Here is a 57671-nt window from a genome sequence, read left to right on the forward strand (position 1 = left end):
GCTCTGGTACAAAGACGCGGTGATTTACCAAGTGCATGTGAAATCGTTTTACGACTCCAATAACGATGGAATCGGTGATTTTGCTGGCTTGATCGACAAGCTCGACTATATTGCCGAGCTTGGGGTCAACACGATCTGGCTCTTACCGTTCTACCCGTCCCCGCGCCGAGACGATGGTTATGACATTTCCGAATACCGCGATGTGCATAGCGATTACGGCACGATGGCAGACGCCAAGCGCTTCATCGCTCAGGCCCATAAGCGCGGCTTGCGGGTCATTACCGAACTGGTCATCAACCACACCTCGGACCAGCACCCCTGGTTCCAGAAGGCGCGGCATGCCAAGCGCGGCTCCAAGGCGCGGGACTTCTACGTCTGGTCGGATACGGACCAGAAGTACGAAGGCACGCGCATCATTTTTCTGGACACTGAAAAGTCCAACTGGACCTGGGATCCGGTAGCGGGCCAATACTTCTGGCACCGTTTCTATTCGCACCAGCCGGACCTGAACTTCGACAACCCTGCGGTCATGACGGCTGTATTGGAGGTCATGCGCTTCTGGCTGGACATGGGCATTGATGGCCTGCGTCTGGATGCGATTCCCTATTTGATCGAACGTGATGGCACCAACAACGAGAACCTGCCCGAAACCCATCAGGTGCTCAAGCGTATCCGGGCTGAGATCGACGCGAACTACCCGGACCGCATGCTGCTGGCCGAGGCCAATCAGTGGCCGGAAGACACTCAGTTGTACTTCGGCGACAGTCATGGCCCCGACGGTGACGAGTGCCACATGGCGTTTCACTTCCCGCTGATGCCACGCATGTACATGGCATTGGCACAGGAAGACCGCTTTCCGATTACCGATATCCTGCGCCAGACCCCGGAAATCCCGGAAAACTGCCAATGGGCGATTTTCCTGCGTAACCACGATGAGCTGACGCTGGAGATGGTCACCGATCGCGAGCGCGACTACCTCTGGAACTATTACGCCGCCGACCGCCGCGCGCGGATCAACCTTGGCATTCGCCGTCGTCTGGCGCCTCTGGTGGAACGAGATCGTCGGCGCGTCGAGCTGCTGAACAGCATGCTGCTGTCAATGCCGGGTACGCCGACGCTGTATTACGGCGACGAGATCGGCATGGGCGACAACATCTATCTAGGTGACCGTGACGGCGTACGCACCCCAATGCAATGGTCCATCGACCGCAACGGCGGCTTCTCGCGCGCCGATCCGGCAAGCCTGGTGCTGCCGCCGATCATGGACCCGATGTATGGCTTTCAATCGGTCAACGTCGAAAGCCAAGAGCGCGATCCGCATTCGCTGCTGAACTGGAACCGTCGAATGCTTGCCGTGCGCAAGCAGCAAAAGGCATTTGGTCGCGGCACGCTGAAAATGCTGTCGCCAGCCAACCGTCGCATTCTGGCCTACCTTCGCGAGTACACCGCTGCGGATGGCCATAGCGAAATTGTGCTGTGTGTGGCGAACGTGTCCAGCGCAGCCCAGGCCGCCGAGCTTGAACTGTCGGCCTACGCCGGAACGGTGCCTGTCGAGATGCTGGGCGGCAGCGCATTCCCGCCGATCGGCCAGTTGAGCTACCTGCTCACGCTGCCGCCGTACGGTTTTTACTGGTTTTTACTGGCTTCGGAGAATCAAATGCCCAGTTGGCACGTCGAACCGGCTCAAAGCATGCCGGACTTCCCGACCCTTGTGCTCAAGAAGCGCCTGGAGGAGCTGCTGGATGAGCCGCTCCGCAGCACCATGGAAAACACCTCATTACCTGTCTATCTGCCCAAGCGCCGCTGGTTCGCGGGCAAGGACAAGCCGATCGAGCGGGTCAACATCGCCTACGCGGTGCGCTTCGGCGATACTGCGCACCCGGTGCTGCTCAACGAGATCGAAGTCACCGCTGGTGAGCAGGCCGAGCGCTATCAGCTGCCATTCGGTCTGCTGGCCGAAGACGACATCAACAGCGCCTTGCCTCAACAACTGGCGCTGGCGCGGGTGCGTCGCGGTCGTCAGGTCGGCTTGATCACGGATGCGTTTACGCTGGAAACCTTCATCCGCGCGGTGATCCAGGGCATGCAGTCCGACACCGTGATCCCATGCGATGAAGCCGGTGAATACGGCGAGTTGCGCTTCGAACAGACCGCACAGCTCGCGCCGCTGGGGCTGAACAACGAATCCGAAGTGCGTTACCTGTCTGCCGAGCAGTCCAACAGTTCAGTGGTGGTGGGCAGCGGGCTGGTGCTCAAAATGATCCGTAAGGTCAGCGCCGGCACGCACCCAGAGCTTGAGATGGGTGCCTATCTGACCAACGCGGGCTATCGCAATATCTCGCCGCTGATGGGCTCGGTGGTGCGTGTCGGCAAAGACGGGCAACCGCACTTGCTGATGATCGCCCAAGGCTATTTGAGCAATCAGGGCGACGCTTGGGAGTGGACCCAGAACAATCTGGAGCGCGCAGTTCGCGATGAGTTGGCGCGCGGCGTGTCCGAGCAGGAGCAGCACTACAACGCGCTGCTTGAGCTGGCAGATTTCTCCCGCAGCCTTGGCCAACGCCTGGGTGAGATGCATCAGATTCTTGCTGCACCGACCGACAACGCCGACTTTGCGTTTGAAGTAACCAGTCGCGAGGACGGTGAAGCGTCTGCGAAAAGCGTCATCGCACAGCTGGAGCGCGCCCTGCAAATGCTCGAACAGCGCAAGTCGGACCTGGACGCCCAGGATCAGCAACTGGTCAGTGACCTGATCAGCCACCGTGAACGGATCCGGCAGCATGTCGAGCGTCTTGCCATGCGTTCGGTAGGCGGCCTGCGCATGCGTGTGCATGGCGACCTGCACTTGGGTCAGGTTCTGGTGGTGAAGGGTGATGCCTACCTGATCGATTTCGAGGGCGAGCCTGCGCGTGCGCTGAGCGAACGCCGTGCCAAGCACAGCCCTTTCAAAGATGTCAGCGGCGTGTTGCGTTCTTTCGACTACGCTGCGGCGATGGCTGTGCGCAGTGCGCAAAGCGTCGATACGTCCGAGGAGGCTGCCGCTGCCCGCAAGCGGGTAGCCAGCACTTACTTGTCCCAGGCCCGCGAGGCATTCATCGAAGGTTACCGCGCAGCGACGACCGAGATGGCCCACGCCTGGAAAGATACTCAAGGGGAGGACGCCGCACTGGAATTGTTCACCCTGGAAAAAGCCGCTTATGAAGTGATCTACGAAGCCGAGAATCGTCCGAGCTGGCTGGCCGTGCCGTTGCAAGGCTTGCGTGGATTGCTGCACCTGTCTGATGGAGAGCCAATATGAATGCACATGACAAAACCGGCACACGTCGCCATGCGATGCCCGCCGCAGTGGACATGGATGCGTTGATCCGTGCTGAACATCGTGACCCGTTTTCGATTTTGGGCCCGCATGGTGATGGGGGCAGCGGGCAGTTTGTCCGCGCCTACCTGCCGGGTGCCCTCAGTGTCCGCCTGCTTGCCCCGGATGACGGGCGCGAGCTCTGCGAACTTGAGATGAGCGAAGTGCCGGGTTTCTTCGTCGGCCATCTGGAACAGGCCCAGCCTTATCAGTTGAAGATCAACTGGGCAGGGGGCGAGCAGATTACCGAAGACCCTTACAGCTACGGCCCGTTGTTGGGCGAGATGGACCTTTACCTGTTCGCCGAGGGTAATCACCGTGACCTGAGCAGTTGCATGGGCGCTCAGGTGACCAACGTAGGTGGCGTGGACGGCGTACGCTTTTCCGTATGGGCTCCCAACGCCCGACGTGTGTCTGTGGTGGGAAGCTTCAACAACTGGGACGGTCGTCGTCATCCGATGCGCCTACGTCATCCGACCGGCGTCTGGGAGATCTTTGTCCCGCGCCTGCAGCCGGGCGAGGTCTACAAATACGAGATTCTGGGTGCCCACGGTATTCTGCCGCTCAAATGCGACCCGATGGCGCTGGCCACGACCTTGCCGCCTGACACGGCGTCCAAGGTATCGGCTCCGCTGCATTTCGAGTGGAATGACCAGGCCTGGCTCGAATCGCGTGCCGGACGCCACGATGTGGCCGCGCCGTTATCGATCTATGAGCTGCATGCCGGTTCGTGGCAGATGGAGCAGAACGAGGATGACGACAAGTGGCGTCAGTACAACTGGCGCGAACTGGCGGATCGTCTGATTCCTTATGTCAAGGAGCTGGGCTTCACCCACATCGAACTGATGCCGATCATGGAGCATCCGTTCGGTGGTTCGTGGGGATACCAATTGCTGGCGCAATTTGCCCCAACCGCTCGCTATGGATCACCCGAGGATTTCGCCGCGTTCGTCAACGCCTGTCACCAGGCGGAAATCGGCGTGATTCTGGACTGGGTGCCCGCGCATTTCCCGACCGATACTCACGGTTTGGCGCAGTTCGATGGCACGGCTCTGTACGAATACGCCGACCCCAAGGAAGGCTTTCATCAGGATTGGGACACGCTGATCTACAACCTGGGCCGTACCGAGGTTCATGGCTTCATGCTGGCCTCGGCGCTGCACTGGCTCAAGCATTACCACATCGACGGTCTACGCGTGGATGCCGTGGCGTCGATGCTGTATCGCGACTACTCGCGCAAGGCCGGTGAGTGGGTGCCGAACCGCTTCGGTGGGCGTGAAAACCTCGAGGCAATCGACTTTCTGCGTCACCTGAATGATGTGGTGGCGCTGGAGGCTCCTGGCACGATGGTCATCGCCGAGGAATCCACGGCGTGGCCGGGGGTCAGCCAGCCAACGCAGCAGGGAGGCCTGGGCTTCAACTACAAGTGGAACATGGGCTGGATGCATGATTCGCTGCACTACATGGAGCAGGACCCGATCCACCGTGGACATCATCATGGCGAGCTGAGCTTCGGCCTTATGTACGCCTGGTCCGAGCGCTTTATCCTGCCGATCTCCCACGACGAGGTCGTGCATGGCAAGCACTCGCTGATCGACAAAATGCCGGGTGATCGCTGGCAGAAGTTCGCCAACTTGCGCGCCTACCTGGCGTTCATGTGGACGCACCCCGGCAAAAAACTGCTGTTCATGGGCTGCGAGTTCGGCCAGTGGCGCGAGTGGAACCATGATCAGCAATTGGATTGGTACTTGCTCCAATACGCCGATCACATTGGTGTCAAACAGTTGGTCAGCGACCTGAATCGCGTTTATCGCGAGGAAAAGGCGCTGCACGAGCGCGATGCCGAGCCGATGGGCTTCCAGTGGCTGATCGGTGACGACAAGGCCAATAGCGTTTATGCCTACCTGCGCTGGAGCAAGGAAGGCGAGCCGTTGCTGGTGATCGCCAACATGACGCCGGTGCCGCGTCTCGGTTACCGCGTGGGTGTGCCGTTCGATGGCAAGTGGGTCGAACTGGTCAATACGGATGCCGAGATGTATGCCGGTTCGAACCTGGGCAACGGTGGTGGTGTGATCGCCGAGGATCAGCAGGCGCACGGCCAACCCGTTTCGCTGACGCTGGACCTGCCGCCATTGGCCGTGTTGATTCTCAAGCCGCGAGGCAACGAGGGCTGATAGAGGTCCTCGGTGAGTTGCCTACTGCTTATTGTCCGCGCGCCGTCTCCCAAGTGATACCTGATTGGAAGGCGGCGCTACAGCGGTGACTGAGGAGCCGGTTTCCACACACGGTTACCAACTCAGCCTGACCCCCAGGCTGAGTCCTGTTTCTCTTCTATCGTTATCACCCAGATCTCGCGTGTGGGCCACGCCCAGATAGACACCTGTCTCATCAGACAGGCGCGCCAGCAACCCCGCACCCAGGCTTGCGGTCTTCGCGTCATGCTCTGTTCTAATCCGTTCTACGCCTTCGTAAATAACCGTATCGTGCCCTTTGGCATTGCGCCACAGATCGGCCTGTAAGTAAGGCCCGATGGGCATGCCAAGCAGCTCATACCGCCCCTCAAACCGCAGCCCCAGTCGTGCTGTATCTCGGGACTGATTATCGAATTCGATGGATGAAATACCGTCGTGCTGGTCATCCAGCGTTACGCGCTGGTGAATCCATTGCACCTGCGGCTCGGCTACCCAGCGGACGCCCAAGGGCAGGGGATAACCGGCTTCGACGGACAGACTCAGAACACGCCCCTCTGCATCGGTGCGCACACCGCGTTCGGAGCGGGTGGCACCGTCCAGGCGCGTGCCCATTGCCACAGCGTCGATGTAGCCATTCCCGGAACCAGTCCGGGTCCAGTAGGCCCCGATGCTGTCTCCTTGCAGGCTCAAGCGGCCGGTGTGGTTGTCTTGAAAGCCGCCAGCGAAGCCTTCGATACGTCCTTTCAAGCGATTGTGCGCAATGAAAACGCCTATGCGGTGGGTCGCGTCCGCGCCGGGTTGCCAGGTGAACAGGTCATGCCCGATCTGATAGCCCGCAAGCGAGGCATCCAGACTCGGGCTGACGGTGCCAGACCAGCGCTGCCGCAGGTCACTGCCGAATACACGCGCCCATCCCGCAGGGGCCCTGCCTTTTTGAGTCAATAGGCTCTGGTCGCCCTGCCGTTCGTGAAACGACCCCAATGACGAGAGTCCCAGGATCGCTGCAGCCGGTGCGACGACCACATGGTTGGGCACTTCCTGTCGATACAGCGCAATAGGCGCCGCGCCGCGTACAGGTTGGGGCAGCGGTGGTGTACCGATGGCGGCGACGGGTAGGGTTGCGGCAGGCTGCGGTGCTGGCGCAATCGTGGGTGGCGCAGGTTTTGGCTCCAAAGGCGAAACGGGGGGCTCAGGCTCGGGCGGGGTTGGAGCGGTGGGATCGGGTGAGGGCACGGGTGTAGGGGAAGGCGTAGGTATTGGTGTGGGTTCCGGCGTAGGCTCGGGCTGTGTGGGCAGTTCGGCAATGATTTCGGGAGGTGACAGCACGGATGAGCGCAGGAACCAGCTGTTTTCGCTGCCTGCCGTGGCTCCGCCCTTGAAGAGGTAATACTGGTAGGCCCCGACCGACAACGAATTGTGCAGTGAGAAGGCAGTGTTTTCACTGGTTGCACCCTGTGTGGCCTGTACCACTTCAATGCCGTTACCACGTGTCAACGCGCCCAGGCCCCCCGTGTTGTTGACAGTTAACCGGGTCGTCCCGCTGATCAGACCTTGAGCAACGATCAGCCTGTCGCTCGCGGAGGCATCGTCGCCCAGCACCGATTGCATCAACAACTGCCCGTTTTGGCCGGTGTAGTTGCCTCGCACGGTCAGGGTGTCCTGAGTTGCGCCGCCGCTCAGGTCCACTGCGCCTGCATTGTTCAGCGTGACAGCCGAGAGACTGTTGAATGGCGCCAGCGTGCCTGAGGCAGAGGACAGCCGGCTGCTGGCATCCACATTCATGACGCCAGCGCCGCTGACACTGTCGCCCAACGTAAACGTGCCTGCCAGGTCCAGTTGAGAACCATTGTTCACGTTGACCGTTTCCCACTGGCGGTATCGGCCCGGCGTCGAGGATGCCGTGTTATCGAATGTCAGGGCATCAATGCCCAGGCCCCCGTCGAGCGCGCTGTTGGTGCTCAGGTAATACTCGCTGAGGTTGTACAGGCCGGCGACGTCGTCACCCTCTGCCATGAGGACACTGCTGCGCACCTGGCCACCGTCTCGCCAGATGAAAAGGTCATTGCCGAAGCTGGCCCTGATCCCACCGATGATTTCGCCGCCGCTGATCATCACTCGGTCGTCGCCACCGCTGACACTGATCGCGCCGCCAATCCTGCCGCCTGACACGAGGAGGGTGTCGCGGCCAAACCCTGTGACCAGATTGCCGATGACGGTGCCGCCGGACAGATCGAATACGTTGTTGTCCAGCTTCATGTCCACGCGGCCAATACTCCCGCCGCTCATAGTCGCCTGATCTCCGTCCTCGAATGCCCGGGTGATCGTGCCGCCCGTCATCCGAAAGGTGTCCAGACCATCCCCTTGCGCAAGCGAGCCAATCGTTCCTGCACTCATGAGGAAGTCGTCCGGCTCGGTGCCTTGGCTGACTTCACCGCCCACAGAACCTGCCGATATCGTGAACTGATCGCTGCCTGCGCCTTGAACGACATTGCCAGTGATACGTCCCGAGTTCATGTCCAGCCTGTCCCGGCCCGCACCGTAGGTCACATTACCCACAACAGCGCCGCTGCCGCCTTCGGGGAATATCAATGTGTTATTTGCACTGGAATAAACCACCGAGCCGCTGCTGCCGCTATCGCACAGTTGAACGCCGCCGCCAGGCGCGGAGCCCAGGGCGCAAGCGCCTTCGGCACGGGGGGACACGATGACCAGTAACGCGATGGCCGCAAGTTTAGGTCTGTCGCTGGGGTTGAAAGACTTGAGGGTCATGACTGCTCTCCCTGTGATGGTGGACAGGGAGGCTATTTAAGGAACACACGTGCCCGACTGCCACGCAAATGACGTCGCGAGTGAGGCTGGCGACGACTGCTCTGCCAGCCTCTTCCGAGGCCCGCAGCATCAAGTCAAGAGGGGATCCAAACAAGCGTCAAGAAACTGGCCGACCAACGGCCAATCAATTGACCGCGTTGGTAAATGCTGGAACAAGCAGGAAAAAGCTTATGCCTTTAGCCTCTTTCAAATGACGTTCAGGCCTGTTGTGGCGCGCGACGGGACAACCACAGCGTCAAGCACAGCGCGCACACTGACAGCAGCGAGGCATAGAAGAAAATCCAGTCATAACCCTGGCCCAGTGCAATGGCACCCATGACCGGACCTGCAATGGCCAGCGCCAGGTCGAAGAACACGGCATAGGCACTCAAGCCGGCGCCTCGACTGGGCGTGGGCACACGCTTGATCGCTTCCACACCCAAGGCCGGGTAGACCAGCGAAAGACCCACGCCGGTCAAACCCGCACCTGCCAGTGCAAAAGCGCTGCTGGGCGACAACCACAGCAATACCAGTCCACAGGTTTCTACTGCCATACAGAGAATGGCCGCGTTGAAACCGCCCAGTCGATTGATCGCGCCGATGAACAGCAACCGGGCAAGGATGAAACACACGCCGAACATGCTCAGGCAATAAGCGGCGCCTTCCCAGCCGCGGCTCAGGTAGAAGAGGGTGATGAAGGTGGTCAGGGTGCCGTAGCCGATGGAGGAAAGGGTCAGCCCCAGCCCATAAGGAGCGATGCGCCCGAACACTGACCAATAAGGCAGACGCTCGCCTGTAATGATAGGCACTGACGGTTTGTTACGGATCAGCCAGAGCGCGGCACCGGCCATGACCATGAGCGCAATGCCCAGGCTGTTGAAACCCACCGCATCGATCACGACCACGCCCAGCGGTGCGCCAATGGCAATGGCTCCGTAAGACGCGATGCCGTTCCATGAAATCGATTTTGCCGTGTGTTCCGAGCCCACTTTGCCGATGCACCAACTGATGGTGCCGACGCCGATCAGACCTTGGGACACGCCCAGAAACAGCCTGGCCAGAATCAGGATCGACAGGCTCACGGTTGCGAAATCCTCCAGCAGCGTGGCCAGCAAGGTCATCGCGCCGCTGATACCGATGCCCCTCAGCCCGAAAACAATTGAGCGCTTGCTGCCCAGCGTGTCCGTCGCACGTCCCGCAAAGGGGCGGCTGAGCAGGGTGGCGAGGTACTGCGAGGCAATGGCCAGGCCTGCCACCAGAGGGCTGAAACCCAACTGATCATGGACATAGCCTGGTAGCACGGCGATGGGTAAGCCGATGCACAGAAAGGCCACGAACGTGTAGAAAACGATTGAAATGATTTGCAGCGTGATCGTCATCGAACTTGGCTGCGTGGCAGGTTGTTGAGGTGAGGCGACAGGCATTGGCACGTTCGCTGGCAGGCGGTGGGCGTGCTTTCATCATGGCCTGCACCCGGCATAAAAGAAAGCACGCTAACGGTAGTATGCGTATTTCTATGACGCAGTTGCCGTTCGTTTGGGATGGTCATAGGATGACTGATCACAAACAATAACAAGAAGGTTTCCATGAAAAAAATACTGGTGCTGGCCGCTGCGGTGGGCTGCTCGTTCGGCCTGCCTGCCCAGGCGTCGACCTTCGCGTACATCTCTAGCCCTGGGGACGGGCTGATCTCACAGTACAGGCTGGATGACGCCAGTGGCGCGCTCAGCCTGATCGAGCAGATCAAGGCGGGTGATCAGGTCAACCCGATGGCCCTGTCGCCGGATGGCAAGGCATTGTTCGCGGCCTTGCGCGCCAAGCCTTATCGAGTCGTCAGCTTCAGTATCGAGCCTGGCACCGGTCACCTGAAGCCATTGGCCCAGGCTCCGCTGGCCGAAAGCATGGCTTACCTGTCTACCGATCACAGCGGTCGCTTCCTGATGGCGGCATCCTATGGTGCTGATTTACTGAGCGTGCAGCCCATCGACGCCCAGCACCGTCCCAGCGACAGCATCCAGACCTACAAGACCGGCATGCACGCGCACTCGGTGCGTACCGACCCCAGCAACCGGTTTGCCTACGCTGGCAATCTGGGCGTTGATCGCGTTCTGCAATACCGCCTGGAACCCAAGGACGGCAAGCTCGTGCCCATCGGCGAAGGCTATGTCGCGACGCCCGAGAACACCGGACCGCGCCATCTGGCCTTCGCACCGAGCGGCAAGTTTCTGTATGTCGTGGGCGAAATGTCCGGCACGGTGACTGCGTTTTCCATCGACGACAAGACAGGTGGCTTGAAGCAAATCAACCAGGCCAACGGCATTCCCGAGCGCTTGAAGCTGGCGCCGGGTCAGGCGCGTGATGCGCGCAACAATGATTTGAAGGACGATCCGACGCCGCGCATCTGGGCGGCCGATGTGCGCATTTCACCGGATGGTAACTGGCTGTTCACCAGCGAGCGCACCACCAGCAGCATTTCGGTGTTCAAGGCGGATCCTGCCAGCGGTAAGGTGAGCTTTATCGAAAACTACCCGGTCCAGGAAAAGCAGCCGCGCAACATCGCCGTGGCGCCGAGCGGGCGCTGGTTGCTGGTCACCGGCGAAAAGGCCGAGAAGGTTGGCAGCTACAGCATCGCGGCGGATGGCGCATTGAAGCGCGTGGGTGAAGCGCCGTCTGGCAAAGGCGCGCTGTGGATCGAAATGCTCAGCCAGCCTGCTCAATAACCCCCACTGCAAAACGCGAAAACCCTGCCGCAGGGCAGGGTTTTCAAGAACAGCGCGTTCTGTTTCAGGCGTCTGGCTTAGAACGCCACGCCCTGACTGCGCAGGTAATCGTCGTATGTACCGCTGAAGTCGATCACACCGCTCGGGCTCAGCTCGATGATTCGGGTGGCCAGCGAGGACACGAACTCACGGTCGTGGCTGACGAAGACCAGGGTGCCTGGGTAGTTTTCCAGCGCGAGGTTGAGGGCCTCGATGGATTCCATGTCCAGGTGGTTGGTCGGCTCGTCCATCACCAGCACGTTAGGCTTTTGCAGAATCAGCTTGCCGAACAGCATGCGACCCTGCTCACCACCTGAAATCACCTTGACCGACTTCAGGATCTCATCGTTGGAGAACAGCATGCGGCCCAAGGTGCCACGTACCAGTTGCTCGCCGCCTTGGGTCCATTGGCCCATCCAGTCGAAGAGGGTGCTGTCGTCTTCGAAATCGTGGGCGTGGTCCTGAGCGTAGTAACCGATCTCTGCCGACTCGGTCCATTTCACCGAGCCTGCATCCGGTTGCAACTCGTTGACCAGTGTGCGCAGCAGGGTGGTCTTGCCGATACCGTTCGGGCCAATGATCGCCACGCGCTCGCCGGCTTCAACGGTGAAGCTGAAGTCCTTGAACAGCGGCACGCCGTCGAACCCCTTTGCCATGCGTTCGACCACAACCGCCTGACGGTGCAGCTTCTTGGTCTGCTCGAAACGGATGAACGGGCTGACACGGCTGGACGGCTTGACCTCGGCCAGCTGGATCTTGTCGATCTGCTTGGCGCGGGAAGTGGCCTGCTTGGCTTTGGAGGCGTTGGCCGAGAAGCGGCTGACGAACGATTGCAGTTCGGAGATCTGCGCCTTCTTCTTGGCGTTGTCAGACAGCAACTGCTCGCGGGACTGGGTCGCCACGGTCATGTATTCGTCGTAGTTGCCCGGGAACAGACGCAGCTCACCGTAATCCAGGTCAGCCATGTGAGTACACACGCTGTTCAGGAAGTGACGGTCGTGGGAGATGATAATCATCAGGCTGTTACGCTGGGTCAGAATGTTTTCCAGCCAGCGAATGGTGTTGATGTCCAGGTGGTTGGTCGGTTCGTCGAGCAACAGCACTTCCGGATCGGAGAACAGTGCCTGCGCCAGCAGTACGCGCAGTTTCCAGCCCGGCGACACTTCGCTCATCGGGCCATTGTGCTGCTCGATGCCGATACCCAGACCCAGCAACAGTTCACCGGCGCGGGACTCGGCCGTGTAGCCGTCCATTTCAGCGAATTCGGTTTCCAGCTCGGCAACGGCCATGCCGTCGTCTTCGCTCATTTCCGGCAACGAGTAGATGCGATCGCGCTCGGCTTTGACCTTCCACAGTTCTTCGTGACCCATGATCACGGTGTCGAGCACGGTGAACTCTTCGTAGGCGAACTGATCCTGGCGCAGCTTACCCAGACGCACGTTCGGCTCCAGCATCACCTGACCACCCGAAGGCTCAAGATCGCCGCCCAGGATTTTCATGAACGTGGATTTACCGCAGCCGTTGGCGCCGATCAGGCCATAACGGTTACCGGCACCAAACTTGACCGAGACGTTCTCGAACAAGGGCTTAGGGCCGAACTGCATCGTGATGTTAGCTGTGGAGATCAATTACTTTACCTATCAATTAGTTACGCGGCTCTGGATTTAGCCTTGGACCAACTTGGACCAATTTGAAGCTTTTCCATCTCGCCCCAGTTGCCGCTTGAGCTAAGCCAGCGCGCATATGTGGAGAGCAGCATCTGGACTGAGTGTCCGAGCTGTTGGACGATAAGGGAGGGGTTCATTCCAGACATTGCGCATATTGTCGCATAAGTATGACGACAGTTGTACGGTGGCCGGTGTCGAAGAGGCACCGGCGCTGGTTTGGTCGGAATAGAAGGCGTCGCAATTGCGATCAATCCTTGCAGCCGGGTAATCGATTTCGAAGTCAGCGATGAGTCGCGCCATCAGCGTGCTGCTGAGGCCGATCAGGTTCTTGGCTGCATGCGGGACAGACCTCGGGCGCGCACTTCCTTGATGCGCACGACGTTCATAGGCTCTACGATAAGTTCATGCTGTGGCCGGTAAATACCGCGCCAGGCTTGTATCGAAGTTGAGGTGTGAGCCTGTCAATCTTTCCTGCCGGCGTTGAGTGGGCGTTCTGCCTAAGGTTGCTTCTTGACCGCGAGCCCCTCAGGGCTCGGGTCCTGCTGATAGCTGTCAGATGATATTGCTGTAAATCAGCCACGTCAGAACAGCGCCCGCGCCAAAGAAGGTGCCGGACCAAAAAATCTTGCTCATTTGGCCTAGGATCAGGGTATTGCAGTTTTTGCAGCGCATTGCGGAAACCTCACTTTTAGATTCACAAGCGGAATGCCTGTTATCTAAATAGTGGGAACGCAATGCCCCTTTTTGGGGGTAAAAAGCCAAAAAATCGAACCTGTTTTTTAATCGCCGCAGAAAGAGACCATCGCTTTGTCGTGATCCGTAAACAAATCGAATTATGTATCCGAGCAATTTAGCTATCTGCTGATAGCTCGGTCGATCGAACCGGCACAGCGCGCCGCCAGTTGTGGCGACGCTACTCTGGGTCGCTTTACGCTTCATCCGCGCCCACCAGTCAGCCTTGCTGCAGCCACTGGCGATGATTGGGTAGACCTGCTTTGCGCCTGTGAGAAAGAACAGGTCGCAGTTGCCCTCCAGCTTGCGGCCATTGATCGTTGGTCACTCCAGATCAAACGGCTGCGCTTTCCAGAAGTCTCCGATCTGCAGCACGCCGACACCCGCATCTGCCAGCGGCATCACTATCGTGGCGTGTTTACTCTCTGTCGTAGTCTTTCGGTGCCGGATCTTGCCTACCCGGAGCGGTTTGTCTGCTCGAATGCTGGCCATCATGTTGATCGGGGTCACCTCGGTTGAGCATCCAACTGTCCGCGGGTATTTGTGGATCACTCTGATTTTGAGACCGATGGGGCAGAACCTCGTCACAGGGGGCGGCAGGTATCTGCGTTTACGGATCAGGGCTTCGAAAGGCTCGCCGTCCCGACTGCCGGTTTCTTGGGCGAAACCGGCTAAGCCTCGATCATCGTCGCGGTACTCCAACCAGACAATGGGCACCTGCCGGCGCTGCGAGCATTCATACGCAAAGTCGAGGCTGGCGGATGGCGGGATGTGCTTCGCCGGTGTTGGCAATCGTGACGATCAGATCGTCCAGATCATCGTTGGCGACCAGTACGTGGCGCAGCATGTAGGCGCTGGTCCGCCCACCGGAAAAGCTGACGACCGTCGTCCCGGACATTTGTAGGGAAACATGCGAATTTCTCGCCGGGATGGCGTGATTCGTTGAAGCGGGGTTAGGGGTATTCGTATTGATGCATCCAATACCCAAAGAAAGTATTGGCTCAATCGGTCTACCGGTGAGACGCCGGGGTGAACCCTTGAATTTAGCGCTTTTTGAATAGATGAAACATACCGTTACAAGAACCTTGAGTGTCTAAACCCCTCATTTGCGGGGGTTAGCGTCTGAACCCGACGGACGGCGGTAGTGGTGAATGGCTTGCTTGACGACACAGGGGAACATGACATGGAGTACTCGATATGATGCTGCGCAAACTTAACCTTGCACCCCGATCCGCTTTCTGCTTCGGACTGTTCTGTCTGATGATTCTTGCATTGGGGCTTATTGCGCTCAGACAGGCATCAAGTTTGAATGCTGCTGAAAAATTCGTTGAAACAAACGTTCTACCAAGCATCTCTTTGCTCGGGATGATGGACCGTGACTTTGTCAGTATCAGGGGCAGCAATGCCAGACTGCGCAACCCTATTGAACCGGATGACCGCCAGGCCGCCGCCTTGGAGGACGTAAAAAAGTCAAAGTTGGCAGTGCAGGATCTGATTTCAAAACTGCAGCCCCTTATTGTGACCCCAAAGGGCAAGCAACTCTTCGGCGATCTATCGAAGGCCTATTCTGAATACCAAGTTCTTCAGGACCAATATTTGGCTCTTATCGCTGCAGCAAATATTGACGAAGCCGTGAAGCTATCCAGCGGAGCGATGAAGCAGTCGGCTGATGCTGTAGAGCACCTCATAAAAAATCTAATTGAGCTGAACAACGGCAAGGCCAGAAAGGCGGGCGAGGAAGCTACGGCGCTCTATGAGGATACGAAGCTCATTGTCGGAGGCTTCATTGCAGCGAGCACGCTCGCAGCAATCGTTCTTGCTCTGATGTACACCCGCAGCATCACACACCCTGTTAGCCAGTCGTTGACCATTGCCGAACGCATTGCCAAAAATGATCTGACAGAAGTCATCGAGCCTCAAGGACACGATGAAGTCGCCCGACTCATGATGGCTTTGAAGGCAATGCAAGGCGGGTTGCGTACCACGCTTTCCTCCATCTCCGACTCTTCCAATCAGCTCGCTTCAACAGCTGAAGAAATGCATGCGGTCACAGAGGATGCAAACAAAGGCATGCTGCGGCAGAACAACGAAGTTGAGATGGCCGCTACGGCTGTTACTCAGATGAGCGCTGCTGTTGAAGAGGTGGCCAGGAACGCCTCCGCAGCATCCGAGGCTGCCAATCGTTCAAACTCCGCGGCCGTATCCGGTCGTACACGTGTAGATCAAACCGTCGAAGCGATCAGCCTGATGGTCGGGAGCGTCGAAGACGCCACCCAGGAAGTGCAAGGTCTTGCTGTAATGGCCACTGACATCAGTAAAGTCCTTGACGTCATTCGTGCCATCGCTGAACAGACCAATCTCCTGGCGCTAAACGCTGCGATTGAAGCTGCCCGAGCCGGAGAGGCCGGCCGTGGATTCGCAGTGGTAGCCGACGAGGTGAGAGCATTGGCGCATCGCACCCAGCAGTCCACCAGCGAGATCGAGCAGATGATTAGCTCGATACAGAAGGGCACCGGAGCAGCTGTGTCGGCTATGAGCCATACGAATGCACAGGCTCAGAAAACCCTCGATACTGCTCATGGTGCTGGCTCTGCGCTGGTCGAAATCACCGAGTCGATCGACAATATCACCGAGCGAAATGTCCTGATTGCTACCGCTTCGGAAGAGCAAGCACAGGTCGCGAGGGAAGTGGATCGCAGTCTGGTAAGCATCCGCGACCTGTCGAATCAAGCTGCTGATGGATCGAGTCAAACAGCCATCGCGACATCTGAACTGACCAAGCTTGCTGTCGAATTAAATCGCCTCGTAGGCCAGTTCCGGATGTAGGTTTGGATCGCTCGGATTCGCCCATTCGTAACAAGAGTGAGCTGATGACGGGCGGTGCTCGCCATAAATTCGGTTGGATGAGATGATCAATGTCAATTGGCCATCAATGTCTATAAGGAAATGACATGAAAGACTCAATCATCCGACTCAACGACTATCTCTGCTACCTAACTATCGCTTTCGCGGGTCTAGCGGGCTACATCTCCATCGGCGTAATGGGCGCGATTGGCGGTCTAGTCGTAGGCTCCGTGTTTGCGGGCTTTTGGCTCGTCCTCTCAGGGATTTACGACGAGCTTAAGAAGCTCACTTTAGGCAAGTGACTGGTTGAATCAGTGCGCGCTGGCGCTTGGTGATGAGTCTGTAAGACGTCCCAAAGGAGGTGGTAACCGTGGTTGGCAGAATTTCTGATGCAGAGCTTCATGCCATGCGTATTCGAAAACTGGAGAACGACATAGCTGACTCTGAACGACTTGGCATGGAGGTCAAGTTTATGCACCTGTCCGCGTTGACTGAGACGAGCAGAGAACATCATGTCGAGAGACATGGCGAGTTATTTACGGGGCAGCAGATGCTCGCTTGGTGGGCAGATGCAGATAACAGTGTGCGCTGTCGTTGTGCTTGCACTCCAGTGGCGCTAGACGATAAAGGAAGGCCAATGACGCCGGACATGATAGCCAATGCAAAGGCTGAGCTTGAGGCGTTCAAGGCTTCTGAGTTGTACCTGTGCTGAAGAATGCGGGTTAGCCGGTAATTCGCTCACCGATCACCGTGGTGGCGAATGTGCATATTCAAGTTGCACCTTGAAACGCCCGCCGCAGGTATCGGAACTCATATCCCTGTTGCCATAGTCTTGCGACTCGGGTAGTCCGACTCGTCGTAATCTGCTTCTGCCACTTTGGCTAATGCGGCTACCTTGGCGACCGCATCCTCTCGGTCTTGGCATGGCTTGCAGATAAAACCGTCAGGTCGACCCCACAGGGGGCGGTCAGCTTGGACCTGTGAGCATCGCAGCTCACGCATACGTCGTGCTTGTCGCAGACGCTGTAGCTGTAACGCTCACCCGTCACCTCTTTCGGCGCCTGCTTGGAGCCTGGCCAGACCCTGAGCCGCAACTCCTTTTCCCCGACCTTCTGCCGCTTGAGCGCTGTTTTGTCGTCCCGCTGTTTATGGGTGAGGGCTATTTGTCAGCTCCGTATAGCCGCTGGGCGTCAAGTGAATGTACTGCCGACGTTAGCCTTGACGGGCGCGATTGTTGACCCGCCTCACTTCTTGCGAACCCGCGGCAATGAATAGTCGATGCCGTACTCTTCGATCAGCCGGTACAACAGCGAATTGCTGGTGTCCAAGTCGGCCATCGCTTCTTTTCGGCTCAAACCCCGATCCCTCGCTGCGATCAGCCGCTCGACATTGTCAGCGTCATGAGAACGGTCCAAGGCGTTCGGCTTGACGAAGGGCGTAGGCTCGAATTTTTGGAGCTCGATGCCGTACTCGTAGGCCAGCTTGCGCAGTGTGTAGTCGCTCCAACCCGTGTCACGCATGATCTCGGCCTTAGTCATCGTCACGGCCAGCTCGCGCACTTTGCTAGCCATCGCGGACTTCGCCTTGGCCCGTTCCTCGGCAGCGGCCACACGCTTCACTTGGGGATCTGTCGCGCTGGTGGTTGTTTCGGGAAGCCGCGACCATATGGCTTTGCCTTGGGCAGTGGCTGGCAGCTGAACCCCGGCAGGGCTTTTACAACGCCGCCACGTTGTTCATATTCGTCACTGCCTCAGCCAAGCGACCCGATTCGGTCTGGTTTCGCTGGATTGCACTCAGTTCGGTCGTCATCATGCTGCGACCGCAAGCGTTTAATGCGTTCAGGCAACGACAACACCGTTCACGTGATCTGCCGATCCGGAAGTGGCGCACCTTAAAGCGCTCAGGGCGCTACCTTTCTGCCCGCCATATGATCCAAATACGCTATCAGCTTATCCAGGTCGGCATCCGGCAGGACCGTTTCCGAAAACGCGGGCATCTTCGCCTGCGGCCACTGGCGCAAGTCCTGCGGGTTGCGAATGTAGCTTCTGAGGAACTGTGCGCCAAAGTACTCGGTCGGGTTGTAGGGGATATTCAGATCCGGTCCGAACTGCGCGTCCCCGGCACCGTTGAGACGATGACAAGACAGGCAGTTTCGCTGAAACAGCGCAAAGCCTTGATTGACCGGGTCGTCACTCTTCAGCGCAGGATCCGGCAGCAGGGCGGGGAAGCGTTCGGCAACCGATGCCATGCGCTGGATGCTGGCCACTTCAAATGGCCACTGTTCGGGGCTGATATGGGCGGCCTGCGGATCCGTCCACACGATATAGAAAGGCCCGGCGCTGGGTTTGTCGGCAGCGAGCGGCGGCCAAGGATGGGCAGGGTCTTCAATCGCCAGCCAGGCCCGCGCGCCTTTGTCGTTGAGCAACGGCGCGGCGGGCATTTCGGCAGCAAAGCCGTCCAGAGCGACTGCCTGCAGGTGGTCGCCAGGTCGTATGCCAGTCAGCAGTGCGGCCAGGGGTACGGCGCGATAGGTCATGTCCCTGTGATAGGACACATCGTCTTTTACGGTGATGGTTTGCAACTGAGGATGGCTGAGCAATTCTTCGGTTTTCAAGGTGCGGCTGTTCTCGCCAAGCTGCATCTGCAGTTGTGCAGCATGCAACGAGGTGCTCAGCATCAAAACTCCGAACAGAACAAGCGCTTTCAAAAGGTGGCCCTCTCTCTCATAAGTGCGAGAAGTCTCGCAAAGCCGTCAAGGTCGAACATCGTTGCGCGTGAACAAACATCCATCTGTTTATACGAAGGGATGCTTTCACGGTCCAGTGAATAAAACGACTAAGTTGCGCCGCCTGTAGGGGAAGACCTCATGTAGGCCGGATGCGCTCTAAATGCAGGTGCGCAGGTAAAGCTTGGCAGCAAACGGCCGACACCATTCGAATGGAGGAAAATACGGCTACGGCAGGCTGATATTGATCATCTTTGGCTCTCTGAGACGTCACTTAAAGAACGTTCGCCCGAGGTAGTTCTAACCAAAAGAGTGCAAGTCATGAGGTCTGCAATGCTTAGAAATGCCCCTTTGAGTACGAAATTACTGCTCATTCTAATGTTTCCCCTGCTGGGTTTTCTGGCCTTCGCAGGTATCTTCGTCGCTGATAAAAGCGACACGCTGGGTTCCATGAATCGCGCCGTCACTGCCACCGGCGCTGCTCAAAAGTTGAGTGATGTCGTGACTACCATGCAGCGCGAGCGCGGAGCCAGCGGCGTGTTTCTGGGCAGTGGTGGCAAGACCATGCAGGACAAGCTCAAAAGCCTTCGTCTGGAAACCGACAAAGCGGTCGCAGCAATGCGGGCCCAGTCGACCGAAGGTCTTCCGGAGCCTGACAAGGTACTGCGCGCCATCGACGATCTGACGGCGCTTCGTATGAAAGTGGATGGCCAGGCCATCAACAATACTGAGTCCGGTACCCGTTTTACCGACCTGATCAAAGTCATGATCGGTTTCAATTACTCGCTGGAATCCAGTATCGACGATCCGCAGATCCTGCGCTCATTGAGCTCGCTCAACCAGTTCGTTGACATGAAAGAGCGTGCCGGCCGCGAACGCGTGCTGCTGGGTCTGGCCTTCAATCAGAACCGATTTGACGCCGCGCTGTTGTCGCGTTTCAGTCGCAACCTGGGTGAATTCTCCGGGTACTTCGAAGCCTTCCAGCGCTGGTCGCCCGTAGCGTTCAAGAACAAGCTGGACGCTGTGCTGCAACAACCCGGCTCACTGGAAGTGGCTCGCCTGCAGCGCCTGGGTTTCGATACACCCCTGGGTGACCCTCTCAATATCAAACCTGAAGACTGGTTCAACCTGTCGACCAGCCGCATCGACCTGATGGCTCAGGTGGAATCGGAGTTGGGTCAGATGGTGGTAGGGCTGGCCAACGACGAGCGCAACGACGCCGAACGCAGTCTGTACGTGGCAGTCGCCACCGTTGTGCTGATGTTGATGGCCGTGCTGTGGCTGGCGTCGGTGATCATTCGTAACATCAAGATTGCCGTCGTTGATGTGAACCGCACCCTGATCTCGCTTTCCACCCGGGACCTCACGGCCAGAACTCGCTACACGGGCAAAGACGAGTTCGGTGAGATAGCGCGCAACCTGGACAACATGGCGCTGCAAATCAGCGAAGTCATTCGCGAGATCGGCAGCGCTACCGCTCAGGTCGCTACCGCAGCCGAGCAGTCTTCGGCCGTCGCATTGCAAACCAGTCAGAACGTCGCTCAGCAGCGTCAGGGCACCGATCAGGTAGTGACCGCGATCAGCGAGATGAGCGCCACCGTCAAGGACGTTGCGCACAGCACGACCGACGCCGCCGAAATGTCGCAGCGGGTCAATGCGAGCACTGTGCAGGGCAAGACTGAAATCGAGAACACCATCAGCCTGATCCAGGGCCTTGAGGTGCAGGCCGAACAGACTTCCCGGATCATCGACGAACTCAAGGGGGAGAGTGATTCCATCTCCTCGGTGCTGGATGTGATCCGCGGTGTGGCCGAGCAAACCAACCTGCTGGCACTGAACGCAGCCATCGAAGCGGCCCGTGCGGGTGAGCAGGGTCGTGGCTTTGCGGTGGTCGCCGATGAGGTCCGGAATCTGGCCAAAAAGACTCAGGATTCCACCGTCAGCATCCAGAAAATGATCGCCAACCTGCAATCCGGTTCGGACCGTGCGGCGACCTCGATGCAGGAAACCCTTGGCAAAGCCCAGGAGGGCGCCAGTAATGTCGTGCGTGCCGGCGAGTTGCTCGAAGAGATCGCCGATGGTATCGCCACCATCAGCGACCGTAACATTCAGGTCGCCTCGGCCGCCGAGCAGCAAAGCGTGGTGGCTGAAGAGATTCACCGCAACGTCACTGACATCAACGCGCTGGTTATCCAGGTCAGTGCCGGTGCCGAGCAGACGGCCATCACCAGCCGCGAACTGGCTCGGCTGGCCGAACACCAGCAAGGGCTTGTGGGTCGATTCAAAGTGAGCTGACGCTTAACGGCGCTGGTTTGATGTGCAAAAGCCTGAAGGTGCGAACGTTCAGGCTTTTGTGCATTTGAGGGCGCGCCTTTCTGGTACTCGAAATCGGTAGAAGCCTTGTCGCGACGCTTTAAAGGGCTTGTATTGAACCTGGCGTGGACACTTAACAGCCACCTCATGTGACGTTTTGCCTTAAGTGGCAAATAAGTTAGAAAGGTTTCGCTTTGAAGTGAGCGCGATGACAGGAAAGCCCAGTGATCACCGGGCTTTCCGGCAGGTCAGCATTACTCCGGATTCTGCTCCTGTTTACTTGCAAGCTTGCGCTGCGCCAGACGGGTTTTCAGTGCATGAAGAGGGTGGATGCACATCGCAATCGCTCCAAGCAGAAAGACGATGAAGATAGAAATCAAGGCGAAGCCTTCGTGCGCGAACATTGTGAGTTACTCCTGTGATTCACGTTGTCGGTCACGGAAGCGTAGTTGCTGAATCGTTTCACTTGATGAAGATTTCTTCAGGAACTTTCATGCTTGCGGCCTGTGACGAGGCTCTAGCCAGTGATTGCGGGCAGACTGTGCTTCGGCTGCCCGCTTACACACAGGTTGGCCGCAGGCCCTGACCCCAGCCTTGTCGCCTGCATCATCCTGATCGTTTCGGTGAAACATCGGTCCGTTTATAACGTGCAGTTTTTGAGAGTGAGCACGGAACTAGAGGATGTCATTACGAGACTATAGATGCGCTTGTGCCAGTGCAGTCGACTGACGCTGGCGCGTATTTCCATTCCTTGAGGTTCATGACATGAAGTCGCTCTTTCGTTCCGGTTTGCTCTTTGCAGTCGTATTGCCGTTGTTACTCACAGGATGTGGCGACAAGGAACCGGAGCAACGCGCTGCGTTTACCCAGTTTCTACAAACCCGCATTGTCGATAAGCCAGGTGTTCGTGTTCCTAAGCTCACTGATGATGAGAAGAAGTCGTTCGGGGACTACAGCTCTCACTACGCGGTCATTTCGGACTTCAACGCCGGTATGGACGCCTCGGTCAAGCCGCTTAATGATTTGGTTCAGAAAGGTGCCATTCGCTCGTTGAATGACGTGATCGCACGCCGTGCAGACCTCAAGGCCGTCCAGACAGGTCTCAATGACATGGGCGAACAACTGACCAAAGAGCAGGCCAAGGCCGACGCCGCTCATGAGACGCTCAAGCAGCCGGATGACCTCAAGGCTGTCTATGACAAAGCCTATGACAAGACGGTCAGCGTACCGGCCAATACCTTTCGTGAAGTCCTGCCACAGATCAGTGCCACGTTCGACAGCACCGTAAAGATCGCCGACTACGTTGACGCACACAAATCACAGATCGATCTTTCCGGCTCGGTTGCCAAAGTGAACGATCCGGTGGTGCAGACCGAACTCAACAAGCTTCTGCAGGACCTGAACAATCAGGCCAGGAACGTGCAGCAGGCGCAAAGCCGTCTGCAGTCGCTCATGCTGGGCCGATAGTTTATCGGCACGCGCCTGAGCGGTCTCCTGATGGCAGGAGTCCGCTCGGGCGGGCACCCGTTTGCCGGCGGCCAGGCTGTCCGGTCGGTTGCGAAATCCTCGTCACCGCCTAGTCTGTCTGGCAGACAGCCTGACGCACTGTCAGGCCTTGCAGTGAGGAGGTGAAGCGTGTCGACAATACCACCACTTTTCAATGAAGAAGTGCTTGCCTGGGACCGCTACGCGGCGGCTGCGCTGAGCACGACGATCACCCAGACCGAGACTGCGCAGGAGGCAGTCCTGGCTGCCGCCGACCTTGCTGACCGGCTCATCAAGGAGCGGGAAAAGCGGATCAAGGCGGCGAAAGAGCATCTGTTTCAACATTGACCGGCCATTCGAGCCCGGTACGGATATCGGGCTTTCTCGGCGGGTGAGCCTTCGCCGTGATGTATGATTTGCGCCTCGTCAGTCTTCCCCGACCCTGCCCTCATGTTCAATACCACCCCTCTTGATATACGCCTTCGCGACGCTGTGGTCGAAGATTCGCTGTGCTTGGCCGCACTGGGGCTACAGGTGTTTCTGGATACATACGCCACCGATGGCATTCGCGCGTCTATTGCTCAAGAGGCATTTGAGGCGTTTTCCTGTCAGGCCGTGGCGCGGATCATTGCCCAGCCCGAGACGTTCATTATGGTTGCCGAGTCAAACGGGCATCTGGTGGGGTTTGCTCAAGTGGCCCTGCATACTGCGCACGAGATGATCGACGACAGTGCGCAGGCGGCCGAATTGCAACGATTGTATGTTCAGGAACGGTTTACCGGACACGGCCTGGGGCGCCGCTTGCTCAAGGCCGCCGAGCAGCATGCGGCACGTGATGGTGCGTCGTTGCTATGGGCAACGGTCTGGGTGGGCAATGAGCGGGCGCTGGCGTTTTACCCAGGCATGGGCTATTCGCTTAAGGGCTCGCCGGTCTACGTGTTTCAAGGCGAGGAACATGGCAATCGGCTGTTTGCCAAACGGCTGGATGGTGATGAGGTACAGTCGCACACATCGTCAGTCCTGATCTCAGACGCTTCTAAGGAGCCGTTGCCTTGACCCTCATAAAAATCGCCGCCGGTGGCTACGAATTTCTCGCCGAAACCAACCCGGATGCGCCGAAGACTGTCGCAGCCTTTCTAGAGCTGCTGCCTTACCGACAGAAGTTCATTCATGTGCGTTGGAGTGGCGAGGGTTGCTGGGTGCCGTTGGACGATTACGAACTGAAGGTGGATGACACACCGGTCGGTTTCGAAAATGCCACGAGCCATCCGTCGGTGGGTGACATTCTGTTTTACCCGGGGGGTTACAGCGAGACGGAAATCATCCTCGCGTATGGCTCGTGCTGTTTTGCCAGCAAGATGGGGCAGTTGGCGGGCAACCATTTCCTGACGATCACCGAGGGTAAGGAAAATCTGCGCAAACTGGGCGTGAAAACGCTGTGGGAAGGGGCACAGGACGTAGTGTTCGAACGCGCCTGAGGGGTGTTTCAAACGAGATACTGATTTGCCAGTATTTTTTGGAACCGCTGATCTCCGCCAAGGGTCTAGTCAACAATGCTTCCAGAACCCGGAAGCCGAACTGGAGATCAGTCCTTGAATATTTTCGAAGCCCTACGCGAAAGCCATGATCGTCAACGCGGCTATGCCGATGCACTGATCCAGACCAGTGGCGATTCAGAAGCCCGGGCTCAGGCCTATAAGCAACTCAAGGAAGAGCTTCAGGCACATGAAACGGCCGAAGAGCGCTTCTTCTATATTCCGTTGATGGAACACGACAACGGTGTTGATCTGAGTCGCCATGCCATTTCCGAGCATCACGAAATGGACGAAATGATGGAGGAGCTGGACGAAACCGAGATGTCCAGCCCGGCGTGGCTGGCCACGGCGAAGAAGTTGTCGGAGAAAGTGCATCACCACTTGAAAGAAGAAGAGCAAAAGTTTTTCCAGATGGCGGGCAAGCTTCTGGATGAAAAGCAGAAACAGGCATTGGCGGGTAAATACGTTAAAGAGTACGAAGAGCAACTTGCCGAGGGATGACAGGTGTTCACGATGCTAGAATCGGTTTTTTCTCAGCGAAGGCATGACATGAAGTTTCCGATTCTGGTGATTGCGGCAGCGGTATTGGTTGGGTGCGCGGCGCCATCGAACTCGGCTCGCTCGGGTGGACCGCTCAAGATTTTGTCCAGCACTAAACCGGCCGCTGCCGTTGCCCAGTGCATCCAGGTGACGTGGCAGAACGAAGCGATGTTCGGTACTTCTGCAGATGTGTTCATGGACAAGCTCTCCGGCGGCGGGTTTACCGTGTTCACCACCGAGACGCGTTACTTCGCTGACATACGTCCTCAGGGCGCAGCTTCTTCAGTCGATTTTTACGCCGCACCGAGCGACTCCCAGACGAGCATACGCTCAGCCGCCATCGGCACCTGCCTCTAAGCATCGCTTCAAGCCCGCACTCTGCCGGGCTTTTCCGCTCTCGCCAGCCCTGGCATTTCTGTGAAGAGATGCCGACCTGATGCGGGAGCGAGCTGGCTCGCGAAAGCTATGTTTTAGCCACTCGATCTCGATTCAACGCATTGGTCTTTCTTGAGCGCACCCACTGTTTATCGAAAGTCGGTGATGTGCCCGTTTGCGGCGCGCACGCACAGTGATGGGGCCTTGCTACCCATCTGTTGATACTGGAAACACCTCTCTCAGCAATCCTTTGAATTGCACTCATCACATAACCGTCTTGATTCGAATCAGTTTTTTCGCGGCCTGCTTGTGTCAGGTGTTCTGTGGCACACTTTCTGCTCTCTATTCCGTTGTTACATACACGTGTCCGCTATAGCGGAAAAACAACCTCGATGGAGTTCATGTGATGCGCTACGGACCTTCTTTTCTGAAAACCTGCGTTTTTGCTTTTACAGTTACTGCCACACTGGCTCATCCAGTGATGGCGGCAGAAGGCAGCAAACTGGACGCAGTATTGAAACGCGGCAATCTGGTCGTCGGCACCGGCAGCACCAACGCGCCCTGGCACTTTCAGGGCGCGGACGGCAAGTTGCAGGGGTTTGATATAGATATCGGCAGGATCATCGCCAAAGGGCTGTTCAATGATCCAGGTAAGGTCGAGTTCGTGGTGCAATCCTCTGACGCGCGCATTCCCAATCTGCTGACCGACAAAGTCGATATCAGCTGCCAGTTCATCACCGTCACCGCCAGCCGTGCTCAACAGGTCGCGTTTACCTTGCCGTACTACCGCGAAGGGGTCGCCCTGTTACTGCCCGCCAACAGCAAGTACAAGGAAATCGATGATCTGAAGGCGGCCGGTGACGATGTGACGGTCGCCGTATTGCAAAACGTTTACGCCGAGGAGCTGGTGCATCAGGCGCTGCCTAAAGCCAAGGTCGATCAGTACGACAGCGTTGACCTGATGTACCAGGCCATCAACTCCGGCCGTGCAGACACGGCAGCCACCGATCAGTCTTCGGTCAAATACCTGATGGTGCAGAACCCGGGCCGCTATCGGTCGCCAGCCTTCGCCTGGAGCCCGCAAACCTACGCCTGTGCCGTCAAACGTGGCGATCAGGACTGGTTGAACTTCGTCAATACGGCCTTGCATGAAGCCATGACCGGCGTTGAGTTTCCGGCCTATGCCGCCTCGTTCAAGCAGTGGTTTGGTGTAGACCTGCCTGTGCCTGCGATTGGCTTCCCGATGGAATACAAATAAATCGGATCGAACCTCTTGAAGGGCAGGGGAGCGAGCACGTTGACCCTGCCGGGTAAAGACCACCATGAACTATCAGTTGAATTTTGACGCCGTGTGGCGAGACTTTCCCAGCCTTTTGGCCGGGTTGGGTCTTGGACTGGAGCTGGCCCTGATCTCGATTGCCATCGGCTGTGTGATCGGCTTGATGAACGCCTTTGCGCTGCTGTCGCGTTACCGCGCACTGCGCATCGTGGCGTCGGTCTACGTCACTGTGGTGCGCAATACGCCGATCCTGGTGTTGATTCTGTTGATCTATTTCGCGTTGCCCGGCTTGGGCATTCGTCTAGACAAGCTGCCTTCGTTCGTCATCACCCTGTCGCTGTATGCCGGCGCTTACCTGACTGAAGTGTTTCGTGCAGGTCTGTTGAGTATTCACAAAGGGCAGCGTGAAGCGGGGCTGGCCATTGGCCTTGGGGAATGGCAGGTCAGGGCGTATATCGTCGTGCCGGTGATGCTGCGCAATGTGCTGCCCGCGCTGTCGAACAACTTCATTTCGTTGTTCAAGGACACGTCGCTGGCCGCTGCCATCGCTGTACCGGAACTGACCTATTACGCGCGCAAGATCAACGTCGAAAGCTATCGTGTGATCGAAACCTGGCTGGTGACCACGGCGCTTTACGTCGTGGCCTGCTACGGGATCGCCATGCTGCTGCGCACCCTCGAACAACGTCTGGCGATTCGCCGCTAGGAGGCTGCCATGTATCAATCCCCAAGCTGGCTGCAAGAGCTCTGGAATGCCCGTGAGGTATTGTGGTCGGGCTTTTTGATCAGCATTCAGTGTTCGGCGCTGGCCATTCTCTTTGGCACCCTGATCGGCATGCTCGCCGGTCTGGTGCTGACCTACGGAGGATTCTTCGCGCGATTGCCGATCCGGTTGTACGTCGACCTGATTCGCGGCACGCCGGTGTTCGTGCTGGTGCTCGCGGTCTTTTACATGGTGCCTGCGCTGGGCTGGCAGATCAGTGCATTTCAGGCCGGAGCCTTGGGCCTGACGCTGTTTTGCGGCTCCCATGTGTCGGAGATCGTGCGCGGTGCCCTGCAGGCGATTGCGCATGGGCAGCTTGAAGCGGGCAAGGCAATCGGCCTGCGGTTTGGTCAGTCGTTGCGTTACGTGCTGCTACCACAGGCCATGCGTCAGATCTTGCCGACCTGGGTCAATTCCTCAACCGAGATCGTCAAGGCCTCGACCTTGCTGTCAGTGATCGGTGTTGCCGAATTGCTGCTCAGCACGCAACAGGTGATCGTCCGCAATTTCATGACCCTTGAGTTCTACCTGTTCGCCGGTTTTCTGTTCTTTCTCATCAACTACGCCATTGAGCTGCTCGGGCGACATATCGAAAAACGGGTGGCCTTGCCATGACACAAACCCAGACAAAAGCCTTGTCCCCGGCACTGTTGAGTATCGAGGGGCTGCACAAATCCTATGGTGACGTCGAGGTTCTCAAAGGGGTCGATCTGCGCATGCAGAAAGGCAATGTCGTCACCCTGATCGGCTCCAGCGGTTCGGGCAAGACCACGCTGCTCAGGTGCGTCAACCTGCTGGAAGAGTTTCAGGGCGGACATATCCGGCTCGACGGCCAGGACATCGGTTACAGCGACGTGAACGGCAAGCGGACGCGTCATCCGGAACGGCTCATTGCCCAGCACCGGTCCATGACCGGCATGGCGTTTCAGCAATTCAACCTGTTTCCGCATTTGAGTGCGCTGCAGAACGTGACGCTGGGGCTGCTCAAGGTCAAGAAGATGCCCAAGGATCAAGCCGTCGCCCTGGCCGAGAAATGGCTGGATCGGGTAGGCCTGCTTTCGAGGCGCGATCACTTTCCAGGCCAGTTGTCCGGCGGCCAACAACAACGCGTGGCGATTGCCCGGGCCATTGCCATGAACCCCAGCCTGATGCTGTTCGATGAGGTGACTTCGGCACTGGACCCGGAGCTGGTCGGCGAGGTGCTCAACGTTATCAAAGACCTCGCGGAAGAGGGCATGACCATGTTGCTGGTGACCCACGAAATGCGTTTCGCTTATGAGGTGTCCGATCAGATCGTGTTCATGAATCAGGGCCGTATTGAAGAGCAGGGTCCGCCCAAAACCTTGTTTGAACAGCCCAAGTCGGCGCGTTTGAGCGAATTTCTCAAAAACATCCGGTTTTAATATTTTTCAAGAAGGAGAACCCCATGAGTATTACCCGTTACGGTGCTGGTAGCACCGCTGGAGGCGGCCAGCCTCGTCCATTCGCCCGTGCCGTCGAGGCCGATGGCTGGTTACACGTGTCCGGGCAGGTCCCGGCGGTGGATGGCGAGATCATCGTTGGCGGTATTGTCGAGCAGACCCATCAGACGATGCGCAACCTGATCGCGATCCTCGACGAGGCCGGTTACGAACTCAAGGACGTCATCCGCGTCGGCGTATGGCTTGAGGATCCGCGCGACTTCTGGAGCTTCAACAAGGTCTTTGGCGAATACTTCACGCCGGAACATGCGCCAGCGCGTGCTTGTGTGCAGGCCAACATGATGGTGGACTGCAAAGTCGAGATCGATTGCATCGCCTATCGGCAGAAGTAGCGGCTCAGGTTTGCCGCCAGCCCACGCTGGCGGCTCAATACATGGATAGCAGCAGATGACCGATGTGACTCAAGCGAGCGAAGACACCATCAAGCGCCGGGCCCGCGGGCTGGACCGGGCGTTCGATATCCTCGACTTTCTCAAGGAAAAAGCTACGCCCATGCGGCCCAATGAAATCGCCAGTGGCATCGGCAGCCCCAAATCGACGGTTTACGAACTGGTGGCTTCGCTGCTGGAACGACGGATTCTGGAGCCGGTCGGCAAGGACGGGCACGTATACCTCGGTCGCCAATTGTATTTTCTCGGCCAGGCGCACCTGCGGCACTTCGATTTCACCCGCGAAGCCGAGATTTGCCTGGGCGATATCGTCAGCCAGACGCGGGAAACCGCGCAGATGTGCCTGCTCAATGGCCGTAAATACACCGTGGCGCTCATGAAGGAAGGCGAGCGGCATTTTCGAATTTCCTCCGATATCGGTGAAAACGCGCCGATTCCCTGGACGGCCTCCGGTCGCTTGTTGCTCAGCCACCTGAGTGATCAGCAGATCGTCGACCTGATCGACCCTGAGGATTTCATCCTGCCCGGCGGCGAGCGGCTGCCGCTGGACACGTTCCTGCGCGAGATACGCACGGCGGGTGAGGAAGGCTTCTTTTCGTTCGACAGCGTGGCCGACACCTTCACCCATTGCTTCGCCGCGCCGGTCAAGAACGAGCAGGGGCACTGTATCGCTACCCTGTGCATCGTTGCGCCCCGCGCCGATGCCAAGACCCATTACAACGACTATCGCCGGGTACTGATCGACAGCGCCAACGGCCTGGCCCGCAGAATCAACGAATAATTTGCACTCAGCAGGAGATTACTGATGAGCATTGCCGTCATCGACAAAGGTTTCGCCCAGCCGGGGGATTATCTGGTAAGCGACGTAAGCCTGCCTGCGCTGGTCGTCCATCAGCCAGCGCTGGATCACAACATTCGCTGGATGCAGACCTTCGTGACTGACAGTGGGGCGCAACTGGCGCCCCACGGCAAGACCAGCATGGTTCCCACGCTGTTCAAGCGGCAGATCGAAGGCGGCGCATGGGGCATGACGCTGGCCACCGCCGTACAGACCCAGGCGGCATATGCCCACGGCGTACGCCGCATCCTGATGGCCAACCAGTTGGTTGGCAGGCCCAACATGGCCCTTATTGCCGAGCTGCTGGCCGATTCGACCTTCGAATTTCATTGCATGGTCGATCATCCGGAGAACGTCGCGGCACTGGGGGCATTTTTCGGTGAGCGCGGACTGCGTTTGAACGTGATGATCGAATACGGTGTGCCGGGCGGGCGCTGTGGCTGTCGCACCGAAGCAGACGTGCTGGCGCTGGCGGACGCCGTGTTGGCGCAACCGGCTTTGGCGTTGACCGGAATCGAGGGTTACGAAGGTGTGATTCATGGTGATCACGCCATTGAAGGGATCAAGGCCTTCGCAGCGTCAATGGTGCGTCTGGCGGTCGAATTGCAGGACACCGGCGCATTCGCGCTGGAGCGGCCCATTGTCACGGCATCGGGATCGGCCTGGTACGACCTGATCGCCGAAGCGTTCGATGCGCAATCGGTGCGTGAGCGCTTTCTGAGCGTGCTGCGCCCTGGCAGTTACGTGGTGCATGACCACGGCATCTACAAGGCGGCGCAATGCTGCGTGCTCGACCGACGTGCCGAATTGAGTGAAGCGCTGCGTCCTGCACTGGAAGTCTGGGCGCATGTGCAGTCCATGCCGGAGCCAGGCTTTGCAGTCATTGCGATGGGCAAGCGCGACGTGGCCTACGACGCCGGTTTGCCCAATCCTTTGAAGCGTTACAAGCCTGGCGTACTGCCCGCCAGCGGTGATGACGTCAGCGCCTGCGTAGTCACGGCTGTGATGGATCAGCACGCGTTCATGACCGTGGCGCCCGGTTGTGAGCTGCAGGTGGGGGACATCATCGCTTTCGGTACGTCACACCCATGTCTGACCTTCGACAAGTGGCGTTCAGGTTGCCTGGTGGATGATGAGCTGCAAGTGATCGAGCGTTTCTCGACGTATTTCTAACTCAAGCGTGCAGAGGAGTTACCGTCATATGAGCCTTCCACGTGTCGCCTTGATCGGCGAGTGCATGATCGAACTGCAACAGCATGCCGATGGCAGTCTGCGCCAGAGCTTCGGCGGCGACACCCTAAACACGGCTGTTTATCTGGCCCGCCTGCTGGGCAGTGGGCACGTGGATTACGTGACGGCCTTGGGTGATGACAGCTTTAGCGATGCCATGTGCAAAGTCTGGTCGGAAGAGGGGATTGGCTTGGGCAAAGTCCAGCGCCTGCCTGGGCGTTTGCCAGGTCTTTACTGCATCCAGACCGACGCCCGTGGCGAGCGACGCTTTTTGTACTGGCGCAACGAGGCGGCCGTGCGTGACTGCTTCATGACCCCCGCAGCCGAACCGATTCTTGCGGCATTGACCAGTTACGATGTTCTGTATTTCAGCGGCATTACACTGGCCGTGTTGGGGGCTGAAGGCCGGTCGCGGTTGCTGACCATGCTCACCAAGGCCCGTGCCCGAGGGGCCAAGGTGGCATTCGACAACAATTATCGGCCCCGCCTGTGGGCCAGCGTCGAGCAGGCGCGTGAGGCGTACCTGGCCTGTCTGCCGCATGTGGATCTGGCGCTGCTGACCGAAGACGATGAGCAGGCCCTGTACGGCTACACCGACACCGAGCAGTTGCTCGCCGCCTACCGTGAGCGGGGAATCGGTGAAATTGTCGTCAAGCGGGGAGCCCAGAGCTGCATCGTGGAAACCGGCGGCACGCGTTTCGAGGTCCCAGCGCACAACGTGAAGCGGGTGGTCGACACCACGGCCGCCGGGGACTCCTTCAGCGCCGCGTACCTGGCGGCCCGGTTCAAGGGTGAGCCTGCGCAACAAGCCGCTGAAGCAGGCCACAAACTGGCCAGTATTGTCATTCAGCATCCGGGCGCATTGGTGCCAAAGTCCGTCATGCCGCAGTAATGGCATTTACGGCATCACATGCAGTTGATCGGCTAACGCACTGACCGCAAAGCATTTCGCTGGAACCTGTGCGCGAATCCAGCCACCATAGGCGACCTTTTTGCCCATGAGCCTATGACCGGAGTCTGCGTGCCCGACGACTTGCCTTCCGCGCTTCCCCATGACCTGGATGTCGAACTCAATCCACCCCAGCAGTTGCCGTTCCTCAAACGGCTATTGTCCAGGCTGATCGGCCGCAGCCTGACCGGGCTGGGTTCGCAGCACCTGCCGTCATGGTTTCAGGGGCATGCCGACGGCTACCTGAATGGGCATATCGAAGGGGTCCGGGAAGGTTACGCCGACGGCTATCTGGATGGGCAGGAGGAGGGACGTCAGGTACTGGTGATCAGTGATACGCGCCCTGTGAAGCATCAAGGGCCCAGAGTGGACGATCACCTGTTCGACGACTGGCGGCTGGCGCTCACGGCCGAACTGAAAAAACGCATCCGGAGCGATGTTGCCGAAAAACTGCCGGCGCACGCCCAGCCGAGTGCGGCACAGTGGAAGATGATTTTCAGCGACACACCGTCGACTTACGTGATTGCGGGGGCCGGGGCCGGTAAGTCCACGTCGCTGGTTCTGCGCATCCTGTTGTTGCATCACTATCTGGGCTACGAGCTGGATGCGATGACCGTGGTGACATTCACCCGTGAATCGCGCAAGGATTTCATCAATAAGCTGATCGATGTGATGGCCCTCTGGGGACATGGCCTGAGCCAGAAGCAGGCGCGCGATGTGGTGCGCACGTTCCATTCGCGCATTCTGCCGCTGGTGCGCAGCCTGCCGGGGTTTGAGCAGTTGCGCGCTTTCGAGACGCTCGACAATCAGGTGTCGACTCAGGAAGACGCTGACAGCAACCCGTTCGACTTGCGCATCAACGACGCCCAACGCCACCAGATGAACCTCTGTTACCGAGACCTGTACGCCAGCAATGAACGTTTTCGCGAAGTCATGGCGCCACTTTATCGCCACGCTCTGCAGCTCAAGGAACTGGATCGCGACCACCCCGATGTCCAGAAGCGCGTGGGGGTGACCGAGCTTTCCTCCAAACGTGATGAAGAGTGGTGCGACACGGTCGAAGATCTGTGGATACGCGCCAAGGCCTGGCCTATAAAAGGCATTGAGCCTATGCGGCAAACTGTTGAAATAAATGGATTTCCCTTCCATTTTCACGGTTATATCGCCGAGCTGGATGCTTGGGTGGTGCTTGGGCTCGATCCTTGTGAAGACCAGCAACTCAAGCGACCCGGCGCCAAATTGCCGGTCTGGGCAGAAGGCGTTATCAAACGCACCCTGTTTCAAGCTTTCTGCAATAAACCATTGATATGGATGGATAATTACGAATCAGCGAACAAGGTCATGCAGTCTTTGGCCGGTTCCGCCGTCGCAGGGCCGGGTTTCGACTACAGGGTCAAGGGCGAGCTGAGTGCGGCGCCGCTGCTGGATAGTTTCGTGATGGCCGCAGGCTTCATCGAGAATCTGGGGCTGGACGTGCCGAGCGCCGTGGCCGAGATGAGTTTTGCCAGCGATGACCCGGATCGCTTCTTCTTCGAAGCGCTCAGCCTGTTCTGGAAAGCCTTCGAGCAGCATTTGCTGGCCCAGGCACCTCCCGTCATGACCTACAACCGTATGTTCGCGCTGTTCGGTGAAACCTCGCCAGAGAACCTCAAACACGTCAGTGATCCCGTGTTGCGGCCGCTGTCGCATTTGATGATCGATGAATTCCAGGACGTCTCGCCGCAAATCGTTTCCTGGATCCGTACATGCCTGCGCGAAATCCGTCGCCGCGGGCCGGCAATGCACGTCGGGCGCATTGCCCAACACTCTTCGTTACTGTGTGTGGGCGATGACTGGCAGTCGATCTATGGCTGGCGCGGCAGCTCGCCGAAGTACTTCATGGAGTTCCCCAAGGCGTTCTCATCGCCAGCGACTACCAAAGTCATGCTCAGTGAAAACTACCGCAGCCATCAGCACATCATTGATGCGGCCGAGCATATCGTTCGGGCGGCGCCGGCGATTGCCGGCAAGAAAGCCCGGGCCAGTGGCGCGCCTCAAGAGCTGCTGCCGGTCAGTGTGCGTGATCGCGACGAAGATGAGCTGGCCGAACGGGTCGCCGAGCACCACAGCGACGGCGACTCGATTCTGTTGCTGTACCGCAAGGGCAGCGAAAAAGCCCGCTTCTCCCAGCGGTTGCAGGCGCTGATCGACAACGACGCGATGCAGGGCGCTCAAGGGCGCCGCATCAGGACGTTGACCTACCACAGCTCCAAGGGACTTCAGGCTGATGCAGTGTTCCTGTTGGGGGATTGCCAGCACCTGACCGTCTCGCCTTACAAGAATCAGGTGTATCGCCAGGCGGGGCTTGGGGATGCCAACGACCTGCAACCTTTCGACTCGGCGCAGAAAGATGAAGTGCTGCGTCTGGCCTATGTCGCCATCACACGTGCGGCCCGGCACTGCTACTGGTATGTCGAAGAGGGTGCGGCTGGCGCTGACAGCGTGCAGATGCCCAAGGCATCGGACAGGGTGGCAGGCGACAAGCCGTTCTTCGACGACCTGCGCCAGAAATCACGAGGAGATAACGCGCATCAGGATCGTTATCAGGAAAAGCCGACCAATTGAGTATGAGCGCCGAACAGTTCCAGTTCGGTTTCGATGGCCTCGATGATCCGCTCGACATCCGTAGCATTCATGACGGTCGCGCAGGGCAGTCCGGCAATCGCCAGGACTGTCTCGCCGCTGGCTCTATCGAACAGCCGGGCGATCATGCTGCTGGGCGCATCCATGCTGGCTTCAAAGCCTACCGGATGAAAATGCCAGCGCATGAGTTGGCATGCATTGGGGAACGTGACCTTGTTCATGGCGATGTTCATAACGATGGCCCACCTGATTCAATCGAGCACTTCCTCTGCTCCATAGGGTAGGGAGACCCACCGAGATGTAACCTGCGCAAGTCGGAGCGGGTATGCGCGGTTACCGAAGTAATTCCTGATCGCATCCTGCTGCTTTCCTACGGTGTTATCTGATCGGCCTGACCAGCATTAAAAATAGCACTCGATACCGTGCTGTTGGAAAAATTTTTTATGACGCAGCAAGATTTTTTCAATTGTTTGATCAGCATCAATATCAAGTATTCGTCATGCGCGTTCTGTGCAGGTATTGAAGCCTGGTCATGGACTAGGGCAAGCTGTCGACATTGACCTGAGGAACACCATAATGCTCAAAAAATCCCTTGCTGCACTGATGTTGCTGGCCTCGACCAGCCATGCAGCGGAGACGGTCAATATCTATAACTGGACGGATTACATCGCCCCGGACACATTGAAGAATTTTGAGTCCGCCACCGGCTACAAGGCTGTGTACGAGACGTACGAAACCAACGAAACCCTCAACGCGAAACTGATAGCCGGGCACTCCGGGCATGATGTGGTTTTCCCGTCCGTCCACTTCATGGGGCGGCAGATAGAAAAGGGCCTGTTGACCCCCCTCGACAAGCGTCAGTTACCAAATTGGAAAAACCTGAACCCCGTGTTGCTCAAGGCGCTGGAAAGCAGTGACCCAGGTAATCAGCATGGTTTTCCCTTTTTGTGGGGCACGACGGGGATTGGCTACAACGTGGCTCAGGTAAAGGCTGCATTGGGTAACGATGTACCGCTGGACTCCTGGGACTTGATTCTGAAACCCGAGAACATGAAGAAGCTCGCGCAGTGCGGTGTCGCCATCCTGGACAGCGCGCCGGCCATGTTGCCCATTACCTTGAATTATCTGGGGCTTGAGCCACACAGCGAGAACCCCGCTGATTACGCCAAAGCACAAGCGGTACTTAATGGCGTGCGCCCTTACATCAGGGATTTCAGCTCATCGCAATACATCAGCGATCTGGCGACCGGCAAGGTCTGTGTCGCAGTGGGGTATTCCGGCGACATTTCCCAGGCTCAGGAAAGCGCAGCGAAAGCGGGCAACAAGATCACCATCAACTATATGATTCCCAAAGAAGGCGCGCCCATGTGGTTCGACATGGTCGCAATACCGGCCGATGCCCCTGATCCGAAAGCGGCCTATGCGTTTTTGAATTACCTGCTTCGCCCGGAAGTCATTGCCAACATCACCAATGTCGTGCACTACGCCAACGGCAATGAAAAAGCCGACGCGCTTATCAAACCTGCGCTTTGGACCGATACCAACATCTACCCCGACGCTGAAACGCTTGGGCGGATGTTCGCGATGGCTCCGCTGCCGGTCAAGGTGGATGAGCTGCGTTCAGGCATCTGGGATGCGGTCAAGGCAGGCAAGTAACCGCCTGGACGAGTTCAGATGACCTGCGCCTGTTGCAGCTCCGTCAGTGCCTGAAGCTTGAGACTGGCCAATAGCGGGTCGCGTCGGTCTCGAGGCTTAACCAGGTCGACCGGAAATTGATGGACGATTCTGCCGGGGCGACTCCCCATGACCAGCACTCGATCACTCAGGTACAGCGCTTCATCCACGTCATGCGTCACCAGCAACAGGGTGATGGCATGGTGGCGGGCCAGTTGCGACAGCAGCTCCTGAAGCTTCATGCGGGTAAAAGCATCCACCGCGCTGAACGGCTCGTCCAATAACAGGACAGCAGGGTGCGAGTACAAACTGCGAGCGATGGCCACGCGTTGAGCCATGCCGCCGGAAAGTGCCTTTGGCAGCGCGTCGGCAAAACCTGAAAGCCCCACTTCCTCAATCAGTTGCCCGACCCAGGCCCGGTCGTAATCCTGGTCATCGCTCAAGCCGATGTTTTGCTCCACGGTCAGCCACGGCATCAGTCGCGGCTCTTGAAAAACGAACGCCACCTCGCCCTCGATCTGACTCACATTGCCCTGAAAGTCACGTTCAAGCCCCGCCGCGATTCGCAACAGGGTGCTTTTGCCACAACCGCTGGGGCCCAGCAGGCTGACAATTTCTCCTGCTTGCAGGGACAGATCGACGTTCTGCAATACCGTGTGGGTGGCAAATGCCTTGTGTGTGACGCGAATGTTCATTAAAGACGCTGACATGATCAGTGCTCCCGGCTCTGGCCGTTGAATGCGTCGCGCGAGCTCAGAAAACGTTTTTCCAGCGTCGCCAGCAAACCATCACTCAGCTTGCCCAAGCTGGCCAGCACGACAATGGCGGCCAGGACGATGTCTGGCCGTGAGGTTTCACGCCCGTCGCTCAGCAGGTACCCCAAACCTTTGGTGGCGGCGATCAGCTCGGCAGCCACCAGAAACATCCAGGCCAGACTCATGCCGCTGCGCAGTCCGGTGAACAGGCCGGGCAGGGCGGCAGGCAGAAGAATGCGGCGTGTCAGGCGATAGCGGCTGAAGCCATACATCTGGCCGACCTCCACCAGTTTGCGATCGATGCCCCGAATGGCCGCTACCCCGTTGAGATAGACGGGAAAGAAGGCGCCGATGGCGATCAGTACGATCTTGGAGGTTTCGCCGATGCCCAACCACAACAACAGAAGAGGCACCCAGGCCAGGCTCGGAATCGAGCGTAACCCGGCAAACGTCGGCTCCAGATAGGCCTCTGCTTCACGACTCAATCCCACCCACGCAGCAAATACCAAGGCCAGGCTCGCACCAATGGCGAAGCCGCTGAGCACACGAACCAGGCTGGCGCCGATGTGTTTCCACAAGGCGGCTTCTGCCAGGTCGCACACCGTCAGCAAAATCTCGCTGGGCGCTGGCATCTGGTAGGACGGCAGCCACCCGACTCGCACCACGCATTCAAGCACCACCACAATCAATGTGGGTAATACCACCCCCTTTGCTTTGTATTTATAACGCTCCCAAACTCCGCGTTTTGGCACGGTCAACAGGGCAGGCTGTGCGGGCTGGAGGATTTTATCTGAGCGGTTCATTGTCGGGCGATCACGGCGGCGGAGAACTCGGGGGTGAACAACTCATCAACAGCCTGCTCAACGTTCACGCCTCTGCGCACCAGTTCTTCAGAAACAAGGATAGGTGCTGCAGCCTTCGACGATTCCACGTCCTTGGCGCTGAGTTGCGGCGCGCCGAGGTCGGTTCGAGACAGTTGCAACTTCGCCACTTCAAGCGGCAGACCGGACTCGCTCGCTAGCAGTTTTGCCAGCTCTTCGGGGTTCTTGACCGCCCAGTCCCGCGCTTTCTCGTACGCCGTCAGCACGGTTTTGATCGCCTCTGGATGTTCCTTCGCATACGTTTGCGTAACGCTCAACACGCCGTAGCTGTTGAAATCCTTATTGCGATACAACAGTCGCGATCCTGCCTGGATCTGGCTGGCGGCCATGTGAGGATCAAGGCCTGCCCAGGCATCCACGTCGCCTTTTTCCAGTGCGGTGCGGCCGTCCGGGTGCTGCAAATGCAGCAGCTCAACGTCATCTTTTTTTAAGCCGGCCTGCTGCAAGGCTCGCAAGGTGAACAGGTACGGGTCCGTACCCTTGGTGGCCGCGATCTTCTTACCCTTCAAGTCGCTGACCGATTGCAGCGGTGAATCCTTGCGCACCAACAACGCTGTCCATTCCGCGCGGCTGTACACATACACCGACTTGATCGGGCTGCCATTGGCCCGAGCCAGCACTGCCGAAAGGCTGGCCGAGGAGGCGAAGTCGACGCCGCCGCTGTTCAGGTATTCCAAGGAGCGGTTGCTGCCTTGGCTCAATACCCACGTCACTCTAGAGTCTGGCAGCGACTGCTCCAGCCAGCCGAAGTGCTTGAGCGCCAAGCTCACGGGCGAATAGTAGGCGTAATCCAGGCGCACTTCGGCGGGTGGTTTTTCAGCGGCTTGCGCGCCTGTTTGCAGCGTGAGGCTGAAGGCCAGGGCGCTCAGCAGCCGAAATGCAAAACGAGTGTGTGGCATAGGTGAGCTTCCAGATCCGGTTAATGCGGTGACTGCTGGCTTGGATATTTCAAATTCAACAGTCGAGCATGGCCTAGCATAGGGAAATGGAATAATGCACGCAGTGTGCCAGTGGACTTGACGCTATAAGGGTGGGGTCATACAGGTCGTTTTACGACGCAATGGTGTTGCTCAGGCAACATGTTTGACGTTGGTCTGTTGCCGTGGAAGCAGTGCTGAGGCCAGCGCACAACACCTTTTTGGGCAGTTATCAGACGAAAGTTCAGTCTTTTTGAGGGATGGGATGCAACAGAAACGTTTTTTGGGACTCCTATCGTCCACATTCTTCATTCAGAAACATAGTCGTACTAGTCTTCGTGCGTGATCAAGGGACACGTATTCGACTGATCCGCAAGGACTCAAAGGGTGGCGAACCCGCTACGGCAAGCGCTTTCGCAACAGCGACACGCTGATGATTCCCTTAACCGCTTAACGGACTCAGAAAATAATGAATCTTCCCAAACTGACCGCGAGCAGCCGACTCAAGCGCCGCATTGCCTGGATTACCCTGCCATCGATTTTGATGGTGTCTGCGGTACTGTTTTTTTCTTTGGGTAAAGGCGTATACGCCGACCCGAAAAACGGAACCCAGACGCTGGTATTCCTGCGTCATGCCGAAAAACCCTCGATGGGCCTGGGACAGCTCAACTGCCAGGGTCTGAACCGGGCGATCGAGCTTTCAGAGCTGTTGCCCAAAGAGTTTGGCAAGGCCGACTTCATCTTCGCCGCCAACCCGAGTCGGCATGTGGAGGAGGGTGATGGTGATCTTTCCTACAGTTATGTCCGTCCTTTGATGACGGTTGGTCCGAGTGCGATCAAATTGGGCCTGCCGATCAACATTGATTTCGGTGCCAATGACACCAGCGATCTGGCCGACGAGCTGATGCACGACAAGTACCACAACGCGATCATCTACACCGCCTGGTCGCACGGCTATCTGCCGGAGCTGATCAATAAGGTGGCCAAGGAAGCGTCTGGCAGCGATGTGAAGCTGGTCAACGATTGGGAAGGCGATGATTTTGATTCAGTAATCGTCGTGACCTTGAAATGGGTCGACGGCAAGGCCACGCTGGAATATAAGAACCACAAACAGGGCCTGAACAACGGCACCGAAGCGTGCCCGCAGTCGACGTGAGAATAGTGGGAGCGGACCGGGCAGCGATCCGCTTGTCCGCGAATGCAGTTTTTCAGCTACTGGGTTCGGGGCGGATATACGGCCTTTTCGCGGACAAGTCTTCTCCCACATGGTGGACTGCCCCCAAGAACCGAACCGGACATGATCCAACCCTTACCGGCTGTTGATGGTTGGTCAGGCCTGCCCGATCAACCGTTGAGAAACTTCATCGACTCCGCCCAATAACGCTCACCCGCCACGGCACCCGCGGCCGGAAAGATCGCATCCAGCTGCGCCAGTTCGTCTTTGCTCAACGCCACCGAAGCCGCCGCCACATTGCTTTCCAGGTACTTGCGCTGCTTGGTGCCGGGTATCGGAATGATGTCCTCGCCTTGAGCCAGCACCCAGGCCAGTGCCAATTGCGAAGCGCTGATGCCCTTGGCCGCTGCGATGGCTTTGACCTTTTCCACCAGTGCCAGATTGCGGTTGAAGTTTTCCCCCTGGAAACGCGGGCTGAATCGGCGATAGTCGTCGGCTGCGAAATCTTCCGGCGTTCGCAGTTCGCCTGTCAGAAAGCCTCGTCCCAAGGGGCTATAGGCCACGAAAGCGATGCCCAACCGACCACAGGTGGCAAGCACATCGTCCTGCTCGGGATCGCGCGACCACAGTGAATACTCGCTTTGCACTGCCGCCAGCGGATGCACCTTGTGGGCACGCTCAATGGTGTGCGCACTCGCCTCGCAAATGCCGATGTGACGCACCTTGCCTGCCTGGACCAGCTCGGCCATCGCCCCAATGGTTTCCTCGATCGGCACGTTCGGATCGATACGGTGCTGGTAGTAGAGGTCCAGATAGTCCGTGTCCAAGCGCTTGAGGCTGCCATCGATGGCTTGCCGAATATACTCGGGGCGACCATCCACACCACGCGCGTGTGGATCGTCACTGCGCACGATGCCGAATTTGCTGGCCAGATAGATGCTTTCACGCTTGCCCTGCAACGCTCGGCCAACAAGGCGCTCATTGGTGTGCGGGCCGTACATGTCGGCTGTGTCGAAAAGTGTGACGCCCAACTCCAGCGCCCGGTGCAATGTCGCAATGGATTCATGCTCATCAATGCCGGTGGTATAAAAGTCCGACATGCCCATACAGCCCAGTCCTATTGCAGAAACCTGTGGGCCTTTCCGGCCGAGTTGACGTGTGATCACGATGTTTCTCCTGCGAATGAAAAGACCTGTTCAGTTTCTGCGCTTTTTATTAACCAATAAACCGGGTTTTTTTGATATCAGTGTTCCGATTATCTAAATAATAAAGCGACGTCTAAATAGACTCAGGGATATGCAGTCCCTATCGAGAGGCGTTACCACGCAAAAGTGTGGCAGTGATCATTGGCCGACAACCCTCATCCGACAAAGCGTACTAGCCAGAAAAAATGCAAAAGAGTACAAATGTACTCCATGAGCACATTATCTCCTCGTCGTAGCGCAATCCTTACCTTTATCCGCGATCGCATCGCGCAGCAGGGGCAATCGCCGAGCCTGGCGGAAATATCCGAGGCTTTCGGTTTTGCTTCGCGCAGCGTGGCACGCAAACACATAGTGGCCTTGACCGAGGCGGGACTGATCGAAGTCATGCCGCATCAAGCGCGTGGCATTCGTCTGGTGCAGAATGAGTCGCGCCCGGAGCTGCTTGAAATCCCTGTGCTGGGCCGTGTCGCAGCCGGTGCGCCCATCGGGCCTGACCTTGATATACACACCACGCTGCATCTGGACCGCAGCACTTTCACCCGTGTGCCCGATTACCTGCTGCGAGTACAGGGTGACTCCATGATCGAAGACGGCATACTCGACGGTGATCTGGTGGGGGTGCACCGTAATCCGCAAGCCAGTGACGGTCAGATCGTCGTGGCCCGTCTGGATGGCGAGGTCACCATCAAGCGCCTGAAACGCAGTTCGCATGGGCTGCAATTACTGCCACGTAACCCGGCCTACGAGCCCATTCTGGTCACGCCGGATCAGGACTTCGCCATTGAGGGCGTGTTCTGTGGTCTGGTTCGTCGCGAATGATGGGCGCTGTCGTCAGCCTGGACAGCCTGCTGGACGAACGCAAGGTCTGGAAAGGGCGTCAGCAGTCGGTGCCGCAGGCCAGCCCTCAGCCCAGCGGCCATGCCTTGCTCGACAGCGTCTTGCCCACCGGTGGCTGGCCTGCGTCGGCGCTGACTGAAATCCTGATCTCGGCCAACGGCAGTGGCGAATTGCGCCTGCTGTGGCCAAGCTTGGCGCGACTGTCCGGCATCGGTGAACGCATTGTATTGGTCGCGCCGCCTTATTTGCCGTACCCGCAGGCCTGGCTATCTGCGGGTGTCGACCTGCGAAAAATGACCCTGATCGAAGCAGGCACCAAGGATGCCTTGTGGGCCGCTGAGCAATGTTTGCGCTCCGGCAGTTGTGGCGCCGTGGTGTGCTGGCCCGGCATGGTCGATGACCGTGCGTTGCGTCGCCTGCAAGTGGCTGCCGAAACCGGGCAGACCCTGGCGTTTGCATGCCGCCCTCAACAAGCCGCCGCCAATCCGTCACCCGCTGCACTGCGCATTGCTGTCGATACCCGTCCCGCACAATTGCGGGTTCTCAAATGCCGTGGCGGGCTGGCTCCCGCCTTGCCGATCCCCTTTCCGACCGACGCTTGAGGTTCTTATGCTGTGGGCCTGTGTCTTGCTGCCACAACTGGCACTCGACGGCGTCATGCGCCGCCATACCGATCCTGACGAACCGCTGGCCTTGATCAGCGGCAGCGCTCAGCGCCGCGTGCTACAGGCGGTCAATCCGGCAGGTCGGGCCTTGGGCCTGAAGCCGGGACAATCGCTCAGTGCGGCGCAGGCGTTGGTGTCAGGTTTTACGATGGTCGCGCATGATCCGTCCGAAACCGAGCGTTTGCAGCAATTGCTGGCAGCTTGGGCCTATGGGTTCAGCTCCAATGTCAGCCTCAACTATCCTCGCGTTCTGCTGATGGAAGTCGAGTCCAGCCTGAAACTGTTCGGGCCGTGGCCGGTGTTCGAGGCCAGGTTGCGTGAAGAGCTGACCGGGCTTGGCTTTCGTCATCGCATCGTCGTCGCCCCCAACCCCGTGGCGGCGCGTATGCTGGCCAACATGCACGACGGGTTGAGCATCGATTGCCCTCATGATCTGCGTCGCACGCTGGAGCAGATGCCGGTGGACCGCATCGGTCTGGGACGTGAAGTGGCCACAGCCTTCACCCGCATGGGCCTGCGCAATGTCCGACAGGTATTGGCCTTGCCGCGGGACACTCTGGCGCGGCGTTTTCCTGCCAGCGTGCTACAGCATCTCGATACATTGCTGGGCGAGCGACCGGTGGCATTAGATTGTTACCTGCCACCGGACTTTTTTGACCTGCGCATCGAACTGAATTTCGATGTCGAATCGCATCAGGCCCTACTGTTTCCACTCAAGCGACTGATCGCCGACCTGGCGATGTTTCTGACCGGACGCGACAGTGGCGTGCAGCGATTCGCCTTACACCTGGAGCATGTCAACGGCCCGGATACCCTTGTGCAGGTCGGTCTGCTCAGCGCAGAACGTGATGCCTCAATGCTGTTCGAGTTGGCCCGCGGTCGGCTGGAGCAGGTGGTGGTGGCTTCTCCGGTCCGGGCGGTGCGCTTGCTTGCACGGGACCTGCCGGATTTCGTACCGACACACCGAACCCTGTTCGATGAGCGAGAGCAGCAGACGCTGCCTTGGGAGCAATTGCGCGAACGCCTGCGGGCGCGGCTGGGGGACGAGTCGGTCAACGGCTTGCGAGCGCTGGCCGACCATCGCCCCGAATGTGCCTGGCAGCCAACGACTGACAGCAGGGCCATTGCGCAGGTCCGCGGTCATCCACGTCCTGGCTGGCTGCTGCATCAACCGCAGCCATTGCCGGTCCATACCACACGGATCGTGGCCGGGCCTGAGCGCATCGAGTCGGGCTGGTGGGACGGCGGCGATGTTCGCCGTGACTATTATCTGGTTGAAACCCTTAGCGGTCAGCGAGCCTGGGCTTATAGGGCCGTAGGTGAGAGCGGCGAGCTTCTGCTGCACGGCTGGTTTGCGTGAACACGGATTACGCTGAACTGCATTGTCTGTCCAACTTCAGCTTTCAGCGGGGGGCGTCCAGTGCCAGGGAGCTGTTCGAGCGGGCGAAGCGGCATGGCTATGCGTCGCTGGCGATCACCGACGAATGCACCCTGGCTGGCATCGTGCGGGCGTGGCAGGCGTCGAAAGACAGCGGCTTGCCGCTGATCGTCGGCAGCGAGATGCAGATCGAAAACGGGCCGAAAATCGTACTGCTGGTTGAAGACTTGACCGGTTATCAGGCGCTGTGCCAGCTCATTACCGTGGCCCGGCGCCGAGCCAAAAAGGGTGAATACCGGCTGCTTCGCGATGATTTCGCTGCGCTGCCCGGCGGCTTGCTGGCCATCTGGCTGCCAAATATCGAGGCGGCCGCTGAGGTCTGCCTGGATGAAGGTAACTGGTTGAGCGGCCTGTTTGCCGAACGCCTTTGGCTGGGCGTCGAGCTGCACCGAGGGCCGGATGACGAGCAGCGCCTCGCCGATCTGCTGGCGCTGGCGCAGTCCCTGAGCATGGCGGCAGTGGCCTGCGGTGACGTGCACATGCATGCCCGGGGGCGACGCGCCTTGCAGGACACGATGACTGCTATCCGCCATCACACCACCGTTGCGCAGGCAGGGCACCTGTTGTTTGCCAACGGCGAGCGTCATCTTCGTACTCATGAGGCGCTTGCCGAGCTGTACCCGGACTGGCTGCTGGCCGAATCGGCGCGCATCGCACGCCGCTGTACGTTCGACCTGAACCAGTTGAAATACGAATACCCCCATGAACTGGTGCCCAAGGGCCAGACGCCGTCGTCGTGGCTGCGTGAACTGACCGAGCGTGGTGTGCGCAGGCGCTGGCCCGATGGCCTGAGTGCCACCACCCGGAAGCAGGTCGAGAAGGAGCTGGCCCTGATCGCTGAAATGAGGTTCGACAGCTACTTCCTGACGGTGCACGACATCGTCGAGTTCGCCCGCAGCCAGTACATTCTCTGCCAGGGACGAGGTTCAGCCGCCAACTCCGTGGTGTGCTACGCGCTGGGGATCACTGAGCTGAACCCGGAAAAGAGCAACCTGCTGTTCGAACGGTTCATTTCCAGAGAGCGCAATGAGCCGCCCGACATCGATGTGGACTTCGAGCATGATCGGCGCGAAGAAGTCATCCAGTACGTATTCAGACGTTACGGCCGGGGCAGGGCGGCGCTCACTGCGGTGGCCAGCACTTATCACGGCTCGGGCGCGATGCGTGACGTGGCCCGTGTGCTGGGCTTGCCGCCGGATCAGATCAACGCGCTGGCCGATGCGTTCAGCCGCTGGAGCGACACGCTGCCATCCGCCGAGCGCCTGCGTGAGTATGGCCTGGACCCCGACGCCCCCATGCTCAAGCGAGTACTGGCCTTGAGCGACGAGTTGATCGGCTTCCCCCGGCACCTGTCGCAGCATCCGGGCGGGTTCGTGATTTCCGAGCATCCGCTGGACACTCTGGTGCCCGTCGAGAATGCCGCGATGGCCGACCGCACCATCATCCAGTGGGACAAGGACGATCTGGATCTGGTCGGGCTGCTGAAAGTCGATATTTTGGCCTTGGGCATGCTGAGCGCGCTGCGCCGGACGTTCGATCTGGTGCATTTGCACCGAGGTAAGCAATGGACACTGGCCAGCATGCCCCCTGATGACCGCCCGACCTACGAGATGATCAGCCGCGCCGACACCATTGGGGTTTTTCAAATCGAGTCTCGGGCGCAGATGGCCATGCTGCCGCGTTTGAGGCCCGAGAAGTTCTACGATCTGGTCATTGAAGTGGCCATCGTCCGGCCGGGGCCGATCCAGGGCGACATGGTTCATCCCTACCTGCGCAGGCGTAACCAGGAAGAGGAGATTACCTACCCGCCAAAATTGAAGAAAGTGTTCGAACGCACCCTTGGCGTGCCGCTGTTTCAGGAGCAGGTCATGGAAGTGGCGATCATCGCAGCTGATTACACGCCCGGCGAGGCCGATCAATTGCGTCGTTCGATGGCTGCCTGGAAACGCCACGGCGGGCTTGAGCCACACCGTGAGCGCCTGACCGAGGGCATGTTGAAAAACGGTTACGAGCAGGCTTTCGCCGACCGCATCTTCGAGCAGATCAAAGGTTTCGGCAGTTATGGTTTTCCCGAGTCCCATGCAGCGAGCTTCGCCTTGCTGACCTACGCCAGTTGCTGGCTCAAATGCCATGAGCCTGCAGCGTTTACGTGCGCGTTGATCAACAGTTGGCCGATGGGCTTTTACAGCCCTGACCAACTGCTGCAGGATGCACGCCGTCATCACATCGAGATTCGCCCGGTGGATGTGCGTTACAGCGATTGGGATTGCTCGCTGGAGCCCATCGAACACCCCGATTACAGGCGCAATCTGGCGATCCGGCTTGGCATGCGTATGGTGCGCGGCTTTCGTGAAGAGGATGCGCTGCGCATCGAGCGGGCGCGCGCGACACGTGCGTTCTGCGATGCCACCGATCTGACGATTCGCGCCGGTCTGGACAATCGCGCTGCCGAGGCGTTGGCCGACTCCGGTGCGTTGCGCGGCCTGATCGGCCATCGACATCGGGCCCGCTGGGAGGTGGCAGGCGTGGAAGCGCAGCGACCGCTGTTCGCTGACCTGCCCGGCGAGGAGGATCAAGTCATGCTGCCGTTGCCAACCGTGGCCGAGGATCTGGTGGCCGACTACACCACCCTGGGCACGACTCTGGGGCCGCATCCGCTGGCCTTGTTGCGTCGACAGCTGGCTGCCAAGCGCTTTCGCAGCTCGCGGGACCTGCTCACGCTGGAGAATGACCGAACCCTCAGCGTGGCGGGGCTGGTCATTGGCAGACAACGGCCCGGCACAGCCAGTGGCGTGACCTTCGTGACGCTGGAGGATGAGTTCGGAATGGTCAACGTTGTGGTCTGGCGCGATCTGGCCGAGCGGCAGCGCAAGGTGTTGGTCGGTTCACAGCTGCTGCAGGTGTTCGGCCGTCTGGAGTCCAAGAGCGGCGTGCGGCATTTGATTGCCCAGAGGCTCTATGACCTGACGCCGTTGTTGACCGGGCTGGACGTGCGCAGTCGGGATTTTCAGTGAGCGCAGGACGCGAAACGGGCTCGCAATTTGCAACGTTGAGAGCCTTTCCAGACTGCCCATGAGAGGTCCCGCATGTACAAAGACTATCCCGCTGCCTATCAGGTGAGTAAAGGTGCCGCGCTGCACGTGGATACGGCCTTTTACGAGCGCATACGCGCCAACAGGCAGCAGCGCACGCTGATCGAACAGTTCGACATACCGATCCGCACCGGGCGCGCCTGGAAGGTCAAGGCCGGGCAGGTGTTTCGCGTCACCACACCGGCAGGACCACAAGTGGGCGATTTCAATGTGTGGAACGCCGACGATCCGCGTGAGCGCTTGTGGGCCGCCAGAACACGCCAGTTGCAGGGTGCCCATGTCAGCACCCATGACCGGCTCTGGTCGAACCTGCCGTTCCTGCGTCCAATGGTGACCATCACTGACGACAGTCTGGCCAGTTATGGCATCGACGAACACGGCGCGCGCCTGCACGACCTGCTGGGCACACGCTGCGATCCCTACGTCAACAAGATGCTGACTGGCGAGGACTTTCATCATCACTGCCACTCGAACCTGACGCGAGCGGTGTTGCCCCACGGCCTGACCGAATTCGACGTGCATGACGTTCTGAACATTTTTCAATGCACCGGGCTCAACCATGACGACATGTACTTCATGAAAGCCTGTCCGGCACAGAAGGGCGATTACCTGGAGTTCTTCGCTGAAATCGATCTGCTGTGCGCGTTGTCGACCTGCCCGGGCGGGGATCTGTCCCTGCCGATGTGGGGACCTGACGCGCAGGATCCGTTGAGCGTGTGCAGGCCGTTGGGTGTCGAGATTTATGAGCTGGAAGCATCGCTGCTGGAAGGCTGGCAACCGCCGCAGCGTGCGGCTTACAACGGACTGCATGGCTTGCAGATGTCCAAGGCCGAGTGGGAAGTCTAGATTTCTGATGCCGCAAGCGGCGCTGCATCAAGCAAGCGGCACTTACTGAATACTTTTATAGACGTTAGATCAGAGGCCACCCAGGGCTGCAGCGCAGCCCATCGCAGTCGTCGTAACCTCCGCAAGCTCCCACGCCTTGCGGGCAGAAGCAGAGTTCAGCGTTTCTTCAGAAGTCAGGTGCTAGATAAGAGCAGGTCGGGCTGCGTTGCGCTTGTGCGCGAATACGCGCCAGACCCGTGGGGGCGGACTTGTCCGCGAATACTGAGTTTGCCGCAAGATCCGCTCACGCCGTGCGCGCCATTCTGCGCAATCCCCAGATCATCGCCACGCCCATCCCCAACATGGCGACCAGCAGCGCGGGGTAGCTGACCCACCACGGCAGCGGGGCAGTCATCATGCTGAATTCCGACATGCCGCCGATCCCGGCAATCAGGTTCAACGGTAGGAACACCACGTTGATCAAGGTCAGCTTGCGCAGCAGGTTATTGGTGCTGTTGTTGACCAGATTGCCCCGTGCATCCATCAAGCCGGCAAAGACGGTTGAATAGATCTCGGCCTGTTTGTAGCACTGGTCGTTCTCGATGATCATGTCGTCGATCAACGCCAGACTGGCGCTGCCGTACTCTTTGCCTTGCACATGGTTGCGCAGACGGGCCAGCACCGTGCCGTTGCTGTGAATCGCATTGATGTAATACACCAGGCTTTCGCTGAGGTTGAACATTTGCAGCAGATGGCGGTTCTCCAGCGACGAATTGAATTTCTGCTGCAGCTCTCGCGCCACCATCTTGATCACCTTCAGGTGGCCCAGATAGTGATGAATGTTGTTGAACAGCATCTCCAGCAGAATATCCAGCGGCTGAGTCAGTGGACGTTGCGTCACCCATGAGGTCAGTGGCTGGTCGTCGTCGCAGATCAACAGCAACTGATCCTGCTTGAGCAGCACGCCGAACGACGAGACGTCGAATGAGAAGCTGTCTTTGCCTGAATAGTTTTCAGGCCGCTTCCAGATCAGGAACAGCGCATCGGGGTGAAATTCGATGCGGGAGACTTCGTCCGGGTCGAGTGCCGACGCAACGGCATGCTCATCCAGATGAAATTGTTCCAGCAGCAGCGTGCGCTCGCTGGCGTCCGGTTTGCTGAACCACTGCACTTGAGCCGTTTGCAGGTCACACGCTTGCAGTCGATTGGCGTCGAGCCTCAGGCCTTTGATCATCGACGGTCACCAGGCCTGGCCAAGGCGTTTGAGCTCCAGGCGGCGGATGAACTCTTCCAGCACCAGGCCGTACAGGTCGTCCTGCAGGTACGCGTCTTCAATACCGGCATCCAGGTTTGGGTTGTCGTTGACCTCGATCACCACCACCTGATTGCCGGACTGCTTGAGGTCCACCCCGTACAATCCGTCGCCGATCAGGTTAGCGGTCTTGAGAGCCAGATCGACCACGGCTCGGGGCGCTTCATGAACCGCCAGGGTGCGGCATTCGCCATTGATCTCGGTACCAGTGGCCTTGTGGTTGTAGATCTGCCAATGCCCTTTGGACATGAAGTACTGACAGGCAAAAATAGGCTTGCGGTTGAGGATGCCGATGCGCCAGTCGTACTCGGTGTAGAAAAACTCTTGGGCGAGCAGCAGCACCGAGTGTTCAAACAACTGTGTCGTGGCGGTGTGCATTTCTTCCGCCGTGCTGACCTTGATTACACCGCGTGAAAAACAGCCGTCCGGGATTTTCAGCACCAATGGAAAGCCCAAGCGTTTGGCCACGTTCTCCAGTTCTTCCGGGCGGTCCTTGTAGAGGATTTCGGTCTGCGGCATGCCCAGGTTGTGGCTCTTGAGCAGGTCGGTCAGGTACACCTTGTTGGTGCAGCGAAGAATCGAGGTCGAGTCATCCATGACAACCAACCCCTCGCTTTCGGCCTTTTTGGCAAAACGGTAAGTATGGTTGTCGACGCTGGTGGTTTCGCGGATCAGCAGCGCGTCGTATTCGGCGAGTCGCGCGTAGTCCTTCTTCTCGATCAACTCCACATCGACCCCCAACCGCTGGCCCACGCGGATGAAATTGGCCAATGCCTGTGCATTGGAGGGCGGCAATTGCTCCTGTGGATCGTGCAGAATCGCCAGGTCGTAGCGGGCCATGCGACGCGAACTCGGCTGACGCCAGATTTTGCGACTGAAGCCATCCAGTGCAATGGCGAACTCATCCTGCTGATCATCGCGCAACTTGGGCAGAGCGCCAGACTTGATGCCTGCGATATGCCAATGTTCGCGCTTGCGAAACTCCACCAACAGAATCGGGCAGGGGAACGCCTCAAATAACTGGCGGGCCAGGTCATTCAATGGCGAGCGGGTGGTCTGGCCAAAATAAAGTGTCAGCGTGAACCCTTCGGTGTCGTCATACGGGTGATCCTGAAGTGCGTTCTCAAGCACTTTATCCAGGTCATCCAGTGCCAGTCCGTATAAGGACTTGCGTGTCAGTTCGCTGATCGTGCGTACCGAGGGAATAACATTGTGTTGTCGCGCCTCGGCCAACAATGAACAGTAATAACCGTGGCCCAGGTATTTGTAACTCCGGCACAGATTGATCACCTGAACACGCTGGCCGGCCGTGGCTTTCAGCGGTTTCTCCAGGTAATCCTGCGCCGTCATCAAGTCTTCACTGGGGACGTATGATGCCCAGTCTTCCAGTCGCTCGACAATAATGACCACTTGGCTCTGTGCTGCAAAAGGAACTGCGGGATACGCGCGTTTCGTTGTTGCTGAAACTGCGAGTTGAGCCGATACTTCGTTCATCTTCACCTGCGCCGCTGACATGTGTAATCGATCCGATGGGAAACAGTCCTTTCTATTAAGCATGTGCTTAGTGAAATGTCCCGTTTCGTTACACAACTTTTACGGCGGTGCAGATGGACTTTATATTTCGCGACGCAGTGGACTCCGATGTCGAGGACCTGCTGTTTCTGGAGAACCAGTGCTTTGAAGGCGACCGGCTGACGGCGCGCAGTTTCAACTGGATGATCCGGCGGGCCAATGCCTGCCTGATCGTGGCCGAGCGGGGTGGGCAACTGACTGGTTACGCGCTGGTGCTGTTCCATCGTGGCACGTCGCTGGGGCGTCTTTATTCGCTGGCGATTGCCGATGCAGCGCGCGGTCTTGGCCTTGGCAAATACCTGTTGCAACGTGCCGAACACCAGGCCGTCGAGCGCGACTGCGCCTACCTGCGCCTTGAAGTGCGCCCCGACAACCTCGCAGCTATCGGCCTTTACGAACGCAGCGGCTATCGACGCTTTGCTCAGGTCGACGATTACTACCAGGATCATGCCCCAGCACTGCGGTATGAAAAACGCATTGTCGAGCATGCCCGGCACAATGGCCGTTCGGTGCCTTATTACCAGCAAACGCTGGATTTCACCTGTGGTCCGGCGTGCCTGTTGATGGCCATGAAGGCCTTGCAACCCGAGCGGCCTATGACACGGGCCGAGGAGTTGCAGATCTGGCGTGAGGCAACCACCGTGTTCATGACTTCAGGTCACGGCGGGTGCAGCCCACAAGGATTGGCACTGGCAGCCTGGCGGCGTGGCTTTTTCGTGAAGCTGCTGGTGTCGGTGTCCGGGCCACTGTTTCTGGGCGGCGTGCGCAGCGACACCAAGAAACAAGTGGTGCGTCTGGTACACGAGCAGTTCTGTCGCGAACTGCAAGCGTCCAGTGTCGAAACCTTGGCCAGCCCGTCATTGAACCTGACCAGCGTCCTGGCAGAGGGTGGTCGTCCGCTGGTGTTGATCAGCAGTTACCGCCTGACCCGTTCCAAGGCACCGCACTGGGTGATGGTCACCGACTGCGATAGCGATTTTGTCTACCTGCACGACCCCGACATCGACCACAGCCTGCACCGTCAGCCCATCGATTGTCAGCATCTGCCTGTCAGCCATGCCGATTTCAATCGCATGAGTTGTTTCGGTACGGACAAGCTGCGCGCCGCTGTGATCGTCTATGCGGCAGCGACTGGCGAGCCTGACCCTGCCCTGGCCTTATGAGCGATGATGGCGTCAATCCTGATGCGCGGTCAGCGTGTTTTTGCGCACACGACCGCCCTGGACGATCATTGCCAGTCGTTCGCCTTGGCCCACCAGGCAGTGGATGTCGGTCAGCGGGTCGCCATCCACCACCAGTACATCGGCGATCGCACCCTTGGCGATGCAACCCAGTTCGCCCTCACGCTGCAGAATCTGTGCAGCCACGCTGGTCGCGCTGCGCAGGGCTGCCAGGTTGCCCAGAACCTCGGCCCGAATCTTCAGTTCATGGGTTTGATATTCATGCATCTCGCCCAGCAGATCGGAGCCGTAGCCCATCGGTACACCGGCTTCGGCGAACAATACCAGCGCATTTCGCCCGGCCTGACGGACGTCTTCGATCTTGGCCACCGAATCGGCAGGCAGACCGAAGCGTTCACCGTATTCGGCGAGCATTTCGTAGGTGACCTGGGTCGGCACGGCAAACGCGCCTTTCTCTGCCATCAGGCGTGCAGTGTCAGCGTCCACGAGATTGCCGTGCTCAATGGTGCGAACGCCGCACTCGATGGCCCGGCGTATGGCGCGTGCGGTGTATGCATGGGCCATGACGTAGGTGTTGGCCGCCGCCGCTTCATCGACAATGGCGCGGATTTCAGCCTCGCTGTACTGAGTGTTGGCAATCGGATCCGTCGGCGATGACACACCGCCGGAGGCCATGATCTTGATCTGGTTCGCCCCCTGTTGCAGTTCCTCGCGCACGGCCAGGCGCACGTTGTCGACGCCGTCCACCACGCGCGCAATCGCCCCGGCCCGGAAGCAGCACGAGCAGGGTTCGTTGAGCAGCAGTTCGCCACGCGCACGCATGTCGCCGTGACCGCCGGTCTGGGACAGCGCCTTGCCCGAGGCGAAGATTCTCGGCCCCGGAATCAGCCCCAACTGAATCGAGCGAGCCAACGCCCAGTCCGCGCCGCCGGCATCACGCACCGTGGTGAAGCCGCGCTCCAGCATCGCAGACAGAATCGGCAGGGCGCGGTACATGATGATTGCGTTGGGCTGCAGCGCGTTCATGCCCAGGTTGGCGTTGGAAGCCAGCACGTGGACGTGGCAGTCGATCAGGCCTGGCATCAAGGTCTTGCCGCCCAGATCGATGACCTGATCGTCAGGTCCGGCAGGCTCGCCTTCAGCACGCACCTCGACGATGCGCTCGCCCTGGATCACGACTTCCTGACCCGAAATCAGTTGTCCCAGCTCAAGGTCCAGCAGGCGACCGTTACGCAGTATCAGGCGGGAAGATTCAGCAGTGCTCATTGATAAGCTCCAGTCAGAGGGCGATTGAGGGCGGGGGAAGGGTCGCGATAGAGCATCGCGCCGATGCCGCTGACAATTGCCGCGAACATGATGTAAAAGGCCGGCGCAAGGTTGCTGCCGGTCGAGGCAATCAGCCAGGTGATGGTGAAAGTGGCGAAACCGCCGAAAAGGGTGACTGCGAAGTTGTAAGCGACCGATAAACCCGTGGACAGAACGTGGGTCGGCAGCAATTCACCGAAGGCTGCGAGGATCGAGCCGATGTAGCCGGAAATCAGCAGACCGAGCACCAGTTCGAAAATCAGCAGCGAGAACAGCCCTGGCATCTGGTTGATGAGGAGGAACATCGGGTAGGCGCTGAAGAAAATGGCGATGGCTGAGCCGAGCAGCCACGAGCGGTTGCCACTGCGGTCTGCCATCGCGCCCACCAGCGGCGTAGCGACGATCAACACGGCGCCGCCCATCATGCCTGCGGTGAAGCCCATCCACGATGGCAGGCCAAGCACGCGCTGGGCGTAGGAGGGGATGTAGAACAGAATCGCGTAGGTGCAGACGGTCCAGAGCACCACCAGCGAAAAGCTGATCAGGGTCTGGCGCGGGTAGGTCTTGATCACTTCACGCAGCGGCGAATCGACGGGCTTGCTGGCGGTGTAGGCAGGCGATTCGTCGACGCGGCTGCGAATGTAGAAACCCACCGGTCCGATCAGCGTGCCGATCAGGAACGGCACACGCCAGCCCCAGCTTTCCAGCTGTGCCTGGGTGAGGTAGCTGGACAGGATCGCGCCCAGTGCCGAGCCCAACAAGACGGCCACGCCGATGCTCGCCTGAATCCAGCTGGAATAGAATGCTTTGCGGCCGGCTGGCGCATGTTCGGTCAGGAAGGCCGTGGCGCTGCCCATCTCGCCGCCTGCGGAAAAGCCCTGGAGCAGCCGGGCCAGCACGATCAACACCGGGGCCAGGTAACCGATCTGCGCAAAGCTCGGTGTCAGGGCAATGATCAGAGTGCCGAACGCCATGAGCAGAATGGTCAACGATAACGCTGCCTTGCGCCCATGTTTGTCGCCGTAGATGCCCAACACGATGCCGCCTACCGGGCGCATGAAGAAGCCCACGCCAAAGGTGGCCAATGCCAGCAGATAAGAGGTCAGCTCGCTGCCGGTCGGGAAGAACACTTTGGCGATGATCACTGAGAAGAAGCTGTAAACCGTGAAGTCGAACCACTCAAGGCCGTTGCCGATGACCGTGGCCGTGATGGCGCGGCGCGCCTGTTTGTTGTGAGGGTGTGTGAGGGATTGTTGTGCTGTGCTCACTTTTTAGCTCCTGCATGCATTACACGCAGGGAACGACCCTGCATTGATAAAAGGGGCAGAGTCGGAAGGTGAAACAGAATCAGGTCTAGCGCCCGTTAGGGTTGAGAGTAGGCTCAGTCCCGATTTAGAGAAAACGCTCTTTACGCAGGTTTGCATGCGGCAGGCGCATGCAAGAGCGCTTTCTCAACGTCAGGTCGTTGAGTGGATCTCTTCGCTCAGCCATTTCTCGAAGGCACGCGCTGCGCGGCGGGGCGTTTTGCCGCTAGGGGTCAGCAGGTGGTAACCGCCCACCGCGCCGACACGGGTGCTGCACGCTGGCACCAGCGCACCGGACTGCACATGCCGATCGATCATCGGTTGCCAGCCCAGCACGATGCCATGACCCGCCATCGCCAGGTCCACCAACACCGGATACAGATTGACCGTCATACGCTGGCGGATCAGCGACGCATCCACGCCCTGACGCGCGAACCAGTCGTTCCACGACAGCCACTGGCGCTGGCCGTCTTCCAGCATCAGCAGACAGTGATCGAGCAGTTGAGCAGGTTCAAGCAACTGGCCTTTCAGATAGCCTGGCGAACAATAGGCGTTCACCGACTCGGCAAACAGCAACCGGCTGTCCAGGCCGGCGGGGGCGCTTTCACGCAGAAAATACAGCGCCAGATCGAATTCGGCACGGATCAGCGAGTCCAGGCCGTCAACGACGCGTAAACGAATATCGACGCCCGGAAATTCGTCGTGGTAGCGGCCCAATAGCGGGCCTAGCCACAAGGCCGCGACGCCGCTGGAACAGGCCAGCGTCAGTTGTTGTTCGCCACTGTGGGTAATGACCTGTGCAGTGGCTTCCGCGCAAAGGGTCAGTACGCGATGAATCTGTTCGGCGTAGATCTGCCCGGCCACCGTCAGGTGAATGCGTTTATGCTCGCGGCGAAACAACGCCCGACCCAAAAACTCTTCCAGTTGCGCCACCTGCCGACTGATCGCACTTTGCGTGAGGTGCAGTTCGGTGGCCGCTCGGGTAAAACTGCCGTGGCGCACGGTGGCCTCGAACGCGATCAGGTTTTGCAGCGGTGGCAACGGCTCGATGCGCATGAAGGCTCCGGATCAGAGGCTGTCGGGGAACGGAATGGACAGCAGCCAGTCCCTGAACACGCACAGCGACGGCAGGTTCTGAAAGCGTGTCGCGTAGGCCAGGTAGTAATTGCGGCCGCTGTCCAGTGGCTCGAATAGCGTCACCAGTTCGCCGCTGTCGAGCTCATCGAGCACCAGAATACGCGGCACCAGCGCAATGCCGATCCCTGCAGCCACCGCCTGAATGAGGTGCGAAGTCAGTTCGAAACTCGGGCCGGGGCGCATCACGTGGTGATCCAACCGGTTACGCTCGAACCAGTCCGACCAGGCGTTGGGGCGCGACACGACACTGAGCAGCGAGTGTTGCGCCACTTGCGCAGGCGTCATCGACCCATAGCCTGCAAGCGCACCGGGGCTGGCAATGAGTACCAGTTTTTCGCTGACCAGCGGGTGGGCGACATAGCCCGGCCAGTTGCCGGTGCCTGCGCAGATGATGGCATTCATTTCGCTGGCCGCCGGGGTCAGATCGGCATGCACGATGCGTGAATGCACATGCACTACGTAGCCTGGATGACGGGCATAAAAATCATTCATGCGCGGCAGCAGCCATTTCGAGCCAAAGGTGGGCAATACGGCAAGGTGCAGGGTGCCGCCTTCGGCCTTGTGAGCGATGGTCTGCAACGTTGCGCTGCGAATGCGACCCAAGGCTGCGGCCAGTTCGTGCTGATACAGCGCGCCTGCGGTGGTGAGTTCGATCCGGCGGCCATCGCGCTTGAACAGCTCCACCTCAAGCTGAGCTTCCAGCGCCTGCACCTGACGGCTCACCGCGCTCTGCGTCAGCGTCAGTTCATCGGCGGCCTTGGTAAAGCTGCCATGTCGGGCGGCCGCCTCGAAAGCGATCAGCAGCGACATTGAAGGTGTCAGTCTTCTGGGGTTCATTCATAAAGCTCATGGAAAAACGGCAGGTTTTACGTTTGCACTGAAGTGTCGCAGGCCGGAGAATCACGCCAACCGTAGATATTGCCGTGCTTGCGAGCCATTCGAAGCATACGTGCTTTGCATATAAAAAGCCTATCCGTCAGGAACACCACCATGATTGCGCTGTTGAAGCCGACGTCCGAACAGGTTGGTCACTACGACCGTTTCCTCAATGCCCTGAGTGAGGGTGGTTTTCGCGGAGAAATCGCCCGGGATCTCGGATCGCGCACCGTGCTGGCTACTGACAACTCAATCTACCAGCGCTTGCCGCAGGCGGCCGTGTTCCCGATGGACGCCCATGACGTGGCAATCGTCGCCCGACTGGCAGCTAGACCGGAACATAAACAGGTCGTACTGACACCGCGTGGCGGCGGAACAGGCACCAATGGTCAGTCGCTGACCGATGGTGTAGTGGTTGATCTGTCGCGGCACATGAACACCATCCTGGAAATCAACGTCGAGGAGCGCTGGGTGCGGGTTCAAACCGGCGTGGTCAAGGACCAGCTCAACGCCGCGCTCAAGCCCCACGGCCTGTTTTTCGCCCCCGAACTGTCGACCTCCAACCGCGCCACCATCGGCGGCATGATCAACACCGACGCCAGCGGGCAGGGCAGTTGCACCTACGGCAAGACCCGTGATC

At 58.7% G+C, this 57671-nt stretch carries 51 protein-coding genes and 2 pseudogenes (2 of these 53 running past the window's edge); 32 read left to right on the top strand and 21 right to left on the bottom strand.

Features of this window, described 5'->3' with window-relative positions:
- Both treS and glgB read left to right on the top strand, forming a co-directional pair.
- Positions 1–3298, top strand: partial view of a maltose alpha-D-glucosyltransferase gene (treS, locus tag ALP40_RS05875; RefSeq protein WP_122207322.1) — the 3' portion only. 41 nt of this gene lie to the left of the window's left edge; the window shows 3298 of its 3339 coding nt (coding positions 42–3339); its start codon lies off the left edge, out of view; it ends in the stop codon at positions 3296–3298.
- Positions 3295–5529, top strand: a complete 2235-nt coding sequence (glgB, locus tag ALP40_RS05880; protein WP_122207324.1) for a 1,4-alpha-glucan branching protein GlgB — start codon at positions 3295–3297, stop codon at positions 5527–5529. Before treS ends, glgB begins: the two co-directional genes overlap by 4 nt.
- A gap of 114 nt (positions 5530–5643) precedes the next feature.
- Here the strand turns inward: glgB and ALP40_RS05885 are convergent, their stop codons facing one another.
- Positions 5644–8316 (bottom strand): autotransporter domain-containing protein, encoded by a 2673-nt coding sequence (locus ALP40_RS05885; protein WP_122207326.1) that lies wholly within the window; start codon positions 8314–8316, stop codon positions 5644–5646.
- A 257-nt stretch (positions 8317–8573) separates the two neighbouring features.
- Positions 8574–9779 (bottom strand): MFS transporter, encoded by a 1206-nt coding sequence (locus ALP40_RS05890; RefSeq protein WP_122207327.1) that lies wholly within the window; start codon positions 9777–9779, stop codon positions 8574–8576.
- Between the two features lie 162 nt (positions 9780–9941).
- Between ALP40_RS05890 and ALP40_RS05895 the strand changes: the two genes are divergently transcribed.
- A complete protein-coding gene (locus ALP40_RS05895; protein WP_122207328.1) occupies positions 9942–11075 on the top strand; it encodes a lactonase family protein in 1134 nt (377 codons plus the stop codon).
- 77 nt (positions 11076–11152) lie between these two features.
- On the opposite strand, the gene ALP40_RS05900 is transcribed toward ALP40_RS05895, so the two are convergent.
- From ALP40_RS05900 to ALP40_RS26080, 5 genes and pseudogenes are all read right to left on the bottom strand, one after another.
- On the bottom strand, positions 11153–12742 hold the full coding sequence (locus ALP40_RS05900; RefSeq protein WP_025995726.1) for an ABC-F family ATPase: 1590 nt from the start codon (positions 12740–12742) through the stop codon (positions 11153–11155).
- A gap of 20 nt (positions 12743–12762) precedes the next feature.
- Positions 12763–12981, bottom strand: a pseudogene (locus tag ALP40_RS25750) (site-specific integrase); the annotation flags it as partial.
- A 352-nt stretch (positions 12982–13333) separates the two neighbouring features.
- Positions 13334–13720 (bottom strand): hypothetical protein, encoded by a 387-nt coding sequence (locus ALP40_RS26070; RefSeq protein WP_259640678.1) that lies wholly within the window; start codon positions 13718–13720, stop codon positions 13334–13336.
- 117 nt (positions 13721–13837) lie between these two features.
- Positions 13838–14215, bottom strand: a complete 378-nt coding sequence (locus ALP40_RS26075; RefSeq protein ID WP_259640679.1) for a hypothetical protein — start codon at positions 14213–14215, stop codon at positions 13838–13840.
- Between the two features lie 34 nt (positions 14216–14249).
- Positions 14250–14411, bottom strand: coding sequence for a hypothetical protein (locus tag ALP40_RS26080; protein WP_259640680.1), 162 nt, complete (start codon positions 14409–14411; stop codon positions 14250–14252).
- Positions 14412–14713: 302 nt separating this feature from the next.
- On the opposite strand from ALP40_RS26080, the pseudogene ALP40_RS26085 reads away from it, so the two are divergent.
- From ALP40_RS26085 to ALP40_RS05925, 4 genes and pseudogenes are all read left to right on the top strand, one after another.
- A pseudogene (locus tag ALP40_RS26085) lies at positions 14714–15481 on the top strand (MCP four helix bundle domain-containing protein); the annotation flags it as partial.
- Positions 15482–15610: 129 nt separating this feature from the next.
- Entirely contained in the window at positions 15611–16339 is a 729-nt protein-coding gene (locus tag ALP40_RS26090; RefSeq protein ID WP_375139992.1) for a methyl-accepting chemotaxis protein, read from the top strand.
- Positions 16340–16464: 125 nt separating this feature from the next.
- Positions 16465–16659: a hypothetical protein gene (locus ALP40_RS05920; RefSeq protein WP_122207330.1), complete on the top strand. Its 195-nt coding sequence runs from the start codon at positions 16465–16467 to the stop codon at positions 16657–16659.
- A 104-nt stretch (positions 16660–16763) separates the two neighbouring features.
- A complete protein-coding gene (locus tag ALP40_RS05925) occupies positions 16764–17069 on the top strand; it encodes a hypothetical protein (protein ID WP_122207446.1) in 306 nt (101 codons plus the stop codon).
- A 532-nt stretch (positions 17070–17601) separates the two neighbouring features.
- Here ALP40_RS05925 and ALP40_RS05935 read toward each other — a convergent pair.
- On the bottom strand, positions 17602–17928 hold the full coding sequence (locus tag ALP40_RS05935) for a hypothetical protein (protein ID WP_147478296.1): 327 nt from the start codon (positions 17926–17928) through the stop codon (positions 17602–17604).
- Between the two features lie 329 nt (positions 17929–18257).
- A complete protein-coding gene (locus ALP40_RS05940; protein WP_183135996.1) occupies positions 18258–19034 on the bottom strand; it encodes a cytochrome c in 777 nt (258 codons plus the stop codon).
- 426 nt (positions 19035–19460) lie between these two features.
- On the opposite strand from ALP40_RS05940, the gene ALP40_RS05945 reads away from it, so the two are divergent.
- Positions 19461–21377, top strand: coding sequence for a methyl-accepting chemotaxis protein (locus ALP40_RS05945; RefSeq protein WP_183136005.1), 1917 nt, complete (start codon positions 19461–19463; stop codon positions 21375–21377).
- Positions 21378–21649: 272 nt separating this feature from the next.
- Here the strand turns inward: ALP40_RS05945 and ALP40_RS25505 are convergent, their stop codons facing one another.
- Positions 21650–21799, bottom strand: coding sequence for a hypothetical protein (locus ALP40_RS25505; protein WP_181112896.1), 150 nt, complete (start codon positions 21797–21799; stop codon positions 21650–21652).
- A 361-nt stretch (positions 21800–22160) separates the two neighbouring features.
- Between ALP40_RS25505 and ALP40_RS05950 the strand changes: the two genes are divergently transcribed.
- From ALP40_RS05950 to ALP40_RS06020, 15 genes are all read left to right on the top strand, one after another.
- A complete protein-coding gene (locus ALP40_RS05950; protein ID WP_122207336.1) occupies positions 22161–22862 on the top strand; it encodes a DUF3053 domain-containing protein in 702 nt (233 codons plus the stop codon).
- Between the two features lie 168 nt (positions 22863–23030).
- Entirely contained in the window at positions 23031–23228 is a 198-nt protein-coding gene (locus tag ALP40_RS05955; RefSeq protein ID WP_122207337.1) for a hypothetical protein, read from the top strand.
- A 102-nt stretch (positions 23229–23330) separates the two neighbouring features.
- Entirely contained in the window at positions 23331–23936 is a 606-nt protein-coding gene (locus ALP40_RS05960; protein WP_122207339.1) for a GNAT family N-acetyltransferase, read from the top strand.
- Positions 23933–24358 carry a DUF3830 family protein gene (locus ALP40_RS05965; RefSeq protein ID WP_122207340.1) on the top strand — a complete coding sequence of 142 codons (426 nt, stop codon included), beginning with the start codon at positions 23933–23935 and terminating at the stop codon, positions 24356–24358. Before ALP40_RS05960 ends, ALP40_RS05965 begins: the two co-directional genes overlap by 4 nt.
- A gap of 114 nt (positions 24359–24472) precedes the next feature.
- Positions 24473–24916: a hemerythrin domain-containing protein gene (locus ALP40_RS05970; RefSeq protein ID WP_181112899.1), complete on the top strand. Its 444-nt coding sequence runs from the start codon at positions 24473–24475 to the stop codon at positions 24914–24916.
- A 48-nt stretch (positions 24917–24964) separates the two neighbouring features.
- The gene (locus tag ALP40_RS05975; protein WP_183135997.1) at positions 24965–25312 is read left to right on the top strand and encodes a 2-oxoacid ferredoxin oxidoreductase; all 348 of its coding nucleotides are present in this window, start codon (positions 24965–24967) and stop codon (positions 25310–25312) included.
- 424 nt (positions 25313–25736) lie between these two features.
- Positions 25737–26588, top strand: a complete 852-nt coding sequence (locus ALP40_RS05980; protein ID WP_122207344.1) for a transporter substrate-binding domain-containing protein — start codon at positions 25737–25739, stop codon at positions 26586–26588.
- Positions 26589–26652: 64 nt separating this feature from the next.
- Positions 26653–27315, top strand: coding sequence for an amino acid ABC transporter permease (locus ALP40_RS05985; RefSeq protein WP_122207345.1), 663 nt, complete (start codon positions 26653–26655; stop codon positions 27313–27315).
- A 9-nt stretch (positions 27316–27324) separates the two neighbouring features.
- Positions 27325–27987 (top strand): amino acid ABC transporter permease, encoded by a 663-nt coding sequence (locus ALP40_RS05990; protein WP_122207346.1) that lies wholly within the window; start codon positions 27325–27327, stop codon positions 27985–27987.
- Positions 27984–28775, top strand: coding sequence for an amino acid ABC transporter ATP-binding protein (locus tag ALP40_RS05995; protein ID WP_122207348.1), 792 nt, complete (start codon positions 27984–27986; stop codon positions 28773–28775). Before ALP40_RS05990 ends, ALP40_RS05995 begins: the two co-directional genes overlap by 4 nt.
- Before the next feature lie 23 nt (positions 28776–28798).
- Entirely contained in the window at positions 28799–29185 is a 387-nt protein-coding gene (locus ALP40_RS06000; protein ID WP_099230520.1) for a RidA family protein, read from the top strand.
- A 55-nt stretch (positions 29186–29240) separates the two neighbouring features.
- Positions 29241–30023 carry an IclR family transcriptional regulator gene (locus ALP40_RS06005; protein WP_122207349.1) on the top strand — a complete coding sequence of 261 codons (783 nt, stop codon included), beginning with the start codon at positions 29241–29243 and terminating at the stop codon, positions 30021–30023.
- Between the two features lie 24 nt (positions 30024–30047).
- The gene (locus ALP40_RS06010) at positions 30048–31253 is read left to right on the top strand and encodes an amino acid deaminase (protein ID WP_122207351.1); all 1206 of its coding nucleotides are present in this window, start codon (positions 30048–30050) and stop codon (positions 31251–31253) included.
- Between the two features lie 28 nt (positions 31254–31281).
- Positions 31282–32202, top strand: a complete 921-nt coding sequence (locus tag ALP40_RS06015; RefSeq protein ID WP_122207353.1) for a sugar kinase — start codon at positions 31282–31284, stop codon at positions 32200–32202.
- Between the two features lie 129 nt (positions 32203–32331).
- A complete protein-coding gene (locus tag ALP40_RS06020) occupies positions 32332–34863 on the top strand; it encodes a UvrD-helicase domain-containing protein (protein ID WP_183135998.1) in 2532 nt (843 codons plus the stop codon).
- On the opposite strand, the gene ALP40_RS06025 is transcribed toward ALP40_RS06020, so the two are convergent.
- Positions 34842–35102, bottom strand: coding sequence for a DUF1652 domain-containing protein (locus ALP40_RS06025; RefSeq protein WP_122207449.1), 261 nt, complete (start codon positions 35100–35102; stop codon positions 34842–34844). The genes ALP40_RS06020 and ALP40_RS06025 overlap by 22 nt on opposite strands.
- A gap of 355 nt (positions 35103–35457) precedes the next feature.
- On the opposite strand from ALP40_RS06025, the gene ALP40_RS06030 reads away from it, so the two are divergent.
- Positions 35458–36537 carry a polyamine ABC transporter substrate-binding protein gene (locus ALP40_RS06030; RefSeq protein ID WP_122207355.1) on the top strand — a complete coding sequence of 360 codons (1080 nt, stop codon included), beginning with the start codon at positions 35458–35460 and terminating at the stop codon, positions 36535–36537.
- A 14-nt stretch (positions 36538–36551) separates the two neighbouring features.
- Here ALP40_RS06030 and ALP40_RS06035 read toward each other — a convergent pair whose 3' ends face one another.
- From ALP40_RS06035 to ALP40_RS06045, 3 genes are read right to left on the bottom strand one after another with little or no spacing between them, the layout of a single operon-like run.
- Entirely contained in the window at positions 36552–37265 is a 714-nt protein-coding gene (locus ALP40_RS06035) for an ABC transporter ATP-binding protein (RefSeq protein WP_122207357.1), read from the bottom strand.
- Between the two features lie 2 nt (positions 37266–37267).
- Positions 37268–38113, bottom strand: coding sequence for an ABC transporter permease (locus ALP40_RS06040; protein ID WP_122207359.1), 846 nt, complete (start codon positions 38111–38113; stop codon positions 37268–37270).
- Complete coding sequence (locus ALP40_RS06045) at positions 38110–39090, bottom strand: aliphatic sulfonate ABC transporter substrate-binding protein (protein WP_122207361.1); 981 nt, start codon at positions 39088–39090, stop codon at positions 38110–38112. The genes ALP40_RS06040 and ALP40_RS06045 overlap by 4 nt, the downstream gene beginning before the upstream one ends.
- Positions 39091–39577: 487 nt before the next feature.
- On the opposite strand from ALP40_RS06045, the gene ALP40_RS06050 reads away from it, so the two are divergent.
- Positions 39578–40264, top strand: a complete 687-nt coding sequence (locus ALP40_RS06050; protein WP_122207363.1) for a hypothetical protein — start codon at positions 39578–39580, stop codon at positions 40262–40264.
- Between the two features lie 188 nt (positions 40265–40452).
- On the opposite strand, the gene ALP40_RS06055 is transcribed toward ALP40_RS06050, so the two are convergent.
- Complete coding sequence (locus ALP40_RS06055) at positions 40453–41448, bottom strand: aldo/keto reductase (RefSeq protein ID WP_122207364.1); 996 nt, start codon at positions 41446–41448, stop codon at positions 40453–40455.
- Positions 41449–41688: 240 nt separating this feature from the next.
- Here ALP40_RS06055 and lexA point away from each other — a divergent pair, with 240 nt between their 5' ends.
- The 5 genes from lexA (at position 41689) to ALP40_RS06080 (ending at position 48365) form a co-directional block, all read left to right on the top strand.
- Positions 41689–42306, top strand: a complete 618-nt coding sequence (gene lexA / locus ALP40_RS06060) for a transcriptional repressor LexA (RefSeq protein ID WP_122207366.1) — start codon at positions 41689–41691, stop codon at positions 42304–42306.
- Positions 42306–42926 (top strand): translesion DNA synthesis-associated protein ImuA, encoded by a 621-nt coding sequence (gene imuA, locus ALP40_RS06065; protein ID WP_181113396.1) that lies wholly within the window; start codon positions 42306–42308, stop codon positions 42924–42926. The genes lexA and imuA overlap by 1 nt, the downstream gene beginning before the upstream one ends.
- 7 nt (positions 42927–42933) lie before the next feature.
- On the top strand, positions 42934–44349 hold the full coding sequence (locus tag ALP40_RS06070) for a DNA polymerase Y family protein (protein WP_122207370.1): 1416 nt from the start codon (positions 42934–42936) through the stop codon (positions 44347–44349).
- A complete protein-coding gene (locus ALP40_RS06075) occupies positions 44337–47441 on the top strand; it encodes an error-prone DNA polymerase (protein ID WP_409077506.1) in 3105 nt (1034 codons plus the stop codon). The genes ALP40_RS06070 and ALP40_RS06075 overlap by 13 nt, the downstream gene beginning before the upstream one ends.
- A 72-nt stretch (positions 47442–47513) precedes the next feature.
- On the top strand, positions 47514–48365 hold the full coding sequence (locus ALP40_RS06080; protein WP_122207374.1) for a DUF1989 domain-containing protein: 852 nt from the start codon (positions 47514–47516) through the stop codon (positions 48363–48365).
- A 283-nt stretch (positions 48366–48648) separates the two neighbouring features.
- Here the strand turns inward: ALP40_RS06080 and ALP40_RS06085 are convergent, their stop codons facing one another.
- Entirely contained in the window at positions 48649–49578 is a 930-nt protein-coding gene (locus ALP40_RS06085; protein ID WP_122207376.1) for a magnesium transporter CorA family protein, read from the bottom strand.
- A 6-nt stretch (positions 49579–49584) separates the two neighbouring features.
- Positions 49585–51171, bottom strand: coding sequence for a RimK family protein (locus tag ALP40_RS06090; RefSeq protein ID WP_122207378.1), 1587 nt, complete (start codon positions 51169–51171; stop codon positions 49585–49587).
- Positions 51172–51263: 92 nt separating this feature from the next.
- On the opposite strand from ALP40_RS06090, the gene ALP40_RS06095 reads away from it, so the two are divergent.
- Positions 51264–52391, top strand: coding sequence for a GNAT family N-acetyltransferase/peptidase C39 family protein (locus ALP40_RS06095; protein ID WP_122207379.1), 1128 nt, complete (start codon positions 51264–51266; stop codon positions 52389–52391).
- A 12-nt stretch (positions 52392–52403) separates the two neighbouring features.
- Here ALP40_RS06095 and ALP40_RS06100 read toward each other — a convergent pair whose 3' ends face one another.
- The 4 genes from ALP40_RS06100 to ALP40_RS06115 form a co-directional block, all read right to left on the bottom strand.
- Entirely contained in the window at positions 52404–53675 is a 1272-nt protein-coding gene (locus tag ALP40_RS06100; protein ID WP_122207380.1) for an amidohydrolase family protein, read from the bottom strand.
- On the bottom strand, positions 53672–54982 hold the full coding sequence (locus ALP40_RS06105) for an MFS transporter (RefSeq protein WP_122207381.1): 1311 nt from the start codon (positions 54980–54982) through the stop codon (positions 53672–53674). The genes ALP40_RS06100 and ALP40_RS06105 overlap by 4 nt, the downstream gene beginning before the upstream one ends.
- A gap of 189 nt (positions 54983–55171) precedes the next feature.
- Positions 55172–56074 (bottom strand): LysR substrate-binding domain-containing protein, encoded by a 903-nt coding sequence (locus ALP40_RS06110; protein ID WP_122207382.1) that lies wholly within the window; start codon positions 56072–56074, stop codon positions 55172–55174.
- 12 nt (positions 56075–56086) lie between these two features.
- The gene (locus ALP40_RS06115) at positions 56087–56992 is read right to left on the bottom strand and encodes a LysR substrate-binding domain-containing protein (protein WP_122207383.1); all 906 of its coding nucleotides are present in this window, start codon (positions 56990–56992) and stop codon (positions 56087–56089) included.
- A gap of 153 nt (positions 56993–57145) precedes the next feature.
- Between ALP40_RS06115 and ALP40_RS06120 the strand changes: the two genes are divergently transcribed.
- Positions 57146–57671, top strand: the 5' portion of a protein-coding gene (locus tag ALP40_RS06120; protein ID WP_122207384.1) for an FAD-binding and (Fe-S)-binding domain-containing protein. 2522 nt of this gene lie beyond the right edge of the window; the window shows 526 of its 3048 coding nt (coding positions 1–526); the start codon lies at positions 57146–57148; its stop codon lies beyond the right edge, outside the window.

Source organism: Pseudomonas viridiflava, from assembly GCF_003702045.1.
GTDB classification, from domain to species: domain Bacteria; phylum Pseudomonadota; class Gammaproteobacteria; order Pseudomonadales; family Pseudomonadaceae; genus Aquipseudomonas; species Aquipseudomonas viridiflava_C.

Coding starts and splice junctions, on each gene's coding strand:
- glgB (WP_122207324.1), top strand. CDS start 3,295: ATGAATGCACATGACAAAACCGGCACACGTCGCCATGCGATGCCCGCC.
- ALP40_RS05885 (WP_122207326.1), bottom strand. CDS start 8,316: ATGACCCTCAAGTCTTTCAACCCCAGCGACAGACCTAAACTTGCGGCC.
- ALP40_RS05890 (WP_122207327.1), bottom strand. CDS start 9,779: ATGCCTGTCGCCTCACCTCAACAACCTGCCACGCAGCCAAGTTCGATG.
- ALP40_RS05895 (WP_122207328.1), top strand. CDS start 9,942: ATGAAAAAAATACTGGTGCTGGCCGCTGCGGTGGGCTGCTCGTTCGGC.
- ALP40_RS26070 (WP_259640678.1), bottom strand. CDS start 13,720: ATGAAGCGTAAAGCGACCCAGAGTAGCGTCGCCACAACTGGCGGCGCG.
- ALP40_RS26080 (WP_259640680.1), bottom strand. CDS start 14,411: ATGTCCGGGACGACGGTCGTCAGCTTTTCCGGTGGGCGGACCAGCGCC.
- ALP40_RS26090 (WP_375139992.1), top strand. CDS start 15,611: ATGGCCGCTACGGCTGTTACTCAGATGAGCGCTGCTGTTGAAGAGGTG.
- ALP40_RS05920 (WP_122207330.1), top strand. CDS start 16,465: ATGAAAGACTCAATCATCCGACTCAACGACTATCTCTGCTACCTAACT.
- ALP40_RS05925 (WP_122207446.1), top strand. CDS start 16,764: ATGCGTATTCGAAAACTGGAGAACGACATAGCTGACTCTGAACGACTT.
- ALP40_RS05935 (WP_147478296.1), bottom strand. CDS start 17,928: ATGGCTAGCAAAGTGCGCGAGCTGGCCGTGACGATGACTAAGGCCGAG.
- ALP40_RS05940 (WP_183135996.1), bottom strand. CDS start 19,034: ATGCTGAGCACCTCGTTGCATGCTGCACAACTGCAGATGCAGCTTGGC.
- ALP40_RS05945 (WP_183136005.1), top strand. CDS start 19,461: ATGTTTCCCCTGCTGGGTTTTCTGGCCTTCGCAGGTATCTTCGTCGCT.
- ALP40_RS25505 (WP_181112896.1), bottom strand. CDS start 21,799: ATGTTCGCGCACGAAGGCTTCGCCTTGATTTCTATCTTCATCGTCTTT.
- ALP40_RS05950 (WP_122207336.1), top strand. CDS start 22,161: ATGAAGTCGCTCTTTCGTTCCGGTTTGCTCTTTGCAGTCGTATTGCCG.
- ALP40_RS05960 (WP_122207339.1), top strand. CDS start 23,331: ATGTTCAATACCACCCCTCTTGATATACGCCTTCGCGACGCTGTGGTC.
- ALP40_RS05975 (WP_183135997.1), top strand. CDS start 24,965: ATGAAGTTTCCGATTCTGGTGATTGCGGCAGCGGTATTGGTTGGGTGC.
- ALP40_RS05980 (WP_122207344.1), top strand. CDS start 25,737: ATGCGCTACGGACCTTCTTTTCTGAAAACCTGCGTTTTTGCTTTTACA.
- ALP40_RS05985 (WP_122207345.1), top strand. CDS start 26,653: ATGAACTATCAGTTGAATTTTGACGCCGTGTGGCGAGACTTTCCCAGC.
- ALP40_RS05990 (WP_122207346.1), top strand. CDS start 27,325: ATGTATCAATCCCCAAGCTGGCTGCAAGAGCTCTGGAATGCCCGTGAG.
- ALP40_RS05995 (WP_122207348.1), top strand. CDS start 27,984: ATGACACAAACCCAGACAAAAGCCTTGTCCCCGGCACTGTTGAGTATC.
- ALP40_RS06000 (WP_099230520.1), top strand. CDS start 28,799: ATGAGTATTACCCGTTACGGTGCTGGTAGCACCGCTGGAGGCGGCCAG.
- ALP40_RS06005 (WP_122207349.1), top strand. CDS start 29,241: ATGACCGATGTGACTCAAGCGAGCGAAGACACCATCAAGCGCCGGGCC.
- ALP40_RS06010 (WP_122207351.1), top strand. CDS start 30,048: ATGAGCATTGCCGTCATCGACAAAGGTTTCGCCCAGCCGGGGGATTAT.
- ALP40_RS06015 (WP_122207353.1), top strand. CDS start 31,282: ATGAGCCTTCCACGTGTCGCCTTGATCGGCGAGTGCATGATCGAACTG.
- ALP40_RS06025 (WP_122207449.1), bottom strand. CDS start 35,102: ATGAACAAGGTCACGTTCCCCAATGCATGCCAACTCATGCGCTGGCAT.
- ALP40_RS06030 (WP_122207355.1), top strand. CDS start 35,458: ATGCTCAAAAAATCCCTTGCTGCACTGATGTTGCTGGCCTCGACCAGC.
- ALP40_RS06035 (WP_122207357.1), bottom strand. CDS start 37,265: ATGTCAGCGTCTTTAATGAACATTCGCGTCACACACAAGGCATTTGCC.
- ALP40_RS06040 (WP_122207359.1), bottom strand. CDS start 38,113: ATGAACCGCTCAGATAAAATCCTCCAGCCCGCACAGCCTGCCCTGTTG.
- ALP40_RS06045 (WP_122207361.1), bottom strand. CDS start 39,090: ATGCCACACACTCGTTTTGCATTTCGGCTGCTGAGCGCCCTGGCCTTC.
- ALP40_RS06050 (WP_122207363.1), top strand. CDS start 39,578: ATGAATCTTCCCAAACTGACCGCGAGCAGCCGACTCAAGCGCCGCATT.
- lexA (WP_122207366.1), top strand. CDS start 41,689: ATGTACTCCATGAGCACATTATCTCCTCGTCGTAGCGCAATCCTTACC.
- imuA (WP_181113396.1), top strand. CDS start 42,306: ATGGGCGCTGTCGTCAGCCTGGACAGCCTGCTGGACGAACGCAAGGTC.
- ALP40_RS06070 (WP_122207370.1), top strand. CDS start 42,934: ATGCTGTGGGCCTGTGTCTTGCTGCCACAACTGGCACTCGACGGCGTC.
- ALP40_RS06080 (WP_122207374.1), top strand. CDS start 47,514: ATGTACAAAGACTATCCCGCTGCCTATCAGGTGAGTAAAGGTGCCGCG.
- ALP40_RS06085 (WP_122207376.1), bottom strand. CDS start 49,578: ATGATCAAAGGCCTGAGGCTCGACGCCAATCGACTGCAAGCGTGTGAC.
- ALP40_RS06090 (WP_122207378.1), bottom strand. CDS start 51,171: ATGTCAGCGGCGCAGGTGAAGATGAACGAAGTATCGGCTCAACTCGCA.
- ALP40_RS06095 (WP_122207379.1), top strand. CDS start 51,264: ATGGACTTTATATTTCGCGACGCAGTGGACTCCGATGTCGAGGACCTG.
- ALP40_RS06100 (WP_122207380.1), bottom strand. CDS start 53,675: ATGAGCACTGCTGAATCTTCCCGCCTGATACTGCGTAACGGTCGCCTG.
- ALP40_RS06110 (WP_122207382.1), bottom strand. CDS start 56,074: ATGCGCATCGAGCCGTTGCCACCGCTGCAAAACCTGATCGCGTTCGAG.
- ALP40_RS06115 (WP_122207383.1), bottom strand. CDS start 56,992: ATGAACCCCAGAAGACTGACACCTTCAATGTCGCTGCTGATCGCTTTC.